Consider the following 57,671-nt stretch of genomic DNA (forward strand, 5'->3'; position numbering starts at 1 on the left):
CTCGCCCACCGGGTGGCCCCGCACCTCGACGCCCTCCTGGAGATAACCGAGACGGACCTCGACGAGGAGTCCGGCAACCGCACCCTGCACCTCGCCGGGCCGCCCACCTTCACCTCTCTGCGCGCCCTCCCCGCCCTCGCCCCGCTGGTCGCCGAAGGCCTGCAGCTGCGGATCGCGCTCACCGGCGAGGACGAAGCGCTCGCCGGCCTCGCCGCGGGCCACCACGACCTGTCCATCGGCACCCTCCGGCCGCGCGACCGGCTGCTGACCGCCACCGCCCTGTGGGACGAGGAGCAGATACTCGTGGCCGCCCCCGCCTGGCAGGAGCGGATCGGCGGCCCGCTCGCGGTGCGCACCCACGGGGCACGCGTCCTCGACGACATCCCCGTGATCTCCTACGACGAGGGCATGCCGCTGATCGACCACTACTGGTCGGCGGTCTTCGACGCCACCCCCGCGATCGTGCCCGCCGTGGTCGTGCCCGACCTGCGGGCGGTCCTGGAGTGCGTGGTCGCCGGGGTCGGGATGGCCGTCCTGCCGCGCTACCTGTGCTGCGAGGCGATCAAGGCGGGCGCCGCCAGGGCGCTGCTGGAGCCGCCGGTGCCGCCCCTGCGCACGTACTTCGTCTCGGCGCGCGCCGGGACGCTCGCCCTGCCGCACATCGCGCGGGTGCACGAGCAGCTGACGCGGTCCTCGACCGCCTGGTGACCGCGCGCCCGGCGTACGGCGGGTGGCCTCCGGGAGAACGGGGCGTTCCGATTCGCCGTCCCGGAGGCGTTTGCCGTCTCCCGCGCCGCGGCAGATCTCTGGCATGCCCCCGGACATCGAAGCACCCGCCACCCCCGGTGCACCGACCGCCCCGGCCAACCGCCCGGTGGTCAAGCGCACCGCCCGCGCGATCCTGCTCGACGGCGACTCCCTCGTGCTCATCAAGCGCACCAAGCCGGGGCTCAACCCGTACTGGATCACACCCGGCGGCGGTGTGGAGCCTGAGGACGCCACCATCGTCGAGGCGCTCCACCGCGAGCTGGACGAGGAGCTCGGTGCCAAGGTCACCGATGTCGTCCCGGCCTTCGTCGACACCGTCGAGCACATCGGGGAGGACGGTTCGCACGGGGTGAAGGTGCAGCACTTCTTCGTGTGCCGGCTGGCCTCGATGGACCCGGCCCGACGGCACGGCCCCGAGGTGGACGAGCCCTCGGGCTCGTACGACGTGGTGCGCGTGCCCTTCAGCCGGGTCGGGCTGGCCTCGGTGGAGGTCGTGCCGCTGACCCTGCGGCACTACCTGGACGGCAACATCGAAGGGGTGCTGGGGCTGCTCTCGCCCGATCTGGGCTGATCCCGGTCCCCGGGGACCCGGTCTCAGACCCCGAACCAGCCGGAGCGTGCCCCGCCGGGCGGGGCGGTCCGCCCGTGCGCGGCGTCGGCGGCGGTCCCGAAGTAGTCGCCGCCCTTGCGCCGCACGTCGTCGGTGCCCCAGACGCGGCCGCCCTGCAGGGGCACCCGCGCCATCCGCGGTATGTGCTTGGAGCAGTGGATGTACGCCTCCACGACCTCCACCCGGACCCACAACTGCGGCCTGCGGCCCGGCACGGCGTCCACCGGGAGCGACGGGTGCAGGGCGCGCATGGTGCCGTCGGGCACCATGCGGGCGCGGCCGTTGACGTGCAGTCCGATCCGGTCCCGGGTGAAGTCGATCATCAGGATTCCGACGTGCGGGTTCTCGCGCATGTTGCCGAGCGAGGCCATCACGCCGTTCCCCCGGTACTCGGGGTAGACCAGGGTCCGCTCGTCCAGGACGGTCAGGAAGCCGGGCGGCCCGGCCCGGAAGGTGCTGTCGCACTCCCCACGGGCGTCCGCCGTGGACAGGAAGAACATCTCCTGGCGCTCGGTGAACTCCCGCATCCGCGGGTTGAGGTGGTCCAGCACCTGGTCGGCGTAGAAGCGGTCGGCGCGGTCGGCCGTGCCCGTCTCCTCCTGGACGCGGTGCTCTCCCGCACTGCCGGGGCGTTCCTGCGGCAACGTTTCTCCTTGTGGGGGGTGTGGGGGCGTCGGGTTCAGTCGCCGGCCGCGACCAGTCCCTCGATCAGGTCGTGCCGGATGCGCTGCGAGGGGATGCCGCTGCGCACGAGGGTGTCGACGCCGCTGCGGATCATCCCCGGCGGCCCGCTGAGGTAGGCGTCGTACTCCGGCCAGGGCCCGTACTGCTGCACGATCTCTGGGAGCGGGCCGTGCAGCCCTCCGTCACCGTGGCCGTGGGAGACCACGGGGCGCACCGACAGCCACGGGTGGCGCTGTGCGAGGCGCAGCAGGGTGTCCAGGTCGTACAGGTCGTGATCGCTGCGGGCGCCGTAGAAGACGTCCATGGCACGCCGGCGGCCGTGCTCCGCCACGTCCTCCACCAGTGCCTTGATGGGGGCGATGCCGGTGCCGCCGCCCAGGCAGAGCAGCCCGTTGTCGGTGCTGTGGTCCACGACCATGGAGCCCGCCGGGGGGCCGAGCCGTATGACGTCGCCGGGTCGCGCGCGGTGGACCAGCGCCCCGCTGACCCAGCCGGCCGGGACCGCCTTCACGTGGAAGACCAGCAGTCCGTCCGAGCGGGGGGCCGAGGCGAAGGAGTAGTGCCGCCAGACCCGCGGCCACCAGGGGGTCTCCAGCGTCGTGTACTGGCCCGCGAGGAAGGGGTAGGGCTGGTCCGGGCGGAGGCTGACCACCGCGATGTCGGAGGTGCGCAGTTCGTGGCTGACGATCTCGGCCTGCCACCAGGGCGGTGCGTGCTTCTCGTCGGCCGCCGCCGCGTCGATCATGATCTGGGAGATCGCCGTGTAGGCGCGGACCCAGGCGCCCTCGATCTCGTCGTCCCAGATGGCCGAGGCGTAGCGGGTCAGCGCCCCGATCAGGCATTCCCCCACGGCCGGATAGTGCTCGGGACGCGTGCCGTATTTCCGGTGGCCACGGCCCAGGTGGGAGAGGTATTCGGTGAGTATCTCGGCGTTGTCTATGTGTTCCGCGGCGGTTAGGAGCGCTTTCAACAATCGGTCGCGCTGGGCGTCCATCGCGGCGGGAAAGAGTTCGCGCAACTCCGGATGCCGTATGAACAAAAGTGCATAGAAATATGACGTCGTCTTGTCGGCAACGGGCGCGACCTCCTCCATCGTGCGACGGATGAGCAGCGCGTCCGCGCTCGGCGGCCGCGAACGCGGACGGGCCTCCGCCCGGGGCGGGGGCGGGGCCGGCGGCTCCGGATGGCGCCTCGGCCCCCGCGCGTCCGGACCGGGACCGGGCCGCGGCCGCGCCGGACCGGGGTCGGTGCTCCGCTCGGCTCCGGTGCCCACCGGCCTTATCGGCCGTACGGGGCGGCTCGGCTCCGCGCCGCCCTCGCCTTCGTGGTGGGGTCTGGGCCCGTCGGGGGGTGTGTGCGGCGTGAACCATCCGGAGGACTCAGCCCCGGCTCCCTTTCCCGGTTCGGCCGCGTTCGTGGTCAGAGCATCCATGGTCAGCTTCGCCTCGAGCTTCTCCCGGTCGGTATCCGTACGTCGGCCACACATCCTGCGCGGAAAGCCTGCCAGGGCTTCACGCCGATCGGACAAATAGCCGGAAGTACGGGAACCGGGGATACGTATCCCGTTAAGCTCAGTCGAATGTGAGGCCCCGCGGTCGCGGAACCCTGTAGACCCTACCCGGAGTCACTGCTTTCACAAGTGCCCCTCAATTCCCGTGGTGATCACCACGGTTCAATCGTCACGTATTCACCCCACGACCAGCGCATACGCTTCACGCAAATCCCGCCCCGCGTACGCGTGGGTCGCCAGCCCGCTCACATGGTGGTCCCCGTTGACCGCCACCGACACCGGCACCGCGGCGAACAGCGCCGTGTCCGACAGCGAGTCGCCGTAGGCCACGCACTCCCGGCGGCTCACCCCGTAGCGGGCGCACAGCTCGTCGGCGGCCGCCACCTTGGTCTCCGGGAGCAGGATCCCCGACACGTCCAGCGCCGCCCCCGGTCCGAACGGGACGTCGGGGAAGACCGATGCCCGGACCGCGTGCGCCCCCCACTCCAGCAGCCGGCGCACGAAGAAGTTCGGGGAGAGCGACACGACCGCGCAGTGCTCCCCGCGCCCGGCGATGTCCGCCCACACCTCCCGTATCCCGGCCAGCCAGGGGGCGCCCTCGAACGCCACCGCCACCTGGCCGGGGGTGAGCGCCCGCCACATCTCGTACGCCCGCTCCGCGTAGCCCGGCGGGTCGAGCACACCCCTCCCCAGCGCCTCCTCCAGCTCGCGGAACTCCGTCACCAGCCCCAGTTCCCGGGCGAGTTCCATGCTCGCCGAGGACCCGTGCATCAACGTCCCGTCCATGTCGAAGATGTGCAGCCGCCCCACGCGGTCCCTCCCTCGTCCTGCGCCACCCGGCCGGTGCCGGACGGCGTCCCTCCGAACAACCGGGCGGCGTCCTCCGCCGCCCCGCGGACCGCCGGCCGGCGGTCCGCCGAACGCCAGGCCAGCGCGACCGTGCAGCGCACGTCCCCGGCCAGCGGCACGATCACCACATTCGACCGCGCGTAGTGCTCGTCGGTCGCCGTGCTGGCCAGCGCGCAGCCGCGGCCCGCCGCCACGAGCTCCAGCGTCTCCTCCAGCGACCCCGACGGCACCGTCCCCGCCACGTCGGTGACGCCCACGGCCGACGGATGGCGGAAGCCCGCGTAGGCCGCGTCCGCTGTCCGCGGCACTACCCAGGTCCTGCCGCCCAGCTCGCCGGGCGCGACCTCGGCACGGCGGGCCAGCGGGTCCGTCGCGGGCAGCGCCACACAGCGCCGGTCGCTGGAGACGGTGACCATCTCCAGCCCCGGCGCCTCCAACGGGGGCCACACGATGGCCAGATCGGAGTGCCCGTCCCGCAGCCCGCAGGAGGGGTCGTCGAAGTCGTAGCGGCGCAGGCGAACGTCGCCCGGGGCGCGGGCCTCGACCAGATCCAGCAGTTCCCGGGTCCGGCCGGCCGCCGCCTCGCCCAGGAAGCCCACCGTGAAAGGCCGGTCCACCCCGGCCAGCATCCCTTCGAGCTCGTCCGCGGCGTCCACCGCCGCCACCGCGTGGGCCAGGATCCGCCGCCCGAAGCCGGTCAGTTCGGCCCGCTCGCGGTTCCGCACCAGCAACGGCCGTCCCGCGGCGGCCTCCAGCCGCCGCACCGACTCGCTCACCGTCGGCTGCCGTACGTCGAGAAGCCGCGCGGCCGCCGAGAACGAGCCCGTGCGCGCCACCGCCACGAACGCCCGCAGGCCGGGCAAGGTCAACGTCATCCCCGGAGGATAGCCACGCACCGCCCGATGCCCATAGGGGAAAACTATGGGCCCCCGCGCCCCCCGCCCCGGCACGCTGCCCGTATGACATCCGCCGCGGCGCCCGTACGCCGTCTCACGCCCGCCGACCTCCCCGACTGCAGCAAGCTCGCCGTCAGCCGCGACTGGGGCGCCGAGGAGCACAAGTGGCGCTTCCTGCTCACCCACGGCACCGGTTACGGCATCGACGCCCCCGACGGCGACGGGCTCGCCGCCACCACCGTCCTCACGCGCTACGCGGGCGGCCTCGCGGCGGTCAGCATGGTCCTGGTCGCGGCCCGCTACGAGGGGCGCGGACTGGGGCGGCGCATCATGACCCACGTCCTCGCCGAGGCGGGCGACGACACCGTCACCCTCCACGCCACCGACCGCGGCCGTCCCCTGTACGAGAAGCTCGGCTTCCGCGCCGTCGGCACCGTCGTCACGCACCGGGGCCGCCTCGGCCCGTCCGCCCCCGGTGGACCCGGTCCGGCCGCCCCGCGTCCCTTCACCGAGGACGACCTGCCGGCCCTGCTCGCCCTGGACGCCGAGGTGTTCGGCGCGGACCGCTCCCCCCTCCTGCGCGACCTGCCCCGGTTCGCCGAGCGCATCCTGGTCGCCGAGGAGGACGGCGCCCTGACCGGCTACGCATCGGCGTGGCTCAACGCGGACACCCTGGTCGTGGGGCCCGTCGTCGCGGCCACCGCGGCCGGCGCCCGGCAGCTGGTCACGGCGATCGCGCGGGACACGGGCACGCCCGTCCGCCTCGACCTGCGCACCGACACCCCCGGCAGCCTCGCCGGCTGGGCCGCGGGCCACGGCGTCGCCCCCGTCTTCCCCAACACCCTCATGGTCCTCGGCGACCGCGACCTGCCCGGCGACGAACACCGCCGCCACACACCGCTGATGGTCGCCCTGGGCTGAGCCGCGCGTCAGGTCTGGGCCATGTCCACGAAGCGCGAGTAGTGACCCTGGAAGGCCACGGTGATCGTGGCCGTCGGGCCGTTACGGTGCTTGGCCACGATGAGGTCGGCCTCGCCCGCGCGGGGCGACTCCTTCTCGTACGCGTCCTCGCGGTGCAGCAGGATCACCATGTCCGCATCCTGCTCGATGGAGCCCGATTCACGCAGGTCGCTGACCATCGGCTTCTTGTCGGTGCGCTGCTCGGGACCACGGTTCAGCTGGGAGAGCGCGATGACCGGCACCTCGAGCTCCTTGGCGAGGAGCTTGAGGTTTCGGGACATGTCGGAGACCTCCTGCTGGCGGCTCTCGGGACGGCGGGAGCCGCCCGCCTGCATCAGCTGGAGGTAGTCGATGACGACCAGGCGCAGGTCGTTGCGCTGCTTGAGCCGGCGGCACTTGGCGCGGATCTCCATCATCGACAGGTTCGGCGAGTCGTCGATGTAGAGGGGCGCCGCGGAGACGTCGGGCATGCGGCGGGCCAGCCGCGTCCAGTCGTCGTCGGTCATGTTGCCGGACCGCATGTGGTGCAGCGCGACCCGGGCCTCGGCGGACAGCAGACGCATCGCGATCTCGTTGCGGCCCATTTCGAGGGAGAAGAAGACGCTGGGCATGCCGTTGGTGACCGAGCAGGCCCGGGCGAAGTCCAGCGCGAGCGTGGACTTGCCCATCGCGGGACGGGCCGCGATGACGATCATCTGGCCGGGGTGCAGGCCGTTGGTCAGGGAGTCCAGGTCGGCGAAGCCGGTGGGCACGCCGGACATCTGGCCGCTGCGGGAGCCGATGGCCTCGATCTCGTCGAGGGCGCCCTCCATGATCTCCGAGAGTGGGAGGTAGTCCTCGCTGGTGCGCTGCTCCGTCACGGCGTAGATCTCGGCCTGGGCGGAGTTGACGATCTCGTCGACGTCGCCGTCGGCGGCGTATCCCATCTGCGTGATGCGCGTGCCCGCCTCGACGAGCCGGCGCAGCACCGCGCGCTCGTGCACGATCTCGGCGTAGTACTCGGCGTTGGCGGCGGTGGGTACCGCGTTGACGAGGCTGTGCAGATAGGGGGCGCCGCCGACCCGGGCGAGCTCGCCGCGCTTGGTGAGCTCGGCCGCCACGGTGATGGGGTCGGCGGGCTCGCCGCGGGCGTAGAGGTCGAGGATCGCGGCGTAGACGGTCTCGTGGGCGGGCCGGTAGAAGTCGGCGCCCTTGAGCACCTCGACGACGTCGGCGATGGCGTCCTTGGACAACAGCATGCCGCCGAGCACCGACATCTCGGCGTCGAGGTCCTGCGGCGGTACGCGCTCGAAGCCGGCGGATCCGCGGTCGTCGTCGCGGTCGCGGTCGCGCTCGTCCCTCCTGCGGAAGCGGGAGACGGGCAGACGGTCGCCGGGACCGTCCGGCGGGAACGGCGGTTCGCTTCCCCAGTGGTCGTCCGCGGGTTCGGGCTGGCTCACCCCCTGCCACCTCCTCCCGTCCGGCGCAGACCGCTGCGTCGCGTCTCTTCCTACGCCACGGCTCTGACAATCGAGCCGCCCGGACACATCTGTGGCACGTCGGGCGACGCCCCACGGTAGGGGTCCGCGGGGCTCACAGCCAAGACGGTTATCCACAGGGGCTGGGGATGACCTGTTGAAGAACCCCCTCTGCCTGTGGAGAAGCCCGCCCCAGCTGTGTACAGCCCGGGGGACAGCGCGGTGGACAAGCACACAATCACCCAATGATCACGTCGCTGACCTGGGCTTTCTTCATCCACCCACTGTGGACAAGAAAAACTTGCCCGCTCGGTGCAAGATCACGACAAACGGCGCGGAGGAGATCACACCATACAGCCGTGAGTAATGGGCATCACCTCCTTGCGTCCCTTACATGTGGATGATTACCCTGGCCGGGTGCCCCAGCTAGCCGAACACTCCCCCGAGCAGGCCGTCCGCCGCCATGACCGCGAGATCATCGGCCTCGCCCTGCCCGCGTTCGGGGCACTGGTCGCCGAACCGCTCTTCCTCATGGCCGACAGCGCGATCGTGGGTCACCTCGGCACGTCGCAGCTGGCCGGACTCGGCGTCGCGGGGGCACTGCTGACCACCGTCGTGGGTGTGTTCGTCTTCCTGGCGTACGCCACCACCGCCGCCGTCGCCCGCAGGGTCGGCGCGGGTGACCTGCCCGCCGCGATCCGGCAGGGCATGGACGGCATCTGGCTCGCCCTGCTCATCAGCGCCGCCGCGGTGGCCGTCGCCGTACCCGCCGCGCCCGCCCTGGCCGACGCCTTCGGCGCCTCGGGCACCGCGGCACCGTACGCCGTCACCTATCTGCGGATCAGCGCCCTCGGCATCCCGGCGATGCTCGTCGTCCTCGCGGCCACCGGCGTGCTCCGCGGTCTGCAGGACACCCGCACCCCCCTCTACGTGGCCGTCGGCGGATTCGCCGGGAACGGCGCCCTCAACGCACTGCTCGTGTACGGCGCCGGCCTCGGCATCGCGGGCTCGGCCTGGGGCACCGTCATCGCCCAGAACGCGATGGCGGCCGTCTACCTCGGCGTGGTGATCCGCGGTGCCCGCCGGCACGGCGCCTCGCTCCGGCCCGACCTCTCCGGCATCCGCGCCTGCGCCCAGGCGGGGACCCCCTTGCTGATCCGGACACTGAGCCTGCGGGCCGTCCTGATGATCGCCACCGCGGTCGCGGCCCGGCTCGGGGACGCCTCGATCGCCGCCCACCAGATCATCTCCTCCCTGTGGTCGCTGGCCGCGTTCGCCCTGGACGCCATCGCGATCGCGGGCCAGGCCATCATCGGCCGCTACCTGGGGGCCGACGACGTGGCCGGGGCCCGGGCCGCGTGCCGTCGCATGGTCCAGTGGGGCGTGGCCTCGGGCGTGGTGATCGGGCTGGCGATGGCCGTCTCCCGGCCGCTGATCGCCCCGCTGTTCACCTCGGACCCCGCGGTGCGCTCCGAGCTGATGGGCGTCCTGCTGGTCGCGGCACTCGCCCAGCCGGTCGGCGGCGTGGTCTTCGTGCTGGACGGAGTCCTCATCGGCGCCGGCGACGGCACCTACCTGGCCTGGTCGATGGTCGTCACCCTCGCCGTCTTCGCGCCCGTCGCCCTGGCCGTACCGGCTCTGGGCGGGGGACTCACGGCCCTGTGGTGGGCGATGGGGCTGATGATGCTCACCCGGCTGGCCGGCCTCCACTGGCGCGCCCGGTCGGGCAAATGGGCCGTCGCCGGAGCCGTGCGCGCCTGACCGGCACGTCCGCCCCGTCCCGTACGCAGCAAGACGCCGGGCCCGGAACCTCGTGGTTCCGGGCCCGGCGTTCACGCGGTGCGCGGGGTCAGGCGGCGACGACCTCGACGTCGAGAGCGGCCTCGACCTCGGGGTGCAGACGCACCGACACCTTGTGCGAGCCCAGCGTCTTGATCGGGGAACCGATCTCGACCCGGCGCTTGTCCACGTCCGGACCGCCCGCGGCCTTGACGGCGGCGGCGATGTCGGCCGGGGTCACCGAGCCGAACAGGCGGCCGGCGTCACCCGCGCGGGTGGACAGCTTGACCTTGACGCCCTCGAGCTGCGCCTTGAGGGCGTTGGCCTGCTCGACGGTCGCGATCTCGCGGATCCGGCGCGCGCGGCGGATCTGCTCGACGTCCTTCTCGCCACCCTTGGTCCACGCGATCGCGAAACCGCGCGGGATCAGGTAGTTGCGGGCGTAGCCGCTCTTGACCTCGACGACGTCGCCGGCGGCACCGAGGCCGCTGACCTCGTTGGTGAGGATGATCTTCGCCATTGCTCAGTCACCCTTCCTTAGCGAGCGGTCGAGGTGTAGGGCAGCAGCGCCATCTCACGGCTGTTCTTCACGGCCGTGGCGACGTCGCGCTGGTGCTGGGTGCAGTTGCCGGTGACCCGGCGGGCACGGATCTTGCCGCGGTCGGAGATGAACTTCCGCAGCAGGTTCGTGTCCTTGTAGTCCACGTAAGTGATCTTGTCCTTGCAGAACACGCAAACCTTCTTCTTAGGCTTGCGAGCAGGCGGCTTCGCCATTGTCTCTCTCCAGTGTGATCAAGAAGTTTGGTGCGGTACCGCCCTTAGAAGGGCGGCTCCTCCGAGAAACCGCCGCCGCCGGAGCCGCCGCCCCAGCCACCGCCGCCGCCCTGGCCGCCACCGGCCGGAGCGCCGGTCGCCCACGGGTCGGCGTCGGGCGCGCCGCCCTGGCCGCCACCGGGGCCACCGCCCCAGCCGCCGCCCTGGCCGCCGCCACCGCCGTAACCGCCCTGGCCGCCGCCGCGCGAGGCGCCGCCGCTGGCCCGGGTGACCTTGGCGGTCGCGTTGCGCAGGCTGGCGCCGACCTCGTCGACGTCCAGCTCGTAGACCGTCCGCTTGACGCCCTCTCGGTCGTCGTACGAGCGCTGCTTCAGACGGCCCTGCACGATGACGCGCATGCCCTTCTGGAGCGACTCGGCCACGTTCTCCGCCGCCTGCCGCCAGACCGAGCACGTGAGGAAGAGGCTCTCGCCGTCCTTCCACTCGTTGGTCTGCCGGTCGAAGGTGCGGGGAGTGGACGCGACACGGAACTTCGCGACCGCCGCACCGGACGGGGTGAAGCGCAGCTCGGGGTCGTCGACGAGATTGCCGACGACCGTGATGACGGTCTCGCCTGCCATGGTGGGTGACCTCTCGGCGTTTCTTGGCTTCTCGGTTTCCCGACTGCCTGAGCCGTCAGGCTCAGTGGGTCTCGGGACGGAGGACCTTGGTCCGGAGGACCGACTCGTTCAGGTTCATCTGACGGTCGAGCTCCTTGACGACCTCAGGCGTGGCGTTGAGGTCGATGACCGAGTAGATGCCCTCGGGCTTCTTCTTGATCTCGTACGAGAGACGACGACGGCCCCAGGTGTCGACCTTCTCGACCTTGCCGCCGCCGGTACGGACGACGGAAAGGAAGTTCTCGATCAGCGGGGAGACAGCACGCTCCTCGAGATCGGGGTCGAGGATGACCATCACCTCGTAGTGACGCATGTGGAACCCACCTCCTTTGGACTCAGCGGCCACGGCGTTTCCGTGGCAGGAGGGTTTGCATCGCGTCGCAACGGTATCGCGGCCCACCGACAACGCCAGGGGCGTTCCGGGGATCGCTCCCCGAAGGCCCGGCGGACCGTCGTATGGACCTGCACAGACACCGGTGCAGACGGTACACACTACCCGCCTCGTGGCTTCCGGTTGAAATCCACCCCCGGAAGCCCGCAATCTGTACACATCGGGTGTGTCCGGCGCTACGATGCGCCACTTCTCCATCACGGAGGTGCCCCATGGCACAGGCAGTACGACCCACCACTGGCGGCCGATCCCATCGATTCCGGTTCACCTTCAACACCGACGGCAGGGCCCACCCGGTGGAGAACACCCTGGCCGTCGTGACCCTCGTGCTCGGCCTGATCGCCTCCATCGCGGCGTTCTGGAGCGGCCTGCACCTGCTCAGCTCCTGGGCGGGCCTGGTGGGCATCCTCGTGGGCGCCTTCGGGCAGTACCGCTCCGCCACCACGGCCGAGCGCTTCTTCTTCATCATCGGCATGGGACTGGCCGCGGTCGGCTTCTACATCGGCATGGCCCACGGCGGGCTCTTCGGCGGTGTGGTGTCCTAGCGGGCCGTTCCCGGCCCGTCGCCGGGCGAAGCCGCGGGCAGAGTTGTCCACAGCCCTCGTGGGGGCGTTCGCCGTTCGCAGTAGGCTTCGGCGCAGTAATGCAGTCAGTTAGGCCGTAGCCGCAGCGATGGGGAGCGCCCCGCATGAGCTTGACCCTGAGGACCATCAGTCGGGAACAGCACCTGGCGTACATCCAGAGCCTGCCCTCGGCAAGCCACTGCCAGGTTCCCGCCTGGGCGGACGTCAAGACGGAGTGGCGCTCGGAGAACCTGGGCTGGTTCGACGACAGCACCGGTGAGCTGGTCGGCGCGGGTCTGGTGCTCTACCGCCAGCTGCCCAAGGTGAAGCGCTACCTCGCCTACCTCCCCGAGGGCCCGGTCATCAACTGGTACGCCCCCAACCTGGAGGACTGGCTGCGCCCGATGCTGGCGCACCTGAAGCAGCAGGGCGCCTTCTCCGTGAAGATGGGCCCGCCGGTCGTCATCCGGCGCTGGGACGCGGCCGCCATCAAGGCGGGCATCTCCGACCCGGACGTGAAGCGCCTGCGCGACGTCGAGGCGACGTTCATCGAGCCCCGCGCCTTCGAGGTGGCCGACCGGCTGCGCCGCATGGGCTGGCAGCAGGGCGAGGACGGCGGCGCCGGCTTCGGCGACGTGCAGCCCCGCTACGTGTTCCAGGTCCCGCTGGAGAACCGCAGCCTGGACGACGTCCAGAAGGGCTTCAACCAGCTGTGGCGGCGCAACATCAAGAAGGCCGAGAAGGCCGGCGTCGAGGTCGTCCAGGGCGGCTACGACGACCTCCCCGTCTGGCAGCAGCTGTACGAGGTCACCGCCGAGCGCGACCACTTCCGCCCGCGGCCGCTGTCCTACTTCCAGCGCATGTGGCAGGTCCTCAACGCCGAGGACCCCAACCGCATGCGGCTGTACTTCGCCAAGCACGAGGGCGAGGTGGTCGCCGCCGCGACGATGCTCGTCGTCGGCCGGCACGTCTGGTACTCGTACGGGGCCTCGGCCAACCACAAGCGCGAGGTGCGGCCGAGCAACGCCATGCAGTGGCGGATGCTGCGGGATGCGTACGCGCTCGGCGCGAGCGTGTACGACCTGCGCGGCATCAGCGACTCGCTGGACGAGAGCGACCACCTCTTCGGTCTCATCCAGTTCAAGGTGGGCACCGGCGGGCAGGCTGCCGAATACTTGGGCGAGTGGGATTTCCCGCTCAACAAGCTGCTGCACAAGGCCCTCGACATCTACATGTCCCGTCGTTGACCCACGTGCCCGACTGATCGCAGACACCGCAGAAAGGTCCCCGTTCCGGCCATGGCGCTCACTCTGTACGTCGACACCGCGCGCTGGCGTGCGCACCAGCAGTCCGTGGCCGAGCAGTTCCCCGGGCTGGTCCCGGTCTGCAAGGGCAACGGCTACGGCTTCGGCCACGAGCGCCTGGCCGAGGAGGCGATCCGGCTCGGCTCGGACATCCTCGCCGTGGGCACGACGTACGAGGCCGCCAGGATCAAGGACTGGTTCGGCGGGGACCTGCTGGTGCTGACCCCGTACCGGCTGGGCGAGGAACCGGTGCCGCTGCCGGACCGCGCCATACGGTCCGTGTCGTCCGTGGAGGGCGTGCGCGGCCTGGTCGGCGCCAGGGTCGTCATCGAGGTCATGAGCAGCATGAGGCGCCACGGCGTCAGCGAGGACGACCTGGTCAAGCTGCACTCGGCGATCGACGACGTCCGCCTGGAGGGCTTCGCCATCCACCTGCCCCTGGACCGCACCGACGGCTCCGACGCGGTGGAGGAGGTCTTCGGCTGGATGGAGCGGCTGCGGGCGGCCCGGCTGCCTCTGCACACGATGTTCGTCAGCCATCTCAAGGCCGGCGAGCTGGCCCAGCTGCGCAACCAGTTCCCGCAGACCCGCTTCCGCGCCCGGATCGGCACCCGGCTGTGGCTCGGCGACCACGAGGCCACCGAGTACCGGGGCGCGGTCCTCGACGTCACCCGCATCGCCAAGGGCGAGCGCTTCGGCTACCGCCAGAACAAGGCCTCCGAGGACGGTCACCTGGTCGTCGTGGCCGGCGGTACGTCGCACGGGGTGGGCCTGGAGGCCCCCAAGGCCATGCACGGCGTCATGCCGCGCGCCAAGGGCGTCGCACGGGCCGGTCTGGCCACCATCAACCGCAACCTGTCGCCCTTCGTCTGGGCCGGCAAGCAGCGCTGGTTCGCCGAGCCCCCGCACATGCAGGTGTCGATCCTCTTCCTGCCGGGCGACGTGGCGCCCCCGGCGGTCGGGGACGAGCTGGTGGCGCACCTGCGGCACACGACCACGCAGTACGACCGCGTCGTCGACCGCTGATCCCCTGTCCGTCCCCCGAGGTCAGTGGGGCGCCGCCGGCGGCGCCTGGTCCACGCCCCACTGCACGGGCCGGGTCTGCCCGTAGCCGTGGCCGGGGACGTCACCCGGCCCGCCCTGGAGCGGCGCGGCGTGCCGCGGCTGGTGCGAGGACCTCCCCAGGACGAACTCGTCCTCCGCGCCGTCCAGCACGCCGCCGGACGGGTCGTCCGAGCCGTCCTGGCGGACCACGTCGCGCTCGGGGAAGAGCACGTCGCGGACGACGACCGCGCACAGGTACAGCGTCCCGATCAGGTGCGCCGCGATGGCCAGGTGGTAGCCGTCCTGCGGCAGGCCCTTGCTGTTGCCGCCGGTCGTGAACGCCAGGTAGGACCAGATCCCGAGGAAGTACATGACCTCGGCGGCCTGCCAGATCAGGAAGTCCCGCCAGCGCGGCCGGGCCAGTGCCGCGAGCGGCACCAGCCACAGCACGTACTGCGGCGAGTAGACCTTGTTCGTCAGGATGAAGGCGGCCACGACGAGGAAGGCCAGCTGCGCGAAGCGCGGGCGCCGCGGCGCGTACAGGGCCAGCGCGGCGATGCAGGCGCAGAACAGCAGCATGAGCGCGCTGGCGTAGAAGTTCGCGCCGTCGATCGACTTGCCGGTCTGCTGGGAGATGATCAGCCAGACGGAGCCGTAGTCGACGCCCCGCTCCTGGCTGAAGGAGTAGAACTTCGCCCAGCCGTCCCGGGCGAGGAGCATCACCGGCAGATTCACCACGAGCCAGGCCACCGCCGCGCCGCCCACGGCCACACTCCAGGCCTTCAGCTTCCCGGCCCGCAGGCACAGCAGGAACAGCGGCCCCAGCAGCAGCACCGGGTAGAGCTTGGCGGCCGTCGCCAGCCCGATCAGGATGCCCGCGCCCAACGGCCGGTTGCGCGACCACAGCATCATCCCGGCCGCAGCGAGAGCGACCGCGAAGAGGTCCCAGTTGATGGTCGCGGTCAGCGCGAAGGCGGGCGCCAGAGCCACCAGCAGCGCGTCCCAGGGACGGCGCCGGTTGGTCCTGGCGACGCTGACCGCGATGACCGCGGTGCAGATCAGCAGCATCCCGGCGTTGACCAGCCAGTAGATCTGCTCCCGGTGCTGGATCGTGCCGCCGTGCGGGGTGAGCCAGGAGGCGACCTCCATGAAGAGCCCGGTGAGGACCGGGTACTCCAGGTAGCCCATGCCGCCGGACACCGTGTCCGGGATGCGGTCGAAGTACGGGACGAGGTCGTCGGCGAAGCCGCGCCCGTAGTACAGGTGCGGGATGTCCGAGTAGCACGCGTGGCTGTACTGGGTGTTCGCCCCGAAGAACCAGCCGCTGTCGTAGCACGGCAGTTTCTGCACCATGCCCAGCGCGAACATCCCGATCGCCACCAGCACGATCACGCGCAGGGGGTTCCACCAGCCCCGCCGCCCCACGGCCGCGAACCGGCCGAGCGGGCCGCCGATGACCTCGCTCCCGGCCGCGGAGACCGGGTCCTCGTGGGTCGGGGGCACGACCGCCTCGGCCTGCCCGGCCTCATGGTGGGGGTCTTCGCGCACGATCGTCATGGGGCACATCCTGCCCTACATCGCCGAGCGCGGGCGGTCGGAACCCGGTCGTTTCCCGGCCCGCCCGGCAACGGCCGCGGCCGCGGAGGGCGTGTGCCCTCCGCGGCCGCGGACTCACCGATCTACGGGCTCCCCACGGAACGCGGGGCGGTCAACCGCCACTTCCTCCGAAGAGCCCGCCGCCATTGCCGTTGCCTCCGCTGCCTTTCGTACTGCTGGCGGACACAGAGGGTGTCGGTGAGGTGCTCGAGCCTCCGCCCGAGCCACCGCCGTCGGTGGTCCCGCCGGCGCTCTGGCACTGCAGATCCCAGGGCCTGCACTTGCCGCTGTCCGACGGGGTCGGCCTACCCTGCGGCCGCGATGCGGTCGGGGTCGGGTTCGTGGTCGCCGACTCGCTCGGGCTGGCCGAGGCCGAGGGGCTCGGCTTGGAGGCGCCGCCGCCGTAGACGACCTCGCCGAGCGGCTCCGGCGTCGGGAAGGACAAGTAGGGCTTGCCCTTCAGTGCCTCCGCCATGTAGTCGTGCCAGATCTGGGCCGGGAACGACGCACCGTGGATCTTTTCCTTGCCGTACGTCCCGTACATCTCCAGGAACTTGCGGTCCTTGGCCTTCGCATCGTCGTTGAAGCGGAACATCACGACGGACGTGGTGAGCTGGGGCGTGTAGCCGACGAACCAGGCCGACTTGTTGCCGTCGGTGGTACCGGTCTTGCCGGCCACCTGACGGCCCTGCAGCTGGGCCGAGGTACCGGTACCGCTCTTGACCACGGTCTGCAGCACGTCGGTCACGTTGTCGGCCACGGCCTCGGAGAAGGCCTCCTTGGGATTGGCCTTGTGCCTGTAGACCGTCAGGCCCTCGTGCTTGACCTCCTTCACCGAGTACGGGTCGTTCTGCTTCCCGCGGTTGGCGAAGGTGGAGTAGGCGTCGGCCATCCGGATGGCGCTCGGGGCCGAGGTGCCGATGGAGAACGTCGGGCTGTTGGTGGTGGCCAGGCTGCCCTCCAGGAGACCCGCCTTGAGCGCCGCCTCCTTCACCTTGTCCGTGCCGACGTCCATGCCCAGCTGCACATACGGCGAGTTCGCCGAGACCCGCATGGCCTCACGCAGCGTGATGTCGCCGTACGAGTCGTTGTCGTCGTTCGTCTGGAGCCACTGCCCGTCCTTGTCCTCCCAGACGCGGCCGTCGAAGTACTTGATCTTCAGCTTGTTCTTGCCGCTGTAGATGCTCTTCGGCGAGACGATCGTCCGGTCCTGCAGGCCGTCGGCCTCGGTCCAGTCGGGGTTCCGCTTGCCGTAGGTCATGCCCGCGGCGAGAACGAACGGCTTGAACGTCGAACCGACACCGGCACCGGTCTCATCGGCGTTGTTCGTGAAGTGCTTCGTCGCGTCCACGCCGCCGTAGATCGCGACGATCTTGCCGTCCTTCGGGTCCACCGAGGCACCGCCGAACTGCACGTACTTGTCGACGCCGCCCGCCCGCTTGACGTTCTCGTTCGCCTTGCGAACCTTCTTGACCGCGGCTTCCAGCTGGTCCACCTTCTTCTTGTTGAAGGTGGTGTAGATGCGGTAACCGCCCAGCTGGAGTTTCTCCTGGGTGATCTTGCCGTCGCTGTTATTGATGACGCTCTTGTTGGCGAGGCTCACGAGGTAGCCGGTCTGGCCGCTGAGCTGCGCGTCGTTCTGCGGCTTCCGCGGCATGGGGAAGCCCTTTTGGATCCACTTGTCGTAGTCCGCCTTGGTCATCCGGCCGTCCTGCAGCTCCTGCCCGAGGATCCAGGCCCAGCGGTCCTTGGCGCGCTTGGTGTTGGCCGCGGCCGTCGCCGAGGTGTCGATGTCGGTGTTGCCGTAGGGGTCGTAGTAGGTGGCGCCCTTGAGCAGCGAGGCCAGGAACGCGCACTGGCTCGCGTTCAGGTCGAACGCGTCGATGCCGTAGTAGGAGCGCGCGGCGGCCTGCAGACCGTAGGAACGACGGCCGTAGTAGGAGGAGTTCAGGTAGCCCGCCATGATCTCCTTCTTGTCGACCGTGGCACCCACCTTCACCGAGATGAACAGCTCCTTGAACTTACGGGTGACGGTCTGCGACTGGTCGCCGAGGCGGGCGTTCTTCACGTACTGCTGGGTGATGGTGGAACCACCCTGCGTCTCCCCGCCCTTGGCCATGTTGACCAGGGCGCGCGCGATGCCCATGGGGTCGACGCCCGAGTCCGTCTCGAAGGTCTTGTTCTCCGCGGACATGACGGCGAACCGCATCTCCTCGGGGATCTCCGAGTAGCCCAGGTTCTGGCGGTTGACCTCACCGCCGGTCGCCACCATCTCCTTGCCGTTGTCCCAGAAGTAGACGTTGTTCTGGGCCTTGGCGATGTCGCTCTCCTTGGGCACACCCACCATGGCGTATCCGACACCGGCGACGGCGACCAGGCTGCCGAAGAAGAACAGGCACAGCCCGGAGACGAGCTTCCATGACGGCATCCAGCGCTGCCAGCCGTCCTTCCCCCAGCGGGGGTAGTCGATGACGCGCTTCTTCGGGGGCTGCCCCCCTCCGCGGCCGCCCCCCGCGGCCGCCCGGCGGCGGCCGCCCTTCTGTGACTCCTGGGCGGCGCGGCGCGCGGCCGCCCTTCCCTGGTACGGAGGCTCGCCCCCACGCGCGCGGCCGGCCACCCCCGGGCGTCCGGGGGCTCCCGCGCCCGGACCCGCACCCTGGCGGGGGGGCTGTCCCATGCCCTGGCGCGGGCCGTGGCCCTGCCCCGAACCGGTTCCGTGCGTGCCGTACGGCTGCGGCCTCGGCGGCCCAGCGGCCCGCCGGCCGCCAGGCGGCGGGGGCTGCTGCTGCGCGCCGCGCCGGGCGGCTGCCCGGCCGTCGCCGGGCGACTGCGGCGGCTTGCGACGGTGCTCGCTCATGAACAGCTACTCCTAGGACAGGCGGAATCGCCTGAAAGCGGCAGTTGGTTTTCCGGTCCCCCCGGCGTGCGATGACCGCACTGCACCAGGGACAAGGACGCTCACTGATGTCACTCGGTTCCCGGTGCTCTGCATGGCGAACAGAGTACGCACGGTCAAAAGAGGTTCTAGCCAGATGTTCATCACATAACGGGCGGTTGACGGTGGACGGATTTCGTGATGTGACGCCGGTCACCGTGGGCCGCCTTGCCGTACCCGGATTCTCGTTCTATCGTCGCGATGTATCGAGCCGATACATCGCGGCGAGATAAGAGGCGACGACGGCATGGACGGAGGGGTGACGAGGGCATGAGCAAGCGCTCCGGCATCCTCGAGTTCGCCGTCCTGGGTCTGCTGCGCGAATCCCCGATGCACGGTTATGAGCTGCGCAAGCGGCTCAACACCTCGCTCGGCGTGTTCCGCGCGTTCAGCTACGGCAGCCTCTACCCCTGCCTCAAGACACTGGTCGCTCAGGGCTATCTGGTCGAGGAGACCGGACCTGAGCCCGATCCGCTCGCCGCGCCGCTGGCCGGCCGACGGGCCAAGATCGTGTACCGGTTGACGGCAGCCGGCAAGGAGCACTTCGAGGAGCTCCTCGCCCACTCCGGCCCGGACGCGTGGGAGGACGAGCACTTCGCGGCTCGTTTCGCCTTCTTCGGCCAGACGTCCAGGGACGTACGGATGCGTGTCCTCGAGGGGCGGCGCAGCCGCCTCGAGGAGCGCCTGGAGAAGATGCGCGCGTCTCTCGCGCGTACCCGTGAGCGGCTCGACGACTACACGCTCGAGCTGCAGCGGCACGGCATGGAGTCGGTGGAGCGTGAGGTCCGCTGGCTGAACGAGCTGATCGAGACCGAGCGGGAGGGGCGCAGCAAGCAGCCCCGGACCGCTTCGTCCGCCGATGCCGAGCAGGACAACCAACAGGAAAACGGCGGACCCGGCACCAGCCGGGGACCCGCGTGACGATTACACAGGGAGCAACCGGAATGGGTTCGGTTCGCGTAGCCATCGTTGGCGTGGGCAACTGCGCCGCATCGCTGGTGCAGGGTGTCGAGTACTACAAGGACGCCGACCCGGACAGCCGCGTGCCTGGTCTCATGCACGTGCAGTTCGGCGACTACCACGTGCGTGACGTCGAGTTCGTCGCTGCCTTCGACGTCGACGCGAAGAAGGTCGGCCTCGACCTCGCGGACGCCATCGGTGCCAGCGAGAACAACACCATCAAGATCTGCGACGTGCCGCAGAAGGGCCTGACCGTCCAGCGCGGCCACACCCTGGACGGTCTCGGCAAGTACTACCGCCAGACCATCGAGGAGTCCGCCGAGGAGCCGGTCGACGTCGTGCAGGTCCTCAAGGACCGCAAGGTCGACGTGCTGGTCTGCTACCTGCCCGTGGGCTCCGAGGACGCGGCCAAGTTCTACGCGCAGTGCGCGATCGACGCCAAGGTCGCCTTCGTCAACGCCCTCCCGGTCTTCATCGCCGGCACCAAGGAGTGGGCGGACAAGTTCACCGAGGCCGGTGTGCCGATCGTCGGTGACGACATCAAGTCGCAGGTCGGCGCGACCATCACGCACCGCGTGCTGACCAAGCTCTTCGAGGACCGCGGTGTCATCGTCGAGCGCACCATGCAGCTGAACGTCGGCGGCAACATGGACTTCAAGAACATGCTCGAGCGCGAGCGCCTGGAGTCCAAGAAGATCTCCAAGACGCAGGCCGTCACCTCCCAGATCCCCGACCGCGAGCTGGGCGAGAAGAACGTCCACATCGGCCCCTCGGACTACGTGGCCTGGCTGGACGACCGCAAGTGGGCGTACGTCCGCCTCGAGGGCCGCGCCTTCGGCGACGTCCCGCTGAACCTGGAGTACAAGCTCGAGGTCTGGGACTCCCCGAACTCCGCGGGTGTCATCATCGACGCGCTCCGCGCGGCGAAGATCGCCAAGGACCGCGGCATCGGCGGCCCGATCCTGTCGGCGTCCTCCTACTTCATGAAGTCCCCGCCGGTGCAGTACTTCGACGACGAGGCGCGCGAGAACGTGGAGAAGTTCATCCGCGGCGAGGTCGAGCGCTGAGCAGCGGCTTAACCCCGTCATCGCTCGTCGTACGACGCAACCGCACAGGCCCCCGGGTATCGCACCCGGGGGCCTGTGCGTCATGTGAGGCTGTGCGCATGCCCGTTGTCCGTGATCTCAGTGTGCTGCTGCGCTTCCGCGACTTCCGGCGACTGCTGGCGGTGCGGCTGCTGTCCCAGCTCTCCGACGGGGTCTTCCAGGTGGCGCTGGCGGCCTATGTGGTCTTCTCCCCGGAGAAGCAGACCTCGCCGGCCGCCATCGCCTCCGCGATGGCGGTCCTGCTGCTGCCGTACTCGCTCCTGGGGCCGTTCACGGGCGTCCTGCTGGACCGCTGGCGGCGTCGGCAGGTTCTCCTCCACTGCAACCTGCTGCGGGCGGCGCTCTCCCTCGGCACCGCGGCACTGATGCTGCTGCGCGTCCCGGACTGGCTCTTCTATCTGTCCGCCCTCTCGGTCACCGGCGTCAACCGCTTCGTCCTCGCCGGACTGTCGGCGTCCCTGCCCCGCGTGGTCGACGGCAAGCGTCTGGTCATGGCGAACGCGCTGTCCCCGACCGCCGGCACGCTCGCGGCCACCGCGGGCGGCGGAGCCGCCTTCCTGGTCCATCTGGTGGTCGCCGAGGGCACCCGGTCGGACGTCCTGGTCGTGGTGCTGGGAGCGATCCTCTATCTCTGCGCCGGCCTCGCCTCGCTGACCCTGGGACAGGATCTGCTGGGGCCCGACCCGTCCCGGATCCAGACGCGGGTGGGCGAGGCACTGCGCAGTACCTTCCGCGGCCTGGTCCACGGGCTGCGGCATCTGCGCCGGAGGCCGCGTGCGGCACGCGCCATGGCCGCGATGACGGCGATGCGCTTCTGCTACGGCGGGCTCACCGTGACGGTGCTGATGCTCTGCCGGTACGCCTGGTCGGGATCCGACGGCACCGGCCGCGGAACGGCGGACGGATTGGCGCTCCTGGGGCTGGCGGTCGTCGTCTCGGGGGCGGGCTTCTTCACCGCGGCCGTGGTCACCCCCTGGGCGACCGGACGCTTCGGCACCTTCGGATGGATCACCGTCTGCGCGGGTTCCGCCGCCGTCCTGCTGCCGGGCCTGGGGCTCCCCTTCGAACCGGCCCCCATGCTGGTTGCGGCCTTCGTGCTGGGGCTGGCCACCCAGGGAGCGAAGATCGCCACCGACACGGTGGTCCAGTCGTCGGTCGACGACGCCTATCGGGGGCGGGTGTTCTCGATCTACGACGTGTTGTTCAATGTCGCCTTCGTCGGCGCGGCAGCGGTGTGCGCACTGGTCCTGCCGCCGGACGGCCGCTCCGCGCCGCTGCTGCTCGCCCTCGCGGTGCTCTACGCGGTGGTGGCGGTCGGCACCGCCAGGGCTCCGCGCCGTTTCACGTGAAGCACGACGATCACTCCGCGTCCGCCTGTTTCACGTGAAACAGGTGCCCCGGTGGGGGATGTGTCGGACTCCTCAAGTAGCGTTCGCGCGTTCAGAACGAACTGACAGGTTCATCCCAGGGAGGGGAACGACCATGGCGACTCCGCCGCCTCAGAACAGCAACATCCCGGACCCGCAGGGCCAGCCCGGCGGGTTTCCCCCGCCCCAGGGCCAGCCCGGCGCGTTTCCGCCCCCGCAGGGTCAGCCGGGAACCTTCCCTCCGCCCCAGGGCCAGCCCGGAGCATTCCCGCCGCCCGCCGCCCCGGCGAAGCGCAGCAAGAAGCTCGTCCGCACCATCATCAGCCTGATCGTGGCCGTCGTGGTCGCGTTGGGCGTGAGGTTCGTCTTCTCCCAGTTCGACGAGACCGACGCCGAGACGTCCAAGGTCGGCGGCTGCCTCCACAACCAGGGCAGCGAGAAGGACCCGGACCTGGTGGACGTCGACTGCTCATCCGGCGACGCCCAGTTCAAGATCCTCAAGAAGTTCGACGACTCCACGGACCAGAAGCAGTGCGAGTCCGTCAGCCAGTCGGACATCTACTACGTCCAGTCGGGTAGCGACTTCAACAACGTGGTGCTCTGCCTGCAGACCCTCACCAAGTGATGGGTTCGCCCTTAAGGGAAGAGGGGGTCGTGTTTCACGTGAAACACGACCCCCTCTCCTCGTCCGGCGGCCGGACGGGCATGGCGCTCAGCCCTGCGCGGCCCACCACTCCTTCAGCGCGGCCACGGCGGCCTCCTCACCCAGCGGCCCGTTCTCCAGGCGCAGCTCCAGCAAGTGGTTGTAGGCCTTTCCGACCTGGGGACCAGGAGCGATGCCCAGGATCTCCATGATCCGGTTGCCGTCCAGGTCCGGCCGGATCGCGTCCAGCTCCTCCTGCTCCTTCAGCTGCGCGATCCGCGTCTCGAGGCCGTCGTAGGTACGCGAGAGGGCCGCCGCCTTGCGCTTGTTGCGGGTCGTGCAGTCCGAGCGGGTCAGCTTGTGCAGCCGGTCGAGCAGCGGACCGGCGTCGCGGACGTAGCGACGGACGGCGGAGTCGGTCCATTCCCCGGTCCCGTAGCCGTGGAAGCGCAGGTGCAGCTCCACCAGTCGGGCCACGTCCTTGATGATCTCGTTCGGGTACTTGAGCTTGGTCAGCCGCGCCTTGGTCATCTTGGCGCCGACCACCTCGTGGTGATGGAAGGAGACCCGTCCGTCGGACTCGAAGTGGCGGGTGCGCGGCTTGCCGATGTCGTGCAGCAGCGCCGCGAGCCGCAGCACCAGGTCCGGCTCCTCCGTCTCCAGCGCCATCGCCTGGTCCAGCACGGTCAGGGTGTGCTCGTAGACGTCCTTGTGGCGGTGGTGCTCATCCCGTTCCAGGCGCAGCGCGGGCAGCTCCGGCACGACACGGGCGGCCAGCCCCGTCTCGACGAGCAGCTGCAGGCCCTTGCGGGGGTGATCGGAGAGGATCAGCTTGTTGAGCTCCTCCCGGATGCGCTCGGCCGAGACGATCTCGATGCGGTCCGCCATCTCGGTCATCGCGGTCACCACCTCGGGGGCCACCTCGAAGTCCAGCTGGGCGGCGAAGCGTGCTGCGCGCATCATCCGCAGCGGATCGTCGGAGAAGGACTCCTCCGGGGTGCCGGGCGTGCGCAGCACCCGCTGCGCCAGGTCACCGAGACCGCTGTAAGGGTCCACGAACTCCGCCCCGGGCAGCGAGACCGCCATCGCGTTGACGGTGAAGTCCCGGCGGACCAGGTCTTCCTCGATCGTCTCCCCGTAGGACACCTCGGGCTTGCGCGAGGTGCGGTCGTACGCCTCGGAACGGTAGGTGGTCACCTCGATCTGGAAGCCGTCCTTGCGGCAGCCGACCGTACCGAAGGCGATGCCCACCTCCCAGACCGCCTCCGCCCACCCGCGGATGATCTTCAGGACCTGATCGGGCCGGGCGTCGGTGGTGAAGTCGAGATCATTGCCGAGCCTGCCGAGCAGGGTGTCGCGGACCGAGCCGCCGACGAGGGCAAGCCGGAATCCGGCGTCCTGGAAGCGGCGGCCGAGGTCCTCGGCCACCGGCGCGATGACGGGCGCGGTCTTCAGGGTCTGGGGGGCGTTGTTGGCATTCGGCACAACAGAAAAGGGTACGTGCCCATGCGCCCCGCGGCGGACCGGTTTCCAGGCGTCCACGATCATGTCGACGCCGTCCGCGGCCCCGGACTGTATCGATCTTGTGGCCCACTCACAGCACTTTGGGTCATCGAGCATCGTTACCATTCCAGGACGCACATCCGATGACGACGAGGGACGGCCAGCGCGTGGGCGAGGCGGCACAGCACCCCGGAGGACCTCCGGCCCGTTCGAGGCTGCGCCGGGCGACGGCGCTGCTCGTGGGCGCCACCCTGTTCGCAGGCCTGGTCCAGGCCCGGACGGCCCCCACGGCGTACGCGGACAGCTCCGACGGCCGCACCGTGGACGTGTCGGTGGACGCTCTGTCTCCCACCGTCCCGGCCAAGGGCGACACCATCACCTTGACCGGCACGGTCACCAACACGAGCAAGCACACCGTCAGCGGCGCCCACGTCGGCGTGGAGATCGCCCCCGGGGGCCCGTTGAGCAGCCGCAGCGCCATCAGCGGTGCGTCCACCCGCAGGGCTCACACGCAGGCCGACGGCCAGGAGCTCCCCGGACACACCGCCGCCGTCGAGGACCTGCCAGCCGGGATCACCCGCAGCTTCACCCTGAAGGTCCCCGTCAAGGCGCTGGGGCTGGGCTCCGACGGCGTCTACCAGCTCGGAGTCTCCCTGACCGGGCAGACCAGGGACCGGGGCTACAACGAGATCCTCGGGATCGAGCGGACCTTCCTCCCCTGGTACCGGGACGGGGACGCCAAGCCCACCCGCTACACCTTCCTGTGGCCGCTGATCGACCGCCCCCACCTCGCCGTCCGCAGCGAGAGCGACGACCAGCAGAGCCCGATCTTCCTCAACGACGACCTGGCCGAGGACCTCGCGCCCGGCGGCCGTCTGCAGCAGATGGTGACGCTCGGCAAGGACCTGCCCGTCACCTGGGTCATCGACCCCGACCTGCTCGCCACGGTCGACGCGATGACCCGGCGGTACCAGGTGGCCGGACCGGGCGGTGATCTCGATCACACCAGCTCGGGCACCGGCACCGACGACGCCAAGCGCTGGCTGAACAGCCTCAAGGAGGCCGTGGCCGGTGACGAGGTCGTCGCGCTGCCCTTCGCCGACCCGGACATCGCCTCGATCGCCCACCACGGCAAGAACGTCCCCGGCACCCTGAGCCACCTCAAGACCGCCACGGAACTCGCGACCACCACCGTCGAGACCGTTCTCAACGGGGTGGTGACCCCTTCCACTGACGTGTCCTGGCCCGTGGAAGGCGCTGTCGACCCCTCCATCGTCGACGTGGCCACCTCGGCCGGCGCCGACAAGGTCATCGCCCGCAGCGACAGCCTCGGCGAATCCGGCGGCCTCAGCTACACCCCCACCTCCGCGCGGCCCATCGGCGGCGGCACCACGGCGGTCGTCGCCGATTCCGGGCTCTCCAAGGCCTTCCAGGGCGACATGACGTCGGCGGGGAACTCGACCCTCGCGGTCCAGAAGTACCTCGCCCAGACCCTCATGATCACGATGCAGTCGCCGGACCGGCAGCGCAGCATCGTCGTCGCCCCCCAGCGCATGGCCAAGGCCTCACAGGCCCAGGCCATGTCCCAGGCCATCACCGAGGTCGCCCGCAGCAGCTGGGCCGAGACGGTGGACTTCGCCGCCGCCGCGAAGGCCACCCCGGACCCCCGGGCCAACCGCACGGTACCCGGCCGCGGCTCCTACCCGGCGCACCTGCGCAAGCAGGAGATGAGCACCGCCGCGTTCCGGCAGGTCCAGGAGACCCAGGGCGAGCTCGACGACTTCATGGCCCTCCTGAGCAAGCCCGACCGGGTGAGGACCCCCTTCGGCAACGCGCTGAGGCGGTCGATGTCCACCGAGTGGCGCGGCCTCCCCGGGAGCTCCGCCGACTTCAGGGCGGCCATCTCCGAGTACCTGTCGGACCTGATGAGCCTTGTCTATCTGCTCCCCAAGACCGGGACGCTCACGCTGTCCGGCCGCAGCGGCACCATCCCGGTGACCGTGAAGAACGAGCTCGGACAGACCGTGCAGGGCCTGGAACTGCGGCTCACCTCCAGCCAGGGCAACAGCCTGGACCCGGGTGACGCCCAGCCGGTGACCGTCGAGGGCGGTCACACCCGCTCCCTGAAGTTCGAGGGCACCGCCGCCCGCAACGGCCTGAACACGGTCACCGCCCAGCTCTACACCAAGGACCACGCCCCGTACGGGGAGCCGATCACGTTCCAGGTGGATGTCACCTCCATCACATCCACTGTCATGCTGGTGATCGCCGCCGGGCTGCTGCTGCTTGTCCTGGCCGGCGTACGGATGTACCACCAGCGCAAGCGCCGCACGGCCTCCGACGGCGAGGACGCCGAGGACGCCGAGGACGCCGACGCGGAGACGACCCCGGACGGGGATGAGGGCGAGGACGAGGACGACGCCGGAGAGGGCACCATGGGTGACCGGGACGGCGTCCAGGACGAGCAGCCGGGTGACCTGGCGCCGGACACCTCCCCGGAAAGTACGGACCCGTCCGGGACGGGTGAGAAGGTGGACCGATAGCCAGCGAGCCAGTGGCCGATGAGGTGGGGCACAGATGAACGCACCGTACGACGGTGAGCGCGAGCGGGAAGCCGGGGAGCGGTTCCCCGCGCAGCCCGGGCAGCACCCTGCCGCGCCCGACCCGTACCTGCAGGACACCTATGCCCGCGATCCGTACCAGCGGCAGGACCCGACCGCGCAGGACCCGGTGGGCGAGGCCCTCTACGACCGCACCGCGCACCCGCCGGCCCAGCCCCATCCCGGCGGTCCGCCGTATGCGCACCAGGAGCCGTACCGCATGCCGTACGCCGACGACGCCTCCACCCGGTACGTCGGCGTCGACGAGCTGGTCTCGAACGCCCCTGGCGAGGACGGGACGCCGGCGCGGCCGGACGAGTACGCGCACCTCTTCCGCGACGAGCCGGTGGAAGCCGCCCCCGCGGAACCCGAGCCCGTGGCGGAGCCGGTGGCGGCGAAGTCCGGCGGCCGGGCGGGCAGCGTCCTCAAGTCCAGCGCCCTCATGGCGGCGGGCACCCTCGTCTCACGGGTCACCGGATTCCTGCGCACGCTGGTGATGGCCGCCGCGATCGGCGTCGGCACGCTGAACGACGGCTACCAGGTGGCCAACACCCTGCCGACGATGATCTACATCCTGGTCGGCGGCGGCGCACTGAACGCGGTCTTCATCCCCCAGCTGGTGCGGGCCATGAAGAACGACGAGGACGGCGGCGAGGCGTACGCCAACCGCCTGCTCACCCTGGTCGTCGTCGGCCTGGCGGCCGTCACCGCCGTCTGTGTGATCGCCGCACCGGTCTTCATCCGGGCGATGTCCCACGACATCGCCTCCGACCCGGTCAGGTTCGAGGTCGCGGTCACCTTCGCCCGCTACTGCATCCCCACCATGTTCTTCATGGGGTTGCACGTGGTGCTCGGTCAGATCCTCAACGCCCGCGGCCGGTTCGGCGCGATGATGTGGACCCCGGTTCTCAACAACGTCGTCATCATCGCCACCTTCGGCGCCTTCATCTGGGCGTTCGGCTCCTTCACCGACACCCGCGTGACCTCGGCGACCATCACCCCCGAGGGCGCCCGGCTGCTCGGTCTCGGCACCCTCCTGGGCCTGGCGGTGCAGGCGCTGGCGATGCTCCCCTACCTCCGCGACGCCGGCTTCCGGATCCGTCCCCGCTTCGACTGGCGCGGCCACGGCCTCGGCCACGCGGCGAAGCTGGCCAAGTGGACCTTCTTCTTCGTCCTCGCCAACCAGGTCGGCATGATCGTCCTCACCCAGTTCGCGACGGCGGCGGGTGCGGCGGCCGAACACGCGGGCCATGAGGGCGCCGGCATCACCGGCTTCAACTACGCGCTGCTCCTTTGGCAGATGCCGCAGGCCATCATCACCGTCTCCGTCATGACCGCCGTGCTGCCGCGGATCTCCCGCGCCGCCGCCGACGGTGACGCCGCCGCCGTGCGCGACGACCTCTCCTACGGCCTGCGGACCTCGGGCGTGGCCATCGTGCCCGCCGCGTTCGCCTTCCTCGCCCTCGGCCTTCCCATGGCCACCCTGCTCTACAGCAGCTCCGGGGAGGGCGCGCTGACCATCGGATACATCCTGATGGCCTTCGGCCTCGGGCTGATCCCCTTCTCGGTGCAGTACATCGTGCTGCGCGGCTTCTACGCCTACGAGGACACCCGCACCCCCTTCTACAACACGGTCATCGTCGCCGCCTGCAACGCCGTCGCGGCCGCCGTCTGCTACTTCGTCCTCCCCGCCCGCTGGGCCGTGGTGGGCATGGCCGCCGGCTACGGCCTGGCCTACACGATCGGCGTCGGAGTGGCGGTCAAGCGACTGCGCAAGCGCCTCGGCGGCGACATCGACGGCAAGCGGGTGGTCCGGACGTACGCCCGGCTCTTCGGCGCGTGCATCCCCGCCGCTGTGGGCGCCGGAGCCGTCGTCTACGGTGTCTCGCACTCGCTGGGTCACGGTGCTGCCGCTTCGTTGCTGTCGCTGCTGCTCGGCGCCGTGGTGCTGGGCGGGATCTTCTTCATCGCCGCCAAGCGCATGCGCGTCGAGGAACTGACGGCCATGGTCGGCATGGTCAGGGGCCGGCTGGGCCGCTGAGGGTCCCGCTGCGCAACCTTCGTGGGCCGTCGTGTGTCGTGCATAGCGGTGGACTGTTGGCACAATTGTCCTTGGCTGTGTTGTCAGATCTTGCAACGGATGGGGAGGCAGGAGCGACGGTGGCGGAACGGAGCACGGCTGCCGTCGGAGTGGCCAACGAGAGCGGCGACAAGCAGCTCACCGCCCACGCGGACAGTGCCACGGCCGACGAGGCGACGGACCGGAGCGAAGAGCAGGACGCGCCGCAGCAGACCATCCCCGAGGAGACAGCACCACCCAAGAACGAGCCGCCGGAGCTCCACAGCGGCCACAAACTCGCCCGGCGCTACCGCCTGGAGGAGTGCCTCACCCGCGCCGACGGCTTCAGCAGCTGGAGAGCGGTCGACGAGAAGCTGCGCCGGGCCGTGGGCATCCACATCCTGCCCGCCGAGCACAGCCGGGCCCGTCCCGTGCTGGCCGCGGCCCGCTCTGCGGCCCTGCTCGGCGACCCGCGCTTCGTCCAGGTCCTCGACGCGGTCGAGGAGAACGACCTCGTCTATGTCATCCACGAGTGGCTCCCGGACGCCAAGGAACTGACCACCCTCATCGCCGCCGACCCGCTGGAGCCGCACGAGGCCCACCAGATGGTCAGCCAGGTCTCCCAGGCGATGGCGGCCGCCCACCGCGAGGGGCTGGCGCATCTGCGGCTCAGCCCGGACGCCGTGCTGCGCACCGACGCCGGCCAGTACCGCATCCGGGGCCTGGCCGTCGCCGCCGCACTGCGCGGGATCTCCTCCGAGCGGCCGCAGCGCGAGGACACCGAGGCCATCGGGGCCCTCCTGTACGCCGCGCTCACCCAGCGCTGGCCGTACCCGGAGGACGAGCACGGGCTCACCGGCCTCCCCAAGGACGTCGGCCTGGTCGCCCCCGACCAGGTGCGAGCGGGCGTCCACCGCGGACTGTCGGAGCTCGCCATGCGGGCTCTGGTCAACGACGGTGCCACGGCCTCCCGCGAGCCCGAGCCCTGCACCACTCCGGAGGAGCTGGCCAGGGCGGTCACCTCGATGCCCAGGATTCGGCCCCCCGAGTCGGCGATGCCGCCCTACTCGCGCACCACCTACCAGCAGGGCTCCTATCGCCAGCCCCCCGCGGGTCCGGCGCCCGCAGGGCCCACGGCGACCCTTCCGGCCACCCCGCCCCCGGCGCTGCCCGGCCGCACCGGCAAGGCCCTCAAGTGGTCCGTCTCGGCTCTCCTCATCGTCGCCCTCGGCCTCGGCAGCTGGCAGCTCGCGGAGACGCTGATGGACCGCGAGCACGAGGCGAAGAACGGCGGCGCCGCCACGTCCCACAACACGGGCGGCGACGGCGGCAGCGGCGGGACGAACCAGGTCACGCTGCAGCCGCTGCCGATCCAGGGCGCGGTTGAGTACTACCCGGACGGCACGCCGCAGCACACAGACCAGGTGAAGCTGACCTACGACCAGGACGCAGGGAGCTACTGGCGCAGCAGGAGCTTCACCAAGGGGCCTGTGCTCGCGCCGTACAAGAAGGGTGTCGGCATCGTCTACGACCTCGGCGCCGTGAAGAAGGTCAGCGCGGCGACGATAGGGCTCTACTACGGCGGGGACCACACCACCGTCGAGCTGTACGCGGCGGACTCACTGTCCTCGTCCGCCGCCCTCTCGAGCATGAAGCAGATGGCCACGATCCAGACCTCTGACCGTTCCGCGAAGCTCTCGACCAAAGAGCCCGTGGAGACGCGGTACGTTCTGGTCTGGCTGACCGCCATGCCCTATGCCACAGGGGACAACTTCAGCGGTTCCGGCTACAAGCAGGCCATCACCGACGTGAGGTTCGAGGGGCAGTAGCCCCGCGGGGAGGGGGACGGTGGGCACGCAGGACACGGGCGGGGAGGTCGGCGACAGCGACCTCCTCGCCCGTCATGTCGCAGGGGACCCGAACGCCTTCGGGGAGCTCGTCCGCCGGCACCGCGACCGGCTCTGGGCGGTGGCGCTGCGGACCCTGGGGGACCGTGAGGAGGCCGCTGACGCCGTGCAGGACGCCCTGGTCTCGGCCTTCCGGTCCGCCCACACCTTCCGTGGCCAGTCGGCCGTCACGACCTGGCTGCACCGCATCACCGTGAACGCGTGCCTGGACCGTGCACGCAAGGCGGCCTCGCGCCGCACCTCCCCGGTCACCGATGAGAAGCAGTTCGAGGAACTGCTCGAACCGCATGAGTCCGCCGCGGCTCCCGCCGAGCGGGGCGAGCTCCACCGGGAACTGCTGCGGGCACTCGGGACCCTCCCCGCGGAGCAGCGGGCCGCCCTGGTGCTGGTGGACATGCAGGGGTACCCCGTCGCCGAGGCCGCCGCCGTCCTCGACGTGCCGGCGGGGACCGTCAAGAGCAGATGTGCCCGGGGCCGGGCACGACTGCTGCCGCTCCTCTCCCATCTACGGGACGAGCCGGGGAGTAGCGGTGATCGAGCAGGGGGAAGGAACCGGACGGAGAACGCATCCGTCCCAGAGACGGAGACCCAGCCGGGCCACGACTTCACGAAGGGCGGAGGTGGACACCCATGACGTCGACGACGGGAACGGACGAGCATCCCGAGGTCGCCGAGATCTCGGCCCTCACCGAGGGCATCCTCCCGCCCGAGCGTTCCGCCGACGTCCGCGGGCACATCGACGGCTGTGCACTCTGCACCGATGTCCGCGCTTCCCTGGACGAGATCCGGGGACTGCTGGGCACGCTCCCCGGGCCACCCCGGATGCCCGCCGACATCGCCGGCCGAATCGACGCGGCCCTCGCCGCCGAGGCGCTGCTCACCTCGAACGCCCCCGATGTTTCACGTGAAACAGCGACCGCGGGACCGCCCCGTGTTTCACGTGAAACATCGACCTCCGGCGACGGCAGGCCCGCCGGCCACGGCCCCGCCTCCAGCGGCCCCGGTCGCCAGGGGCCACGGTCCCGCCGGCGTTGGGGAAAGAACGTCCTCGTCGTCGCCTCGGTGGCCGCCGCCATCGGTCTCGGCACCGTCGTCGCCCAGTCGGCCTGGAACACCGCGGGCGAAAGCGCGGACCAGGGTTCGTCGGCGGCCTCCGACGCCGGTGGCAAGGCCGATACCGACACGCTCGGCGTCCAGGTACACGATCTGCTGACAGGAAACGCGAGCAGCCACAGCGAGGCCAAGCCCTCGGGGCAGGCCCCGCTGGCCGGTGTCGACAGCGTGGCACCGCCCTGTGTCCTCCGCGCCCTTGACCGCCACGACGCCCCGCTCGCCACCCATCGGGGCAGGTACGAGGGCGTGGACTCCTATCTGGTCGTGCTGCCGCACAACGGCGACCCGGCGCTCGTCGACGCCTATGTCGTGGACGCCTCGTGTGCCACGGCCAAGCCCTCCGCCACGGGCACTCTGCTCCGCGAGGAGACATACCCTCGCTAGCGCCACGACGGCGGGAATGCCCGGACCGTAGGATCCGTTAGGCGGGATGACAAAGGTCCCGCCGCCGAGGCACCCGGCGAGTCGGCACAGCAGAGACGAGGAAGAACCCGTGAGCGACGTCCGAAACGTGATCATCATCGGTTCCGGGCCGGCGGGATACACAGCCGCGCTCTACACCGCCCGCGCCTCCCTCAAGCCCTTGGTCTTCGAGGGAGCGGTCACCGCAGGCGGCGCTCTGATGACCACGACCGAGGTGGAGAACTTCCCCGGCTTCCGCGATGGCATCATGGGCCCCGACCTCATGGAGAACATGCGGGCCCAGGCCGAACGCTTCGGTGCCGAGCTCATCCCGGACGACATCGTCGAGGTCGACCTCGACGGTGACATCAAGACCGTCACCGACTCCGCGGGCACCGTCCACCGGGCGAAGGCCGTCATCATCGCCACCGGTTCCCAGCACCGCAAGCTCGGGCTTGCCAACGAGGACCAGCTGTCCGGCCGCGGTGTCTCGTGGTGCGCCACCTGTGACGGCTTCTTCTTCAAGGACCACGAGATCGCCGTCATCGGTGGTGGTGACACCGCGCTGGAGGAGGCGACCTTCCTCTCCCGCTTCGCCAAGAGCGTGACCGTGGTCCACCGCCGGGACACCCTGCGTGCCTCCAAGGCCATGCAGGAGCGGGCCTTTGCCGACCCGAAGATCAAGTTCCTCTGGGACAACGAGGTCGCCGAAATCAAGGGCGACGGCAAGCTCTCCGGTCTGGTCCTGCGCAACACCAAGACCGGTGAGGCCTCCGAGCTCCCCGTCACCGGGCTGTTCATCGCGATCGGCCACGACCCCCGCACCGAGCTCTTCAAGGGTGTCCTCGACCTGGACGAGGAGGGCTACCTCAAGGTCAAGTCCCCCAGCACCCGTACGAAGATCCCCGGCGTCTTCGCCGCGGGTGACGTCGTGGACCACACCTACCGCCAGGCGATCACCGCCGCGGGCACCGGTTGCTCCGCCGCCCTGGACGCCGAGCGCTACCTCGCCGCTCTGAGCGACGCGGGCAGCGAGCACACCCGCGAGCCCGAGCAGACCGCCGCCGCGGTCGTCTGACCGCACCGCACTACGAAGTACCCGTCCAACACACCGAGGAGACAGCCGTGGCCGGCAACACCAAGATCGTGACCGATGCGACCTTCGACGAGGAGGTCCTGTCCAGCGACAAGCCCGTCCTCGTCGATTTCTGGGCCGAGTGGTGCGGTCCGTGCCGCCAGATCGCCCCGTCCCTCGAGGCGATCGCCGCAGAGCACAGCGACCAGATCACCATCGTCAAGCTGAACATCGACGAGAACCCGGTCACCGCCGCCAAGTACGGCGTCATGTCGATCCCGACCCTCAACGTCTACAAGGGCGGGGAGGTCGTGAAGACCATCGTCGGCGCCAAGCCGAAGGCCGCGATCGAGCGCGACCTGGCCGACTACATCGGCTGAGCACCGCAGGCAGACACGGAAGGGCCCGCCCCCTGAGGGGCGGGCCCTTCGTCCGTCACAGGGGCCGCAGCGCCGGTTCCTTCTGCACGGCACCGAGCAGCCGGTCGATCGCCATCTCGACGTCCTCCTTCCAGGAGATCGTCGTCCGCAGTTCCAGCCTCATCCGGGGAAACCGCGGATGAGGCCGCACGGTCTTGAACCCCACGGCCAGCAGATGCTCGGCCGGGAGAACACACGCGGGCTCCTCCCAGCGCGCGTCACCGAACGCCTCGATCGCCCGGAAGCCGCGCCGCACCAGGTCTTTGGCCACGGTCTGCACCAATACCCGTCCCAGCCCCTGCCCCTGGAAACCCGGCATGATCCGGGCCGTCATCAGCTGGACGGCGTCGGCGGAGACGGGGCTCGTGGGAAAGGCCGTGGACCGCGGCACATAGGCCGGCGGGGCGTAGAGCACAAAGCCGGCCGGCACCTCGTCCACGTAGACGACACGGCCGCACGATCCCCACTCCAGCAGCACGGCGGAGATCCAGGCCTCCTTCTCCAGCTCCGGCTTACCGGCCTGGACGGCGGCTTCCCCGCTTACCGGATCGAGCTCCCAGAAGACGCACGAGCGGCAGCGGTTGGGGAGATCCGGGAGGTTGTCCAGCGTGAGCGGAACGAGCCGACGCCCCATGAGGTCAGACCCTCGTTTCTGTCGTGGACCCAACTGCCGACGAAGCCACCCACGGCGCCCAGCCCAAGACCCGCCGCCACGAGAGCGGCCTTCTGCCAATCGTGCTCCACTCCAGCGCGCCGCACCGATCGCATGGGCCCCTCCTCGGAGGTAATGCTCCATCCCGTACGCATCGTATCTGTGAGCGGACAAGTCCGACACCGGAGCAACGCGAACGGCCCAGCAAAAAGCGGTCCGCATCCCTCGAAGGGATGCGGACCGCTCGTTCGTTGCGACCCCGGTGCGGGAGAAGGAGCAGACTCACTCCTCGTCGTCGTCGGTCTCCTCGGTGAGCGACCGCTGAAGGACCTTGCTCTCACCGGGCGCCATCGAGCCGAGGATGCGCTCCAGATCTTCTATCGAGGCGAACTCCACGACGATCTTTCCGCGCTTCTGCCCGAGGTCCACCTTCACCCGGGTCTCGAAGCGGTCCGAGAGCCGCAGGGCGAGGTCGGTGAGGGCGGGGGACACCCGCTTGCCCGCCCTCGGGGACGGAGCCTTCCGCGCCGGCTGGGACTCGGAGTTCATCACATGCACGATCTCCTCGACCGCGCGCACCGAGAGCCCCTCGGCCACGATCCGGCTGGCGAGCCGGTCCTGGTCCTCCACGTCCTCCAGGGCGAGCAATGAGCGGGCGTGCCCGGCGGAGAGCACACCAGCCGCCACCCGGCGCTGCACGGGCGCTGAGAGCTTCAGCAGTCGCAGGGTGTTGGAGACCTGGGAGCGCGAGCGGCCGATGCGGTCGGCGAGCTGCTCGTGGGTGCAGGCGAAGTCCTTGAGGAGCTGGTCGTAGGCGGCTGCCTCTTCCAGCGGGTTCAGCTGGGCGCGGTGCAGGTTCTCCAGCAGCGCGTCGAGGAGGAGCTTCTCGTCGTCGGTGGCCCGTACGATCGCCGGGATGGCGTCCAGGCCCGCCTCGCGGCTGGCCCGCCAGCGCCGCTCGCCCATGATGAGCTCATAGCGCTCCGGGGCGATCTGGCGGACGACGACCGGCTGCAGCAGGCCGACCTCCTTGATGGAGGTGACCAGCTCGGCAAGCGCGTCCTCGTCGAAGACCTCACGCGGCTGACGCGGGTTGGGGGTGATCGCGTCCAGAGGCAGTTCGGCGAAGTACGCCCCCGCCACCATGGACGGCTCCTGGGAGGCGATGCCTTCCGGTGTTTCACGTGAAACCGGGATCGTCGCGGTGCCCTCGCGTCCCTGCTGCTCCACCAGGCCCGCCACCTTGGCGGCGGCGATGCCTCGCTCCGGCGCCAGGACAGCGGCGGCGGTCGGTGCGGCGGTCGTCGTCGCCACCGCGGTCGCGGCTGCCGCGTCCGCACCATTCGGCGCGGCGGGAATCAGCGCGCCGAGACCACGGCCGAGTCCTCTGCGTCGCTCACTCACTGGATCCCCTCCGACATGCTCTGCTCATTGAACTCTTGGGTGCGCCCGAGGCCACGCAGCGCCATCTCACGTGCCGCCTCAAGGTACGACAGCGCCCCGCTGGAACCCGGATCGTAGGTCAGCACCGTCTGGCCGTAGCTGGGTGCCTCCGAGATGCGGACCGAGCGCGGGATGCTCGTGCTGAGCACCTCCTTGCCGAAGTGGGTGCGCACTTCTTCGGCGACCTGTGAGGCAAGCCGGGTCCGGCCGTCGTACATGGTCAACAGAATGGTGGAGACATGGAGCTTGGGGTTGAGGTGGCCCCGCACCAGCTCCACATTGCGGAGCAGCTGCCCCAGTCCCTCCAGGGCGTAGTACTCGCACTGGATCGGGATGAGGACCTCGGCGCCGGCCACCAGGGCGTTGACGGTCAGCAGGCCGAGCGAGGGCGGGCAGTCGATGAGGATGTAGTCCAGCGGCTGCTCATAGGACTCGATGGCCCGCTGCAGCCGGCTCTCCCGGGCCACCAGCGAGACCAGCTCGATCTCGGCGCCGGCCAGATCGATCGTGGCGGGGGCGCAGAAGAGGCCTTCCACGTCCGGCACGGGCTGGACGACATCGGAGAGCGGCTTGCTCTCCACCAGGACGTCGTAGATGGAGGGGACTTCGGCATGGTGGTCGATCCCCAGGGCCGTGGAGGCGTTGCCCTGGGGGTCGAGGTCCACGACCAGCACCCGGGCGCCGTGCAGGGCCAGGGAGGCGGCCATGTTGACCGTGGTCGTGGTCTTGCCGACGCCGCCCTTCTGGTTGGCGACCACGACCACTCTGGTCTCGGCGGGACGCGGGAGTCCTTCACCGGCCCGCCCCATTGCCTCCACGGCCAGTTGGGCGGCACGGCCGATGGGGGTGTCGTCCATCGGGGGCGGTGTTTCACGTGAAACATCATCCCCGAACGGCTCGGTACGGGGACCGGGGACCGGATCGGCCATCGGTCCCGCGATGTTGGCGTCGGACCGCAAGGATTCACTCTCCTCGACTACAAGCTCGCAATGAACAGAGCCTGCCATGCTTTCGGGGTCGCGAACCAGTGAGGGCCGTTCTCCTGTGGATGAATCCACCGGTTGAGTCACCGAATGGGTCATCTCGGCGGCCCGATGAGAGAGCGATTCGGCCGCGGCACGGGCGCGGCCGAGGATTCCTGGAAGCAGAGAGCGCCGTTTCACGTGAAACACGATGCGCAGCGCCGCGACCGTTTCCTACACGACACTCCGGATTGGGTCAGTATGGCCGTTTATATGGAGCAGATGGCCGCCCCTTCGTGTCAGCGCTCCCGCCGGCGGCTCGCACGGGCCGCCTTGGCCCGCCGGGTCGCCGCCCGGACACCGCCGGGACTCTCTCCCACGAGCACCCGCACCACGGTCGACAGCGGATCCACAACCCCCTCGCCGACCTGGACCACAGAGGTCTCCACGGCACCGAGGCGGCTCAGCGCGGCACGCGCTGCCTTCAGCTCCTCCTCCGCCGTGTCACCCTTGAGGACGGTCATCTCCCCGTGCGGGCGGAGCAGGGGCAGTCCCCAGCCCGCCAGCCAGTCCAGCGGCGCCACGGCGCGTGCGGTCACCACATCCACCGGGGGCAGCTTTCCGACCATCTCCTCGGCCCGGCCGCGCACCACCGAGACATTGGACAGTCCCAGCAGCCGCACGGCCTCCTCGAGGAAGGTGGTTCTGCGGAGCAGCGGCTCCAGCAGGGTGATGCCGAGGTCCGGCCGGGTCAGTGCCAGCGGAATACCCGGAAGTCCCGCCCCGGAGCCCACGTCGCACACCGAGACGCCCTGGGGGATGACCTCGGCGAGCACCGCGCAGTTCAGCAGGTGGCGCTCCCACAGCCGGGGTACCTCCCGAGGGCCGATCAGCCCGCGGCGCACCCCCGCGTCGGCCAGCAGTTCCGCGTACCGCACCGCGTCCGCGAAGCGCTCCCCGAACACCTCCCGTGCCGCTTCCGGCGCCGGGGGAAGTTCCGCCGCTGCCTCCGTCACGAGAACCGTCCTTCCGTTGTTACGGGCCTTCACCAGGCTGACAAGATTCGGCCCCGCCTGCGAACAGACGGGGCCGAGTGAGTACCGCGGGGGACCAGAGGGAGGTCAGGCCGGAAGGACGACCACCCGGCGCTCGGGCTCCTCGCCCTCGGATTCGCTGCGCAGCCCCGCGGCGGCGACGGCGTCGTGCACGACCTTGCGCTCGAAAGGCGTCATCGGCTTCAGCTTCACCGGCTTGCCGGAGCCCTTGACCTCCTCGGCCGCCTTCTCGCCCAGCTCGGTCAGCTCGGCGCGCTTCCGCGCCCGGAAGCCGGCGATGTCCAGCATCAGCCGGCTGCGATCGCCGGTCTCCCGGTGCACCGCGAGCCGGGTCAGCTCCTGGAGCGCCTCCAGCACCTCGCCGTCCCGGCCGACGAGCTTGTTGAGGTCACGGCTCGACGTGTCGCCGATGATGGAGACCGAGGCCCGGTCGCCCTCGACGTCCATGTCGATGTCACCGTCGAGGTCGGCGATGTCCAGCAGCCCCTCGAGGTAGTCGGCCGCGATCTCGCCCTCCTGCTCGAGGCGGGTGAGCGCGTCGGTGGTGTTGCCGTCCGTCACGGCAGGACTCCTCTACTACTTCTTCTTCGACAGGTTCGGCTTGTCCGCGCCGCTGCTCGGCTTGGGCTTGGTGCCCGCGGTCGTCCCGCCGCCCGGCTTGGGCTTCGGCTTGGTGCTGCCGGCAGCACCCGGCTGCGCGGGACCGCCGGTCTGACGCTGGGACTTGGACTGGCGCTTGGGCTGGGTGCGCTTCACCGGCACGGCGTCCTGCGGCTCCTGGGCAGCGGGCTCGTCCTTCAGCTTGCCCTTGGCCCTCAGGCGCTCCTCGCGCTGCTTGAAGGCGAGGCTGCCCGGGGTCGGGTTCCGGCGGATGACGAACATCTGCTGTCCCATGGTCCACACGTTGGTGGTCAGCCAGTAGATGAGGACACCGACCGGGAAGTTGATGCCGAAGACGGCGAACATGATCGGGAAGACGTACATCAGCATCTTCTGCTGCTGCATGAACGGCGTCTTGACCGTCATGTCGACGTTCTTCGTCATCAGCTGGCGCTGCGTGTAGAACTGCGAGGCCGACATCAGGACGATCATGATGACGGTGACCACGCGGACGTCGACGAGCGTCGCACCCAGCGACTGCAACTTGGCGGCGCTGTCGGTGAACTTCGCCGCGATCGGGGCGCCGAAGATGTGGGCGTGCTGGGCGCTGTTGACCAGGTCCTGGTTCATGACGCCGACCTGCTTGCCCTGCGCGATGTAGCTCAGCACGTGGTACAGCGAGAAGAAGAAGGGCGACTGCGCCAGGATCGGAAGGCACGAGGAGAGCGGGTTGGTGCCCGTCTCCTTGTACAGCTTCATCATCTCTTCGGACTGGCGCTGCCGGTCGTTCTTGTAGCGCTCCTGGATCGCCTTCATCTTCGGCTGGAGCGCCTGCATGTTCCGGGTCGACTTGATCTGCTTCACGAAGAGCGGGATCAGGCAGATCCGGATCAGGACCACCAGAGAGACGATCGACAGACCCCAGGCCCAGCCGCTGTCCTTGTCAAAGACAAGGCTGTACAGCGAGTGGAACTGGACAATGATCCACGAAACGGCATCGTAGAGGGGGTTCAAGATCCCCACGGTCAGGCTCCTTGGGCATGAGGCGTCTCGACGGGCTCGGGAGTAACGGACCCGCCTGGTGCGTCACCCCGGAGGGCGCTGCGCAGGCGAGCGTGCCACGGCGGTCGCTTGCGCGGTGGGACATGATCCACACCGCCCGGCGACCACGGGTTGCAACGCAGGATCCGCCACGCGGTCAGGGCGGTGCCCTTGATCGCGCCGTGCCGATCGATCGCCGTATACCCGTAGTGAGAACACGAGGGGTAGTACTTGCAGACCGGACCGAGCAACGGGCTGATGGTCCACTGGTAAATCTTGATCAACGCCAGGAACGGGTACTTCATAGCGCCACCCCCAGGAGCCTCCCGAGGGCGGCATCCAGGTCTCGGGCCAGCTGTGAATGGTCTGCGTCACCCGCACCGGGCAGCGCTCGTACGACTACCAGGCTACCGGGGGGCAGCACGGACAGACGTTCGCGAACAAGGTGACGAAGCCGACGCTTGACCAGGTTCCGGGTCACGGCGCCACCGACGGCCTTGCTCACGACGAAACCCGCACGCGCCGGGGAGGCACTCCCCCCCGCCGCGTGCGGGTCCCTTGTGTCACTGTCGGTGCGCAGGTGGACGACCAGTAGCGGGCGTCCGGCCCGGCGTCCTCGACGTACCGCGGTCGCGAAGTCCTGCCGCCGCCTCAGCCGATTCTCGGTGGGCAGCACGACATCACACCTCGCGCTTCGGTGCGATCAGGCGGACAGACGGGCGCGGCCCTTGCTGCGGCGGGTCGCGAGGATGGCGCGACCGGCACGCGTACGCATACGCAGCCGGAAGCCGTGGGTCTTCGCGCGACGACGGTTGTTCGGCTGGAAGGTGCGCTTGCTCACTCGGGGGCTCCAGGATGAATCGTGTGTTGGCGGGGCGTCGCCTGGCTGTCACCGTGCGCCCACGAGAAACTCGCGGAACATCCAGGTGTGCACCGCTTGACGATCACCTGAGTGATCCTCGCCCATCGGTAGGCAGGCGGCAGCAGCCATCGACAACTCGACCTGGTTACGGTACGCGGGGCCGCGGCATCAGGTCAAACCAGCCGGGGTGCGGGCCGTCTGCGCCGCCATCCGGACGTGGTTTTGCACACCCTGTGGACAACGACTTGAACCAGGGACGTCGCGCTGACTACCGTGGCTGAACCCCGAAACATTCCCGTCCGTCCCAAGAACCACACCTTCGTGGGACCCATCGGCACCAACCAGCGACCGAGAGAGCGTGCACTGTGGCTGACGTAACTGCCGATCTTGCCTCAGTGTGGCCCAGGGTCCTGCAGAAACTGCTGGTCGAGAGCGACGACCTCAAGCCGAAGGACGCGGACTGGCTGCAGCGCACGCAGCCGCTGGCGCTCGTCGCGGGCACGGCCGTGCTGTCGGCCCCCAACGAGTTCGCCAAGAGCGTGCTGGAGGGACGTCTCCTGCCGCTGATCACGGATGTCCTCAGCCGTGAGTTCGGCCACCCCGTGGGCATCGCCATCGCCGTCGCCTCGGGCGGCGAGCCGGAGCCGGCCCCCGCGCCGCAGCACCCCGCGGCCGGCCCGGAGCACGAGCCCCAGCCCCAGCCCGCCGCGTACGCCGCCGAGCCCGTCCGGTACGGGGAGCAGCCGCACGGCTACGGCGAGGTCCCGCGCATGCGGCCCGCCTACCCCGAGCACGCCGTCGGGAGTACGGGAGGAGCCGGCGCCTGGCCGCCCCGCGAGCCCGAGGACCACTGGCGGCAGCAGCGGCTCGGGGATTACCAGGAGCGCGAGCCGTACCAGCCCCCCGCCTCCCGCTACGAGATCCCGTCGCCGCACCGGCCCCCGGTGCGCCCGGAGCCCGTCACGCCGCAGATGCCCACCATGCCGCCGCCGCGCACCGGCGGTGGCAGTGGTGCCGGTTCCTCCACGGGCACCGGAACCGGCTCCGGCACGGGTGCGGGCGGTTCCGGCGGTCCCGCCGAGCCCACCGCGCGCCTGAACCCCAAGTACCTGTTCGACACCTTCGTCATCGGCGCCTCCAACCGCTTCGCGCACGCCGCGGCGGTCGCCGTCGCGGAGGCCCCGGCCAAGGCGTACAACCCGCTGTTCATCTACGGGGAGTCCGGCCTCGGCAAGACGCACCTGCTGCACGCGATCGGGCACTACGCCCGGAGCCTGTACCCGGGCACGCGGGTGCGCTACGTGAGCTCCGAGGAGTTCACCAACGAGTTCATCAACTCCATCCGCGACGGCAAGGCGGACGCGTTCCGCCGGCGCTACCGCGACATGGACATCCTGCTGGTCGACGACATCCAGTTCCTGGCGAGCAAGGAGTCGACGCAGGAGGAGTTCTTCCACACCTTCAACACCCTGCACAACGCCAACAAGCAGATCGTGCTCTCCTCGGACCGGCCGCCCAAGCAGCTGGTGACCCTGGAGGACCGGCTGCGCAACCGTTTCGAGTGGGGTCTGATCACCGACGTCCAGCCGCCCGAGCTGGAGACCCGGATCGCGATCCTCCGCAAGAAGGCGGTGCAGGAGCAGCTGAACGCCCCGCCGGAGGTGCTGGAGTTCATCGCCTCCCGGATCTCGCGGAACATCCGCGAGCTGGAGGGCGCGCTGATCCGCGTGACGGCCTTCGCCAGCCTCAACCGGCAGCCGGTGGACCTGCAGCTCACCGAGATCGTGCTGAAGGACCTGATCCCGGGCGGGGAGGACTCCGTCCCGGAGATCAGCGGGCAGGCGATCATGGCGGAGACGGCCTCGTACTTCGGCCTGGACGTGGAGGACCTCTCCGGCTCCTCGCGCAGCCGGGTGCTCGTCACGGCCCGGCAGATCGCCATGTACCTGTGCCGGGAGCTCACGGACCTCTCGCTGCCCAAGATCGGCGCCCTCTTCGGCGGCCGCGACCACACGACCGTCATGCACGCGGACCGCAAGATCCGCTCCCTGATGGCCGAGCGCAGGTCCATCTACAACCAGGTCACCGAGCTCACCAACCGCATCAAGAGCTGAGGAAGCTCGTCCTCCGCGCCCTCAGCGGCGCCCTCAGCCGTCCACAGCGCCCCGGGTCCAACTACCGGGGCGCTTTTCGTTGTTCGATTGCGCCGGCCGTCTCCTGGGGACAGGAACGTCTCTCCACAGGACAGGGCGGTTTTCCCCCGTCCACAGCCTGGGGATGCCCGGGTTGTCCAGAACGTGTCCACAGCCGGGGCTGCGGGATAATCATCCGGGCTGCTGAGAGCGGTGTGGATTTGTGGGCAACCCCGATCCACAGACTGTGGATGCTCCGGCCGCCCACAGGGACGCCTTCCCGGTTGTCCACCGGTCGCCCACAGGCGGGGGCCCGTTGTCCCCAGTCGGAGGCCGTTTCTCCACAGTCCTGTCCACTGTTCGGCAACGGAACACACCCGCTCACCGATCGGAGTGAACCGCGTCACACCAACGTGGTGGGTTGGGCTGGGGAGAACCCGGGTATTCCTGGGGACAGCGCTGGGGAGAACCGGAGCACCCCTGTGAATCCCGTGTGCACAACTTCCGGCTGTCCACAGATGTGCCTGGTTGTCCACGGGCTCCACCCACAGGCCCGGTGGACAAAAAACTGGGTCTGACCTGCACCGGGACCACTTATCCACGGTTTCCACACCCCCTATTACTACGACCAGGGATAGTTACCGGGAAACCTGCTTCGAAGTGGGGCCTGTGCACAACCGAGCCGCGGGCCGTCCGCCTCCCCGGGCTCCGGCTTGACCCCAACCCGCACCGCATGTCCGTGGCGGCTGTCAGACTGTTCCCGGCAAGAGGGCCAGCAGGGCCAAGAGACAGTCGGCCACAGACAGCCAGCAACAGCAGGAGGCGGTTCCGGTGAAGATCCGGGTGGAGCGCGATGTACTCGCGGAGGCAGTGGCCTGGGCGGCCCGCAGTCTCCCGGCCCGTCCCCCGGTGCCGGTCCTGGCCGGCCTGCTGCTGAAGGCGGAGGAGGGCCAGCTGAGCCTGTCGGGCTTCGACTACGAGGTCTCGGCCCGCGTGTCGGTCGAGGCCGACGTCGAGGAGGACGGCACCGTCCTGGTCTCCGGCCGGCTGCTCGCCGACATCTCGCGGGCACTTCCCAACAGGCCTGTGGAGATCTCCACCGACGGTGTGCGCGTGAGCGTCGTCTGCGGCAGCTCGCGATTCACACTCCACACCCTCCCTGTGGACGAGTACCCGGCGCTGCCCGCGATGCCCACCGCCTCCGGCACCGTTCCCGGTGAGGTCTTCGCCGCGGCCGCCGCCCAGGTGGCCATCGCCGCCGGCCGTGACGACACCCTCCCGGTGCTCACCGGTGTGCGCATCGAGATCGAGGGCGACACCGTCACCCTGGCCGCCACCGACCGCTACCGCTTCGCGGTCCGCGAGTTCCTGTGGAAGCCGGAGACCCCGGACATGTCCGCGGTCGCCCTGGTGCCCGCCAAGACGCTGCTGGACACCGCCAAGTCCCTCACCAACGGCGACTCGGTCGCGATCGCCCTGGCCGGCTCCGGTGCGGGCGAGGGCCTGATCGGCTTCGAGGGCGCGGGCCGCCGTACGACCACCCGCCTGCTCGAGGGCGACCTGCCGAAGTACCGGACGCTCTTCCCGACCGAGTTCAACTCCGTCGCGGTGATCGAGACCGCCCCCTTCGTCGAGGCCGTCAAGCGTGTGGCGCTGGTCGCCGAGCGGAACACGCCGGTGCGGCTGAGCTTCGAGCAGGGCGTGCTGACCCTGGAGGCCGGCTCCAGCGACGACGCACAGGCTGTGGAGCGCGTGGACGCCAAGCTGGAGGGCGACGACATCTCGATCGCCTTCAACCCGACGTTCCTGCTGGACGGTCTGAGCGCGATCGACTCGCCGGTGGCGCAGCTGTCGTTCACCACGTCGACCAAGCCCGCGCTGCTCAGCGGCCGTCCGGCGGTCGACGCCGAGGCCGACGATGCGTACAAGTACCTGATCATGCCGGTCCGGCTGTCCGGCTGAAGCGAAGCCTGTCCGGTCACGTCGGCCTGCAAGGGCCGACGTAGGCTCGACGTAGGTCAGGCAGGCTTCGAACGAAGGATCAACGATGGAGCTCGGTCTCATCGGTCTCGGCAAGATGGGCGGCAACATGCGCACGCGCATCCGTCAGGCCGGTCACACTGTCATCGGCTACGACCGCAACCCGGATCTCGCCGATGTCCACAGCCTGCAGGAACTTGTGGACAAACTCGAGGCCCCGCGCGTGGTCTGGGTGATGGTGCCGGCCGGCGCCGCGACCCAGTCCACGATCGACGAACTCGGCGAACTGCTCTCCCCCGGTGACGTGGTCGTCGACGGCGGCAACTCTCGCTGGACGGACGACGAGAAGCACGCGGAGGAGCTGGCGGCCAAGGGCATCGGCTTCGTCGACTGCGGTGTCTCCGGCGGCGTCTGGGGCCTGGAGAACGGCTACGCGCTGATGTACGGCGGCGAGCCGGAGCACGTGGAGAAGGTGCAGCCCGTCTTCAACGCCCTCAAGCCGGTGGGGTCCTTCGGATCCGTCCACGCGGGCAAGGTCGGTGCCGGCCACTTCGCCAAGATGGTCCACAACGGCATCGAGTACGCCATGATGCAGGCCTACGCCGAGGGCTGGGAGCTGCTGGAGAAGGTCGACTCCGTCACCGACGTGCGCGAGGTCTTCCGCTCCTGGCAGGAGGGCACGGTCATCCGCTCCTGGCTGCTGGACCTCGCCGTCAACGCCCTTGACGAGGACGAGCACCTGGACAAGCTCAAGGGCTACGCGGAGGACTCCGGCGAGGGCCGCTGGACGGTCGAGGCGGCCATCGACAACGCCGTGCCGCTCCCCGCGATCACCGCGTCGCTCTTCGCCCGTTTCGCGTCCCGTCAGGACGACTCCCCGCAGATGAAGATGATCGCCGCGCTGCGCAACCAGTTCGGCGGGCACGCCGTCGAGACCAAGCAGTAGTCACACCCACGGGAAGGAGGCGGAGCGCAGCCATGCATGTCGCGCATCTGTCGCTCGCCGACTTCCGTTCCTACGCCCGGGTCGAGGTCCCGCTCGACCCGGGCGTCACCGCCTTCGTCGGCCCCAACGGGCAGGGCAAGACCAATCTGGTCGAGGCGGTCGGCTATCTGGCGACGCTGGGCAGCCACCGGGTCGCGGGCGACGCCCCGCTGGTGCGGATGGGCGCGGACCGGGCGATCGTGCGGGCGGCCGTCGTCCAGGGCGAGCGGCAGCAGCTGATCGAACTGGAGATCAATCCGGGCCGCTCCAACCGCGCCCGGCTCAACCGCTCCTCCCAGGTCCGCCCGCGCGATCTGCTGGGCATAGTCAGGACCGTGCTCTTCGCCCCGGAGGACCTGGCCCTGGTCAAGGGAGACCCCGGGGAGCGCCGCCGCTTCCTCGACGAGCTGCTCACCGCCCGGGCGCCCCGGCTGGCGGGGGTCCGCAGCGACTACGAGCGCGTCCTCAAGCAGCGCAACACCCTGCTCAAGTCGGCCGCCATGGCGCGCCGCCACGGCGGCCGCGGGGCCGACCTGTCCACCCTCGACGTGTGGGACCAGCACCTGGCCAAGGCCGGCGCCGAGCTGCTGGCCAGGCGCCTCGACCTCACCCACGCCCTCCAGCCGCTGGCCGACAAGGCGTACGAGCAGCTCGCCCCGGGCGGCGGCCCGGTCGTCATGGAGTACCGCAGTTCGATCGGCGAACGAATCGCCGGTGCGTCGGGCCGCGAGGAACTGCACGGACTGCTGCTGGAGGCCCTGGGCGAGTCCCGCAAGCAGGAGATCGAGCGCGGGGTGACCCTGATCGGCCCGCACCGCGACGACCTCGCCCTCAAGCTGGGGCAGCTTCCCGCCAAGGGGTACGCGAGTCACGGCGAGTCCTGGTCGTACGCGCTGGCGCTGCGCCTGGCCTCGTACGACCTGCTGCGCGCGGACGGCGGGGAGCCGGTGCTCGTGCTCGACGACGTCTTCGCCGAGCTCGACGCCCGCCGCCGCGACCGGCTGGCGGAGCTGGTGGCCCCCGGCGAGCAGGTGCTGGTGACCGCGGCGGTGGACGACGACGTCCCGGGCGTGCTGGTCGGCGCCCGGTACGCGGTGGAGAACGGCGGCGTGGAGCGGGCATGACGGATCAGCAGCACCGGCCGCAGGCGCCGGCGCAGGAGACGGGCGCTCAGGACAAGCCGGTGTCCGGGGTCGACCTGGCCCGTGTCGCGCTGCGTGCGGCGAAGGAGCAGGCGCGCGCCAGGGGCGCGGCCGCGCAGCAGAAGAAGCAGGCCCGGCGCGGGGGCCTGCGCAGCGGCGCGCGGGCGGACGGCCGGGATCCGCTGCCCCTCGGCGCCGCGATCAGCCGCCTGATCACCGAGCGAGGCTGGGAGGCCCCGGCGGCGGTGGGCGGCGTGATGGGCCGCTGGCCGCAGCTGGTGGGCGACGACGTGGCGCTGCACTGCCAGCCGCAGCGGTACGACGAGGAGGACCGGGTCCTCACGGTGCAGTGCGACTCCACGGCCTGGGCGACGCAGCTTCGGCTGCTTGCCCCGACGCTGGTGGCCAGGCTGAACGCCGATCTCGGGCACGGCACCGTGAAACTGATCAAGGTGCTGGGACCGGGGGGACCGGTGCGTTCGTACGGGCGGTTGCGTGCTCCCGGGAGCCGTGGGCCGGGCGATACGTACGGTTAGACCGGAAACCTGCTGTGCGTAATCGGGTCGAAGCCCTGTGCGCCCGCGTGAGCGGTCTAGAGACCCGGTCCGCGTGTGGGGAGTCGGCAGGAGGTACTTCAGTCGGGCACACGGGAACTCAGGTACCGCCAAAGCCCCATCTATGTCGGTGCTACCGGTAGACTGGTAGCAGTACCGCCCGCCCCTGGCCTCCGGCACCGGGGGACCCCAGCGGGACCAGTCGAACGATGTCGAGTGATGAAGCCGGTTCCGCTCCGCGGGACCCGGCTCATGCTGTGCCAGAAAGGGCGCTTCGTGGCCGATTCCGGCAACCCCAACGAGATCAATACGTCCGCAGCTGACGGCTCCGCCGTGCCCGCCTCCGGCGGGGCGTACGACGCCAGCGCGATCACCGTCCTGGAGGGACTGGACGCGGTCCGCAAGCGCCCGGGCATGTACATCGGCTCGACGGGCGAGCGCGGCCTGCACCACCTGGTGCAGGAGGTCGTCGACAACTCCGTCGACGAGGCGCTGGCCGGCCACGCGGACACCATCGAGGTCACCATCCTCCCCGACGGCGGCGTGCGGGTGGTCGACAACGGCCGCGGCATCCCCGTGGACATCGTGCCGTCCGAGGGCAAGCCCGCCGTCGAGGTCGTGCTCACCGTCCTGCACGCGGGCGGCAAGTTCGGCGGCGGCGGCTACGCGGTCTCCGGCGGTCTGCACGGCGTCGGCGTCTCCGTGGTCAACGCCCTGTCGACCAAGGTCGCGGTCGAGGTCAAGCGTGAGGGCTTCCGCTGGACCCAGGACTACAAGATGGGCGTCCCGACCGCCCCGCTGCAGAAGAACGAGGCGGTCTCCGAGACCGGCACCACCGTGACCTTCTGGGCCGACGGCGACATCTTCGAGACCACCGAGTACTCCTTCGAGACGCTGTCGCGGCGCTTCCAGGAGATGGCCTTCCTCAACAAGGGCCTGGCCATCACGCTGACGGACGAGCGTCCGGAGCACGCGGACGTGGAGAACGAGGGCCAGCCGCGCACCGTCAGGTACCACTACGAGGGCGGCATCGTCGACTTCGTGAAGTACCTGAACTCCCGCAAGGGCGAGCCGGTGCACCCTTCGGTGATCGACATCGAGGCGGAGGACACCGAACGCCTCCTCTCCGTCGAGGTCGCGATGCAGTGGAACACCCAGTACAGCGAGGGTGTCTACAGCTTCGCCAACACCATCCACACCCATGAGGGCGGCACTCACGAGGAGGGTTTCCGCGCCGCGCTGACCACGCTGGTCAACAAGTACGCGCGCGAGAAGAAGCTGCTGCGGGAGAAGGACGACAACCTCACCGGTGAGGACATCCGCGAGGGCCTGACCGCGATCATCTCGGTCAAGCTGGGCGAGCCGCAGTTCGAGGGCCAGACCAAGACCAAGCTCGGCAACACCGAGGCGAAGACCTTCGTGCAGAAGGTCGTGCACGAGCACCTGACGGACTGGCTGGACCGCAACCCCAACGAGGCCGCGGACATCATCCGCAAGTCGATCCAGGCCGCCACCGCGCGCGTCGCCGCCCGCAAGGCGCGCGACCTGACCCGCCGCAAGGGCCTGCTGGAGACGGCGTCGCTGCCGGGCAAGCTGAGCGACTGCCAGTCCAACGACCCGAGCAAGTGCGAGATCTTCATCGTCGAGGGTGACTCCGCCGGCGGCTCGGCCAAGTCAGGCCGCAACCCGCAGTACCAGGCCATCCTGCCGATCCGCGGCAAGATCCTGAACGTGGAGAAGGCGCGGATCGACAAGATCCTGCAGAACCAGGAGATCCAGGCGCTGATCTCGGCCTTCGGCACGGGTGTGCACGAGGACTTCGACATCTCCAAGCTGCGGTATCACAAGATCATCCTGATGGCCGACGCCGACGTGGACGGCCAGCACATCAACACCCTGCTGCTGACCTTCCTCTTCCGCTTCATGCGGCCGCTGGTCGAGGCCGGGCACGTGTACCTCTCCCGTCCCCCGCTCTACAAGATCAAGTGGGGCCGGGACGACTTCGAGTACGCGTACTCCGACCCCGAGCGCGACGCCCTGATCGAGCTGGGCCGCCAGAACGGCAAGCGCGTGCGCGAGGACTCGATCCAGCGCTTCAAGGGCCTCGGCGAGATGAACGCCGAGGAGCTGCGGGTCACCACCATGGACGTCGACCACCGGGTGCTGGGCCAGGTCACCCTTGACGACGCGGCCCTGGCCGACGACCTGTTCTCGGTGCTGATGGGCGAGGACGTCGAGGCCCGGCGCTCCTTCATCCAGCGCAACGCCAAGGATGTCCGCTTCCTCGACATCTGAGTCGGCCCCCATCAGCCGCCGCTCGAAAGGACTTTGACCAGCAATGGCCGACGACATTTCCCCTGCCTCCGGCGGGGAGACCCCTACCCCTGTCACGCCCGGCACGCCGGAGGGCGCCGCAGTCGAGGCGGACACCATGCGGATCGAGGCCGTGGGCCTCGAGACGGAGATGCAGCGCAGCTACCTCGACTACGCGATGTCCGTCATCGTGTCGCGCGCGCTGCCCGACGTCCGGGACGGCCTCAAGCCCGTCCACCGCCGCGTGCTGTACGCGATGTACGACGGCGGTTACCGCCCCGAGCGCGGCTTCTACAAGTGCGCCCGCGTCGTCGGCGACGTCATGGGCACCTACCACCCGCACGGCGACTCCTCGATCTACGACGCGCTGGTCCGTCTGGCCCAGCCGTGGTCGATGCGCATGCCGCTGGTGGACAGCAACGGCAACTTCGGCTCCCCGGGCAACGACCCGGCGGCCGCCATGCGGTACACCGAGTGCAAGATGGCGCCGCTGTCGATGGAGATGGTCCGGGACATCGACGAGGAGACCGTCGACTTCCAGGACAACTACGACGGCCGCAACCAGGAGCCGACGGTCCTGCCGTCGCGCTTCCCCAACCTGCTGATCAACGGCTCCGCCGGCATCGCGGTCGGCATGGCGACCAACATCCCGCCGCACAACCTGCGCGAGGTCGCCGAGGGCGCCCAGTGGTACCTGGCCAACCCCGAGGCCTCCAACGAGGAGCTGCTCGACGCGCTGATCGAGCGCATCAAGGGCCCGGACTTCCCGACCGGCGCCCTGGTGGTGGGCCGCAAGGGCATCGAGGAGGCCTACCGCACCGGGCGCGGTTCCATCACGATGCGCGCGGTCGTCGAGGTCGAGGAGATCCAGGGCCGGCAGTGCCTGGTCGTCACCGAGCTGCCGTATCAGGTGAACCCGGACAACCTGGCCCAGAAGATCGCCGACCTGGTGAAGGACGGCCGGATCGGCGGCATCGCCGACGTCCGCGACGAGACCTCCTCCCGTACCGGTCAGCGCCTGGTGATCGTGCTCAAGCGCGACGCCGTGGCCAAGGTCGTGCTGAACAACCTCTACAAGCACACCGACCTGCAGACGAACTTCGGCGCCAACATGCTGGCGCTGGTCGACGGCGTGCCGCGCACGCTCTCTCTCGACCAGTTCATCAAGCAGTGGGTGACCCACCAGATCGAGGTCATCGTCCGCCGGACCCGCTTCCGGCTGCGCAAGGCCGAGGAGCGGGCCCACATCCTGCGCGGTCTGCTGAAGGCGCTGGACGCGATCGACGAGGTCATCGCCCTGATCCGGCGCAGCGCGACGGTCGAGGTGGCGCGTGAAGGCCTGATGGGCCTGCTGGAGATCGACGAGATCCAGGCCAACGCGATCCTGGAGATGCAGCTCCGCCGGCTGGCGGCCCTGGAGCGGCAGAAGATCGTCCAGGAGCACGACGAGCTCCAGGCCAAGATCGACGAGTACAACCGCATCCTGGCCTCGCCCGAGCTGCAGCGCGGCATCATCAGCCAGGAGCTCACGGCGATCGTCGACAAGTTCGGCGACGACCGGCGCTCGGCCCTGGTGCCCTTCGACGGCGACATGTCCATCGAGGACCTGATCGCCGAGGAGGACATCGTCGTCACGATCACCCACGGCGGCTACGTCAAGCGCACCAAGACGGACGACTACCGCTCGCAGAAGCGCGGCGGCAAGGGCGTGCGCGGCACGAAGCTGAGGGAAGACGACATCGTCGACCACTTCTTCGTCACGACCACGCACCACTGGCTGCTGTTCTTCACCAACAAGGGCCGGGTCTACCGGGCCAAGGCGTACGAGCTGCCGGACGCCGGCCGTGACGCCCGCGGGCAGCACGTGGCGAACCTGCTGGCCTTCCAGCCGGACGAGCAGATCGCCCAGGTGCTCGCCATCCGCGACTACAACGCGGCGCCCTACCTGGTGCTGGCCACCCGTTCGGGCCTGGTGAAGAAGACCCCGCTGAAGGACTACGACTCCCCCCGTTCCGGCGGCGTCATCGCGATCAACCTGCGCGAGACCGAGGACGGCAGCGAGGACCTGCTGATCGGCGCCGAGCTGGTCGGACCCGCCGACGACCTGCTGCTGGTCAGCCGCAAGGCGCAGTCCATCCGGTTCACCGCGACGGACGACGCGCTGCGACCGATGGGCCGGGCGACCTCGGGTGTGAAGGGCATGAGCTTCCGCGAGGGGGACGAACTGCTCTCGATGAATGTCGTCCGACCGGGTACGTTCGTCTTCACCGCCACTGATGGCGGGTACGCCAAGCGGACCAGGGTGGACGAGTACCGCGTCCAGGGCCGCGGCGGACTCGGCATCAAGGCGGGCAAGATCGTCGAGGACCGGGGTTCGCTGGTCGGGGCGCTGGTGGTGGAGGAGACCGATGAGATCCTCGCCATCACCCTGGGCGGCGGTGTGATCCGCACCCGTGTCAACGAGATCAGGGAAACCGGCCGTGACACCATGGGCGTCCAACTGATCAACCTCGGCAAGAAGGATGCCGTCGTGGGCATCGCACGCAACGCCGAGGCGGGGGCGGAGGCCGAAGAGGTCGTCGCCGCCGAAGAGGTCGAGGGCGAGCAGCCCGCGGCCGCCGAGTCGGAGGAGTAAACAGCCGTGAGTGGAGCCGAGGGCGCCGTGGGTGGGACGGGCGCGGACGGAGGGCAGCCGATGCCGGCTGCCGTTCCGGACGCGATCGGCGGTGCCCCTGGCTCACGTACGGACAGCGGCCCGCACCAGGGGGGAATCACCGTGACTGACACCCGTCCATCGCACCATCAGCACGCCGTGCACCAGCAGACGTACGGAGGCAACCCCGTACCGGTCGCCGCCGAGCAGCCCCAGGAGCCTCAGCAGGCCCCCCAGGGCCCGCACCAGCCGCCCCAGGCGTACGCGCCGCCGGCCGGTGCGCCGGCCTCCGCGGGCGTCCGCCAGCCGCGTCCGGCGGCCCGTACCGTGCCGCGCACGCGCAAGGCGCGGCTGCGGGTGGCGAAGGCCGACCCGTGGTCGGTGATGAAGGTCAGTTTCCTGCTCTCCATCGCGCTGGGCATCTGCACGGTGATCGCGGTCGCGGTGCTGTGGATGGTGCTGGACACCATCGGCGTCTTCAGCACGGTCGGCGGCACGCTCAGCGAGGCCACCTCGTCGGGCTCGGACGGCGGCTTCGACCTCGTGTCGTTCCTGTCGCTGTCGCGGGTGCTGACCTTCACCGCGGTCATCGCCGTCATCGACGTGGTGCTGGCGACCGCGCTGGCCACCCTCGGCGCCTTCATCTACAACATGTCGGCCGGCATGGTGGGCGGAATCGAGCTGACGCTGGCGGAGGACGAGTAACCGATTTTGGGCCACGGCCCCGTGTGCGCTAATCTTTCAACGCAACACAGCGCGGGGCTATAGCTCAGACGGTTAGAGCGCTTCCCTGATAAGGAAGAGGCCACAGGTTCAAGTCCTGTTAGCCCCACCAGCGCGAACGGCCCGTACGGATCATCCGTACGGGCCGTTTCCTTGTGCCGGGCTGTGGAGTTGGTTCTCGTAGCAGGTCACCGTTCGATATCGACCGGTGTGTATAGTCGGGCCCGTCGGAGGACCCCCAACGCAAGAAGGACGAGGTCGCGCGGTGAAGAAGTTTCTCCTGGTCGCACTGGCCGCCATCGGCGGTCTCCTCGTGTACCGCCAGATCCAGGCGGACCGCGCCGAGCAGGACCTGTGGACGGAGGCCACGGACTCCGTTCCGGCGGGTTCCGGCGCGAGCGTCTGAGACGGCATAGCCGGACAAGGATTCCCGAGGCCCCGATCACGCAGTGGTCGGGGCCTCGTCGTGCCCGGGTCGTTGTTGCCCGACCGTGACGCGATCCACTTGTATTTGCTGTCGCAAATCAATAGCTTCGCTGAGGCCGATGATGTGCGAGGGGGAACAGCACATGCGACGAGGGAAGGCGCTGCCGCGCGGGCCCGTGCGGCCACTGTGGGCGGGCGTGTGCGGGCTCGCGGTGCTGGGCGCCGTGCTGTGCCCGGCGGGAGCGGCGCGGGCCGCCTCCGGGGCGGGCGACGACGGGCTGATCATGGTGCTGGACTCCTCCGGCTCCATGACGGGCGCCCGGATGACGGCGGCCAGGAAGGCGGTCGGCGCCGTCGTGGACGCGCTGCCGGACGGCTACCCGACGGGGCTGCGGGTCTACGGCGCCGGCAAGGAGCACGGCTGCGACGACACGCGGCTGCTGGAGCCGGTGCGTCCTGTGGACCGGGACGCCCTGAAGATGGCCGTGGCGGGTGTGGAGCCCAAGGGGGACACCCCCATCGGGCTGTCACTGGAGAAGGCCGCCGCCGACCTTCCCGGGGGCGGGCGGCGGACGATCGTCCCGGTCTCCGACGGCGAGGACACCTGCGGTGCCCCCGAGCCCTGCGAGGTGGCGGCGCGGCTCGCCGGGCAGGGTGCGGACCTGCGGATCGACACCATGGGCTTCCAGGTGCGCGGCGACGCCCGCGAGCAACTGGAGTGCATCGCCGAGGCCGGTCACGGCAGCTACTACGACGCCCCGGACGCGGCCTCGCTCGCGCGGCAGTTGACGCGGGCCTCACGCCTCAGCGCCGACGCGTACCGCCTCCAGGGGCGGCGGGTGGACGGCGCGACGAGCGCCGCCGGGGCGACGGGCCTGTCGCCCGGCCAGTACGTGGACAGCATCGGGCCCGGTGAGACCCGCTGGTACGCGGCGACGCTGGACGCGGTCTCCACCGCCGACCTGGCGGTGACGGCGGTGCCGCGGTCCGGGGTGAGGGTGGCTTACGGGGACGGTGTCGAGCTGCGGCTGGCCCGTGCCGGCGGATACGCGCTCACCTGCGGCTCGGACTCCGCGCACTTCGGGCAGGACGAGGGCGCGATGGTGCTCGGCGGTGCCGTGAGCCGGATCCCCTCCGACGACGGCGACGGTGCCTGCGACAAGGCCGGGCGTTACGTGCTGTCCGTGCACCGCACCAGCGGCGCCGGTTCGGACCGGGCGCGCTGGCCCCTGGAGCTGCGGTACGGCACCGAGCGGCCGCTCGCCGCGCACGCCACCCCGGCACCGGCCGAGACCGGCTACGGGGAGGCCCCGGTGGCCCTCAAGGGCGCGCCGCGGGACATCGAGGGCGGTACGGGCTTCAACGACGCGCGCGGGCTCGGTACCGGGATCTGGCGGGACACGCTGCTGCCCGGCCAGACGCGCTTCTACAAGGTGCGGGTCGGCTGGGGACAGCGGCTCACATACGCCGCGGACTTCGCCAATGAGCCGCTCCTGGAGCGGGGTTCCACGGCCTCGTCCTTCGTGGCGACGGCGGCGTACGGGCCGCAGCGGCAGCCGGTGGGCGACGCCTCCGGGGCCTCGCAGCACCGCGGCTACTACGGGCGGCCGCTGTCCGTGGGGCTCGGCACGGTACCCGTGACGTGGACCAACCGCTGGGTCGCGAGCGGCAGCGCCCGGGGCGCCCGCGCGGCGGGCGAGCACTACATCGCCGTGTCGCTCGGGCCGGGCGCGGCGCGGCTGGCGCGGAACGCGGCGGTGGGGGTCGTCCTGCGCGTGAACGTGACGGGGACGGAGCTGGCCGGACCGCAGTACAACGCGCCCGCGCTCGGGGGCGGTTCCGCCACCGGCCTGGAGAACGGGAAGAACGCTGAAGCGGACCGGTCCGCGGCCGTCGCCCCGGTGGACGGGGGAGGGTTCATGACCGTGAGCGACGTGATCGCGGCGGCCGCGGGGGGCGCGGTGGCGCTCGCCGGGGTCGGGACGGTGGCTGTGGTGGTCCGCAGACGGAGGGACGGGGCATGATCGGCAGGGCACTCACGGCCGTCGCGGCGGCGCTCGCGCTGCTGACGGGACCGGCGGGGGCGGCGTTCGCCGACCCGGCCGTCCCCTCCTGGCAGCCGCAGGGCGAGGAGGTGCGGGGCCGGGCGAGCACCGCGGACGCGCCGCAGCTCGAGGCCGGCGTCCTGTACCGGGACACCCTGTCGGCGGTCGAGGGCGGCAAGAACTACGCCCTCGACCTGGACGCGAAGCACTCGGCCTACCTGGCGGTCTTCGCGCTGCCGGCACCGGGGACCGAAGTGGCGTACGGGGACGGCATCGAGCTGACGCTGACCAGCACCGACGGCACCCGCTGCGACAGCGACTACCGGACCTTCTCCGACGACGGGGCGGCCCGGCCGATCGGCACCTGGGTCAAGCGCACCATCGCCAAGGGCGGGCCGTGCCAGGAGGCGCACGCGTACACCCTGGAGGTGACGAGGAAGTCGCAGGGCACCTCCGACGCCGCGCCGTGGCCGCTCCAGATACGGCTCACGACCGAGCCCGGGCTCGCCGCGGGCGCCACGCCCGGCCCCGCCCTCAGCCCGGCCACCCGGACGCCGGTGCCGGCGAGCGGGACCGGCCGGAACACCTCCGGCGGCGCCGACTTCGACCACGCCGCGCCCCTCGGCCCCGGGGTCTGGAAGGACGAGGTGCTGCCGGGCCAGACCCGCTTCTACAAGGTGCCGGTCGGCTGGGGGCAACAGGCCTGGGTCGCGACCGACTTCGCCAACGCGCAGGTGGTGAAGGCGGGCGGCTACAGCGGCTCCGGGGTGCGCGTGGAGGTCTACAACCCACGCTGGGCCTTCATCGGCAACGGCACGGCCTCCTACTCGGGCAAGCAGACCTCCGTCACCGCGACGACGGGGAAGGTTGCCTACGCCAACCGCTTCGAGAGCAGCGATCCGGTGTCGGCGGCCCGCTTCGACGGCTCCTACTACCTGGCGGTGACCGTGCACCCGGAGGTGGGCGGCTTCGTCCGGGGCGCCGTCCAGGTCACCCTGCGGGTCGACGTCGAGGGCACCGCGCAGGCCGGGCCCGAGTACGCCGGGAACCCCACGGCCGACCTGGGTCTCCCCGGCGAGCCCGGCTCCCGGAATCCGGTGCTGCGGATGCTCGGCTTCGCGGCCCTGGGCGCGGGAACGGCGCTTCTGCTGTCGCTCGCGGTGTGGGTGGCGGCGGCGCGGCGGCCGCGGGCCGCGGTCTCAGGAGGACGCTGACAGCGCCCAGAGGCCGAAGGCGAGGCACACCGCCGCGACCAGCAGCATCGGCACGACCACCTTCGCCGGGGGTCCGGGCCGGCGCGCCTGCGCCGTCGCGGCCGGGGCGGTGGTGGGGACGGGAGGCACAGCGGGTGCGACGGGAGCGGCCACCGGGGTGCCGGCGTCCGCCACGGTCGCCGTGTACGGCCGCGTGGGCGCCGGGGTGACCGGCGCCTGCGTCGGCGGCGTCGGAGCCGTCGCGGACGGCCGCGGGACGGGCGCGGGCGGCGGCAGGCGGAAACTTCCGGTCTCCTCCACCACCGGCGCCGGGTTCACCGGGCCGTCGGGGGAGAAGCCCCCGGGCAGCGGCCCTATCTGGTCGAAGACCTCGACGGGCTCCTCGTCCGCCTCCGGCGCGGGCAGCAGCTCCACCGCCGCGGCCAGCGCCTTGCGGGCCCCCGCGGCGGTGCGGAAGCGGGCCTCCGGGTCCGGCTGCAGCAGGGTGCCGATGACCTCCCACAGCGGACCGGGGACGCCCTGCGGGGCCCGGGGCATGCCGTGGGCGTACTGGGTGACGACGGCCTCCGCGTCGGGCTTGCTGCCGCCGAGCAGGTAGAGGGCGACCAGCCCGGTCGCGTACAGGTCGGCCGGGAAGTCCGGCTCGGCGCCGAGCAGCTGCTCCGGGGCGAAGTAACCCGGTGTGCCCACGACGTAGTTGGCCGCGGTGAGGCGGGGCTCGCCCTTGCGCATCGCGATGCCGAAGTCCGAGAGCCGCAGATGCGGGCGCCCGGTGCCGGTCGCCTCCATCAGGATGTTGGCGGGCTTGATGTCCCGGTGCACCACGCCCTCGGCGTGCACGGCCGTCAGACCGGACAGCAACTGGTCGAGCAGCCCGCTGACGTAGTGCGCCGGGAGCGGGCCGTAGTCGCCGATCAGGTGCGACAGCGATCCGCCGCGCACCAGGTTCATGGTGA

Annotated in this window: 50 protein-coding genes, 1 tRNA gene and 1 pseudogene (2 of these 52 running past the window's edge); 30 read left to right on the forward strand and 22 right to left on the reverse strand. The window is 70.3% G+C overall.

What is annotated here, in order from left to right:
- Positions 1-708, forward strand: the 3' portion of a protein-coding gene (locus ACWDAS_RS11575; protein WP_450388717.1) for a LysR family transcriptional regulator. 189 nt of this gene lie to the left of the window's left edge; 708 of the gene's 897 nt are visible here — the last part of the coding sequence; the start codon falls outside the window, past its left edge; the stop codon is at positions 706-708.
- Between the two features lie 103 nt (positions 709-811).
- Positions 812-1,339, forward strand: a complete 528-nt coding sequence (locus tag ACWDAS_RS11580; protein WP_450388719.1) for an NUDIX domain-containing protein — start codon at positions 812-814, stop codon at positions 1,337-1,339.
- Positions 1,340-1,362: 23 nt separating this feature from the next.
- Here ACWDAS_RS11580 and ACWDAS_RS11585 read toward each other — a convergent pair whose 3' ends face one another.
- The 4 genes from ACWDAS_RS11585 to ACWDAS_RS11600 all read right to left on the reverse strand — a co-directional run bounded on the left by ACWDAS_RS11585 (position 1,363) and on the right by ACWDAS_RS11600 (position 5,296).
- Complete coding sequence (locus tag ACWDAS_RS11585; RefSeq protein ID WP_450388721.1) at positions 1,363-2,022, reverse strand: pyridoxamine 5'-phosphate oxidase family protein; 660 nt, start codon at positions 2,020-2,022, stop codon at positions 1,363-1,365.
- A gap of 35 nt (positions 2,023-2,057) precedes the next feature.
- Positions 2,058-3,494, reverse strand: coding sequence for a globin domain-containing protein (locus ACWDAS_RS11590; protein ID WP_450388723.1), 1,437 nt, complete (start codon positions 3,492-3,494; stop codon positions 2,058-2,060).
- A gap of 255 nt (positions 3,495-3,749) precedes the next feature.
- Positions 3,750-4,382 (reverse strand): HAD family hydrolase, encoded by a 633-nt coding sequence (locus tag ACWDAS_RS11595; RefSeq protein ID WP_450388725.1) that lies wholly within the window; start codon positions 4,380-4,382, stop codon positions 3,750-3,752.
- Positions 4,343-5,296: a LysR family transcriptional regulator gene (locus ACWDAS_RS11600; RefSeq protein ID WP_450388727.1), complete on the reverse strand. Its 954-nt coding sequence runs from the start codon at positions 5,294-5,296 to the stop codon at positions 4,343-4,345. Before ACWDAS_RS11600 ends, ACWDAS_RS11595 begins: the two co-directional genes overlap by 40 nt.
- Before the next feature lie 84 nt (positions 5,297-5,380).
- Here ACWDAS_RS11600 and ACWDAS_RS11605 point away from each other — a divergent pair, with 84 nt between their 5' ends.
- The gene (locus ACWDAS_RS11605) at positions 5,381-6,238 is read left to right on the forward strand and encodes a GNAT family N-acetyltransferase (protein ID WP_450388729.1); all 858 of its coding nucleotides are present in this window, start codon (positions 5,381-5,383) and stop codon (positions 6,236-6,238) included.
- A gap of 8 nt (positions 6,239-6,246) precedes the next feature.
- On the opposite strand, the gene dnaB is transcribed toward ACWDAS_RS11605, so the two are convergent.
- Positions 6,247-7,716 carry a replicative DNA helicase gene (gene dnaB / locus ACWDAS_RS11610; protein WP_450388731.1) on the reverse strand — a complete coding sequence of 490 codons (1,470 nt, stop codon included), beginning with the start codon at positions 7,714-7,716 and terminating at the stop codon, positions 6,247-6,249.
- 435 nt (positions 7,717-8,151) lie between these two features.
- Between dnaB and ACWDAS_RS11615 the strand changes: the two genes are divergently transcribed.
- The gene (locus ACWDAS_RS11615) at positions 8,152-9,495 is read left to right on the forward strand and encodes an MATE family efflux transporter (RefSeq protein WP_450388733.1); all 1,344 of its coding nucleotides are present in this window, start codon (positions 8,152-8,154) and stop codon (positions 9,493-9,495) included.
- An 88-nt stretch (positions 9,496-9,583) separates the two neighbouring features.
- Here the strand turns inward: ACWDAS_RS11615 and rplI are convergent, their stop codons facing one another.
- The 4 genes from rplI to rpsF form a co-directional block, all read right to left on the reverse strand.
- Entirely contained in the window at positions 9,584-10,033 is a 450-nt protein-coding gene (gene rplI, locus ACWDAS_RS11620; protein WP_450388735.1) for a 50S ribosomal protein L9, read from the reverse strand.
- A 17-nt stretch (positions 10,034-10,050) separates the two neighbouring features.
- Entirely contained in the window at positions 10,051-10,287 is a 237-nt protein-coding gene (gene rpsR, locus ACWDAS_RS11625) for a 30S ribosomal protein S18 (protein WP_026250812.1), read from the reverse strand.
- 44 nt (positions 10,288-10,331) lie between these two features.
- Positions 10,332-10,907: a single-stranded DNA-binding protein gene (locus tag ACWDAS_RS11630; protein WP_450388738.1), complete on the reverse strand. Its 576-nt coding sequence runs from the start codon at positions 10,905-10,907 to the stop codon at positions 10,332-10,334.
- Positions 10,908-10,968: 61 nt separating this feature from the next.
- Positions 10,969-11,259 (reverse strand): 30S ribosomal protein S6, encoded by a 291-nt coding sequence (gene rpsF, locus ACWDAS_RS11635; RefSeq protein ID WP_450388740.1) that lies wholly within the window; start codon positions 11,257-11,259, stop codon positions 10,969-10,971.
- Between the two features lie 290 nt (positions 11,260-11,549).
- On the opposite strand from rpsF, the gene ACWDAS_RS11640 reads away from it, so the two are divergent.
- The 3 genes from ACWDAS_RS11640 (at position 11,550) to ACWDAS_RS11650 (ending at position 14,230) form a co-directional block, all read left to right on the forward strand.
- Complete coding sequence (locus tag ACWDAS_RS11640; RefSeq protein WP_450388742.1) at positions 11,550-11,882, forward strand: hypothetical protein; 333 nt, start codon at positions 11,550-11,552, stop codon at positions 11,880-11,882.
- Between the two features lie 143 nt (positions 11,883-12,025).
- A complete protein-coding gene (locus tag ACWDAS_RS11645; protein WP_450388744.1) occupies positions 12,026-13,147 on the forward strand; it encodes a lipid II:glycine glycyltransferase FemX in 1,122 nt (373 codons plus the stop codon).
- A 51-nt stretch (positions 13,148-13,198) separates the two neighbouring features.
- Positions 13,199-14,230, forward strand: coding sequence for an alanine racemase (locus tag ACWDAS_RS11650; RefSeq protein ID WP_450388746.1), 1,032 nt, complete (start codon positions 13,199-13,201; stop codon positions 14,228-14,230).
- A 21-nt stretch (positions 14,231-14,251) separates the two neighbouring features.
- Here the strand turns inward: ACWDAS_RS11650 and ACWDAS_RS11655 are convergent, their stop codons facing one another.
- Both ACWDAS_RS11655 and ACWDAS_RS11660 read right to left on the reverse strand, forming a co-directional pair.
- Complete coding sequence (locus ACWDAS_RS11655; RefSeq protein WP_450388747.1) at positions 14,252-15,805, reverse strand: glycosyltransferase family 87 protein; 1,554 nt, start codon at positions 15,803-15,805, stop codon at positions 14,252-14,254.
- 151 nt (positions 15,806-15,956) lie between these two features.
- Positions 15,957-18,701, reverse strand: a complete 2,745-nt coding sequence (locus ACWDAS_RS11660) for a transglycosylase domain-containing protein (protein ID WP_450388749.1) — start codon at positions 18,699-18,701, stop codon at positions 15,957-15,959.
- Positions 18,702-19,049: 348 nt separating this feature from the next.
- Here ACWDAS_RS11660 and ACWDAS_RS11665 point away from each other — a divergent pair, with 348 nt between their 5' ends.
- The 4 genes from ACWDAS_RS11665 (at position 19,050) to ACWDAS_RS11680 (ending at position 22,837) form a co-directional block, all read left to right on the forward strand.
- Positions 19,050-19,700, forward strand: coding sequence for a helix-turn-helix transcriptional regulator (locus tag ACWDAS_RS11665; protein WP_450388750.1), 651 nt, complete (start codon positions 19,050-19,052; stop codon positions 19,698-19,700).
- A gap of 23 nt (positions 19,701-19,723) precedes the next feature.
- Positions 19,724-20,806: an inositol-3-phosphate synthase gene (locus ACWDAS_RS11670; protein WP_450388752.1), complete on the forward strand. Its 1,083-nt coding sequence runs from the start codon at positions 19,724-19,726 to the stop codon at positions 20,804-20,806.
- Positions 20,807-20,904: 98 nt separating this feature from the next.
- Positions 20,905-22,194: an MFS transporter gene (locus ACWDAS_RS11675; RefSeq protein ID WP_450388753.1), complete on the forward strand. Its 1,290-nt coding sequence runs from the start codon at positions 20,905-20,907 to the stop codon at positions 22,192-22,194.
- Between the two features lie 133 nt (positions 22,195-22,327).
- Complete coding sequence (locus ACWDAS_RS11680; RefSeq protein WP_450388755.1) at positions 22,328-22,837, forward strand: LppU/SCO3897 family protein; 510 nt, start codon at positions 22,328-22,330, stop codon at positions 22,835-22,837.
- Between the two features lie 87 nt (positions 22,838-22,924).
- On the opposite strand, the gene ACWDAS_RS11685 is transcribed toward ACWDAS_RS11680, so the two are convergent.
- Positions 22,925-24,340 (reverse strand): CCA tRNA nucleotidyltransferase, encoded by a 1,416-nt coding sequence (locus tag ACWDAS_RS11685; RefSeq protein ID WP_450388757.1) that lies wholly within the window; start codon positions 24,338-24,340, stop codon positions 22,925-22,927.
- A gap of 161 nt (positions 24,341-24,501) precedes the next feature.
- On the opposite strand from ACWDAS_RS11685, the gene ACWDAS_RS11690 reads away from it, so the two are divergent.
- The 7 genes from ACWDAS_RS11690 to trxA all read left to right on the forward strand — a co-directional run bounded on the left by ACWDAS_RS11690 (position 24,502) and on the right by trxA (position 33,894).
- Positions 24,502-26,901: a DUF6049 family protein gene (locus ACWDAS_RS11690; protein WP_450388759.1), complete on the forward strand. Its 2,400-nt coding sequence runs from the start codon at positions 24,502-24,504 to the stop codon at positions 26,899-26,901.
- Between the two features lie 34 nt (positions 26,902-26,935).
- On the forward strand, positions 26,936-28,999 hold the full coding sequence (gene murJ, locus ACWDAS_RS11695; protein WP_450388761.1) for a murein biosynthesis integral membrane protein MurJ: 2,064 nt from the start codon (positions 26,936-26,938) through the stop codon (positions 28,997-28,999).
- A 119-nt stretch (positions 29,000-29,118) separates the two neighbouring features.
- Positions 29,119-30,846, forward strand: coding sequence for a protein kinase family protein (locus ACWDAS_RS11700; RefSeq protein WP_450388763.1), 1,728 nt, complete (start codon positions 29,119-29,121; stop codon positions 30,844-30,846).
- A 19-nt stretch (positions 30,847-30,865) separates the two neighbouring features.
- Entirely contained in the window at positions 30,866-31,558 is a 693-nt protein-coding gene (gene sigM, locus ACWDAS_RS11705) for an RNA polymerase sigma factor SigM (RefSeq protein ID WP_450388765.1), read from the forward strand.
- Complete coding sequence (locus ACWDAS_RS11710) at positions 31,555-32,421, forward strand: hypothetical protein (RefSeq protein ID WP_450388767.1); 867 nt, start codon at positions 31,555-31,557, stop codon at positions 32,419-32,421. Before sigM ends, ACWDAS_RS11710 begins: the two co-directional genes overlap by 4 nt.
- Before the next feature lie 109 nt (positions 32,422-32,530).
- The gene (gene trxB, locus ACWDAS_RS11715) at positions 32,531-33,517 is read left to right on the forward strand and encodes a thioredoxin-disulfide reductase (RefSeq protein ID WP_450388769.1); all 987 of its coding nucleotides are present in this window, start codon (positions 32,531-32,533) and stop codon (positions 33,515-33,517) included.
- A gap of 47 nt (positions 33,518-33,564) precedes the next feature.
- The gene (gene trxA / locus ACWDAS_RS11720; RefSeq protein ID WP_450388771.1) at positions 33,565-33,894 is read left to right on the forward strand and encodes a thioredoxin; all 330 of its coding nucleotides are present in this window, start codon (positions 33,565-33,567) and stop codon (positions 33,892-33,894) included.
- A gap of 55 nt (positions 33,895-33,949) precedes the next feature.
- Here the strand turns inward: trxA and ACWDAS_RS11725 are convergent, their stop codons facing one another.
- The 9 genes from ACWDAS_RS11725 to rpmH all read right to left on the reverse strand — a co-directional run bounded on the left by ACWDAS_RS11725 (position 33,950) and on the right by rpmH (position 40,527).
- Positions 33,950-34,567: a GNAT family N-acetyltransferase gene (locus ACWDAS_RS11725; RefSeq protein ID WP_450388773.1), complete on the reverse strand. Its 618-nt coding sequence runs from the start codon at positions 34,565-34,567 to the stop codon at positions 33,950-33,952.
- 300 nt (positions 34,568-34,867) lie between these two features.
- Positions 34,868-35,989: a ParB/RepB/Spo0J family partition protein gene (locus tag ACWDAS_RS11730; RefSeq protein WP_450388774.1), complete on the reverse strand. Its 1,122-nt coding sequence runs from the start codon at positions 35,987-35,989 to the stop codon at positions 34,868-34,870.
- Positions 35,986-37,035, reverse strand: coding sequence for a ParA family protein (locus ACWDAS_RS11735; RefSeq protein WP_450388776.1), 1,050 nt, complete (start codon positions 37,033-37,035; stop codon positions 35,986-35,988). The genes ACWDAS_RS11730 and ACWDAS_RS11735 overlap by 4 nt, the downstream gene beginning before the upstream one ends.
- Before the next feature lie 254 nt (positions 37,036-37,289).
- Positions 37,290-38,006, reverse strand: coding sequence for a 16S rRNA (guanine(527)-N(7))-methyltransferase RsmG (gene rsmG, locus ACWDAS_RS11740; RefSeq protein WP_450388778.1), 717 nt, complete (start codon positions 38,004-38,006; stop codon positions 37,290-37,292).
- A 105-nt stretch (positions 38,007-38,111) separates the two neighbouring features.
- Positions 38,112-38,606 carry a Jag family protein gene (locus tag ACWDAS_RS11745; protein WP_450388780.1) on the reverse strand — a complete coding sequence of 165 codons (495 nt, stop codon included), beginning with the start codon at positions 38,604-38,606 and terminating at the stop codon, positions 38,112-38,114.
- Between the two features lie 15 nt (positions 38,607-38,621).
- Entirely contained in the window at positions 38,622-39,668 is a 1,047-nt protein-coding gene (yidC, locus tag ACWDAS_RS11750) for a membrane protein insertase YidC (protein WP_450388782.1), read from the reverse strand.
- Positions 39,669-39,670: 2 nt separating this feature from the next.
- The gene (yidD, locus tag ACWDAS_RS11755) at positions 39,671-39,991 is read right to left on the reverse strand and encodes a membrane protein insertion efficiency factor YidD (RefSeq protein WP_450388784.1); all 321 of its coding nucleotides are present in this window, start codon (positions 39,989-39,991) and stop codon (positions 39,671-39,673) included.
- On the reverse strand, positions 39,988-40,362 hold the full coding sequence (rnpA, locus tag ACWDAS_RS11760) for a ribonuclease P protein component (RefSeq protein ID WP_089225441.1): 375 nt from the start codon (positions 40,360-40,362) through the stop codon (positions 39,988-39,990). Before rnpA ends, yidD begins: the two co-directional genes overlap by 4 nt.
- A 27-nt stretch (positions 40,363-40,389) precedes the next feature.
- Positions 40,390-40,527 carry a 50S ribosomal protein L34 gene (gene rpmH / locus ACWDAS_RS11765; protein ID WP_003975051.1) on the reverse strand — a complete coding sequence of 46 codons (138 nt, stop codon included), beginning with the start codon at positions 40,525-40,527 and terminating at the stop codon, positions 40,390-40,392.
- A gap of 386 nt (positions 40,528-40,913) precedes the next feature.
- On the opposite strand from rpmH, the gene dnaA reads away from it, so the two are divergent.
- From dnaA to ACWDAS_RS11825, 12 genes and pseudogenes are all read left to right on the forward strand, one after another.
- Positions 40,914-42,662 carry a chromosomal replication initiator protein DnaA gene (gene dnaA / locus ACWDAS_RS11770; protein ID WP_450388786.1) on the forward strand — a complete coding sequence of 583 codons (1,749 nt, stop codon included), beginning with the start codon at positions 40,914-40,916 and terminating at the stop codon, positions 42,660-42,662.
- Positions 42,663-43,511: 849 nt separating this feature from the next.
- Entirely contained in the window at positions 43,512-44,642 is a 1,131-nt protein-coding gene (dnaN, locus tag ACWDAS_RS11775) for a DNA polymerase III subunit beta (RefSeq protein ID WP_450388788.1), read from the forward strand.
- A gap of 79 nt (positions 44,643-44,721) precedes the next feature.
- Positions 44,722-45,606: pseudogene (gnd, locus tag ACWDAS_RS11780) on the forward strand (phosphogluconate dehydrogenase (NAD(+)-dependent, decarboxylating)); the annotation flags it as partial.
- A gap of 32 nt (positions 45,607-45,638) precedes the next feature.
- Positions 45,639-46,769 (forward strand): DNA replication/repair protein RecF, encoded by a 1,131-nt coding sequence (recF, locus tag ACWDAS_RS11785; RefSeq protein ID WP_450388790.1) that lies wholly within the window; start codon positions 45,639-45,641, stop codon positions 46,767-46,769.
- Positions 46,766-47,323 (forward strand): DUF721 domain-containing protein, encoded by a 558-nt coding sequence (locus tag ACWDAS_RS11790; RefSeq protein ID WP_450388792.1) that lies wholly within the window; start codon positions 46,766-46,768, stop codon positions 47,321-47,323. The genes recF and ACWDAS_RS11790 overlap by 4 nt, the downstream gene beginning before the upstream one ends.
- A gap of 270 nt (positions 47,324-47,593) precedes the next feature.
- A complete protein-coding gene (gene gyrB / locus ACWDAS_RS11795) occupies positions 47,594-49,636 on the forward strand; it encodes a DNA topoisomerase (ATP-hydrolyzing) subunit B (RefSeq protein ID WP_450388793.1) in 2,043 nt (680 codons plus the stop codon).
- Positions 49,637-49,679: 43 nt separating this feature from the next.
- A complete protein-coding gene (gene gyrA, locus ACWDAS_RS11800; protein WP_450388795.1) occupies positions 49,680-52,289 on the forward strand; it encodes a DNA gyrase subunit A in 2,610 nt (869 codons plus the stop codon).
- A 6-nt stretch (positions 52,290-52,295) separates the two neighbouring features.
- On the forward strand, positions 52,296-53,012 hold the full coding sequence (locus ACWDAS_RS11805) for a DUF3566 domain-containing protein (protein ID WP_450388797.1): 717 nt from the start codon (positions 52,296-52,298) through the stop codon (positions 53,010-53,012).
- Between the two features lie 53 nt (positions 53,013-53,065).
- Positions 53,066-53,142 (forward strand) — tRNA-Ile (locus tag ACWDAS_RS11810).
- A 153-nt stretch (positions 53,143-53,295) separates the two neighbouring features.
- Positions 53,296-53,436: a DLW-39 family protein gene (locus ACWDAS_RS11815; protein ID WP_018559211.1), complete on the forward strand. Its 141-nt coding sequence runs from the start codon at positions 53,296-53,298 to the stop codon at positions 53,434-53,436.
- Positions 53,437-53,599: 163 nt separating this feature from the next.
- Positions 53,600-55,480, forward strand: a complete 1,881-nt coding sequence (locus tag ACWDAS_RS11820; protein ID WP_450388799.1) for a vWA domain-containing protein — start codon at positions 53,600-53,602, stop codon at positions 55,478-55,480.
- Positions 55,477-56,715 (forward strand): hypothetical protein, encoded by a 1,239-nt coding sequence (locus ACWDAS_RS11825; RefSeq protein ID WP_450388801.1) that lies wholly within the window; start codon positions 55,477-55,479, stop codon positions 56,713-56,715. The genes ACWDAS_RS11820 and ACWDAS_RS11825 overlap by 4 nt, the downstream gene beginning before the upstream one ends.
- Here ACWDAS_RS11825 and ACWDAS_RS11830 read toward each other — a convergent pair.
- Positions 56,701-57,671, reverse strand: the 3' portion of a protein-coding gene (locus ACWDAS_RS11830; protein WP_450388803.1) for a protein kinase domain-containing protein. 235 nt of this gene lie beyond the right edge of the window; 971 of the gene's 1,206 nt are visible here — the last part of the coding sequence; its start codon lies off the right edge, out of view; its stop codon occupies positions 56,701-56,703. The genes ACWDAS_RS11825 and ACWDAS_RS11830 overlap by 15 nt on opposite strands.

The sequence above is a fragment of the Streptomyces sp. NPDC001070 genome (genome assembly GCF_053598835.1).

What these genes read in the sequence shown, in the direction of transcription:
- ACWDAS_RS11580 (WP_450388719.1), top strand. Translation starts at nt 812, where the DNA reads ATGCCCCCGGACATCGAAGCACCCGCCACCCCCGGTGCACCGACCGCC.
- ACWDAS_RS11590 (WP_450388723.1), bottom strand. Translation starts at nt 3,494, where the DNA reads ATGGATGCTCTGACCACGAACGCGGCCGAACCGGGAAAGGGAGCCGGG.
- ACWDAS_RS11600 (WP_450388727.1), bottom strand. Translation starts at nt 5,296, where the DNA reads ATGACGTTGACCTTGCCCGGCCTGCGGGCGTTCGTGGCGGTGGCGCGC.
- ACWDAS_RS11605 (WP_450388729.1), top strand. Translation starts at nt 5,381, where the DNA reads ATGACATCCGCCGCGGCGCCCGTACGCCGTCTCACGCCCGCCGACCTC.
- rplI (WP_450388735.1), bottom strand. Translation starts at nt 10,033, where the DNA reads ATGGCGAAGATCATCCTCACCAACGAGGTCAGCGGCCTCGGTGCCGCC.
- rpsR (WP_026250812.1), bottom strand. Translation starts at nt 10,287, where the DNA reads ATGGCGAAGCCGCCTGCTCGCAAGCCTAAGAAGAAGGTTTGCGTGTTC.
- ACWDAS_RS11630 (WP_450388738.1), bottom strand. Translation starts at nt 10,907, where the DNA reads ATGGCAGGCGAGACCGTCATCACGGTCGTCGGCAATCTCGTCGACGAC.
- rpsF (WP_450388740.1), bottom strand. Translation starts at nt 11,259, where the DNA reads ATGCGTCACTACGAGGTGATGGTCATCCTCGACCCCGATCTCGAGGAG.
- ACWDAS_RS11640 (WP_450388742.1), top strand. Translation starts at nt 11,550, where the DNA reads ATGGCACAGGCAGTACGACCCACCACTGGCGGCCGATCCCATCGATTC.
- ACWDAS_RS11645 (WP_450388744.1), top strand. Translation starts at nt 12,026, where the DNA reads ATGAGCTTGACCCTGAGGACCATCAGTCGGGAACAGCACCTGGCGTAC.
- ACWDAS_RS11650 (WP_450388746.1), top strand. Translation starts at nt 13,199, where the DNA reads ATGGCGCTCACTCTGTACGTCGACACCGCGCGCTGGCGTGCGCACCAG.
- ACWDAS_RS11655 (WP_450388747.1), bottom strand. Translation starts at nt 15,805, where the DNA reads ATGACGATCGTGCGCGAAGACCCCCACCATGAGGCCGGGCAGGCCGAG.
- ACWDAS_RS11660 (WP_450388749.1), bottom strand. Translation starts at nt 18,701, where the DNA reads ATGAGCGAGCACCGTCGCAAGCCGCCGCAGTCGCCCGGCGACGGCCGG.
- ACWDAS_RS11665 (WP_450388750.1), top strand. Translation starts at nt 19,050, where the DNA reads ATGAGCAAGCGCTCCGGCATCCTCGAGTTCGCCGTCCTGGGTCTGCTG.
- ACWDAS_RS11670 (WP_450388752.1), top strand. Translation starts at nt 19,724, where the DNA reads ATGGGTTCGGTTCGCGTAGCCATCGTTGGCGTGGGCAACTGCGCCGCA.
- ACWDAS_RS11675 (WP_450388753.1), top strand. Translation starts at nt 20,905, where the DNA reads ATGCCCGTTGTCCGTGATCTCAGTGTGCTGCTGCGCTTCCGCGACTTC.
- ACWDAS_RS11680 (WP_450388755.1), top strand. Translation starts at nt 22,328, where the DNA reads ATGGCGACTCCGCCGCCTCAGAACAGCAACATCCCGGACCCGCAGGGC.
- ACWDAS_RS11690 (WP_450388759.1), top strand. Translation starts at nt 24,502, where the DNA reads ATGACGACGAGGGACGGCCAGCGCGTGGGCGAGGCGGCACAGCACCCC.
- murJ (WP_450388761.1), top strand. Translation starts at nt 26,936, where the DNA reads ATGAACGCACCGTACGACGGTGAGCGCGAGCGGGAAGCCGGGGAGCGG.
- ACWDAS_RS11710 (WP_450388767.1), top strand. Translation starts at nt 31,555, where the DNA reads ATGACGTCGACGACGGGAACGGACGAGCATCCCGAGGTCGCCGAGATC.
- ACWDAS_RS11725 (WP_450388773.1), bottom strand. Translation starts at nt 34,567, where the DNA reads ATGGGGCGTCGGCTCGTTCCGCTCACGCTGGACAACCTCCCGGATCTC.
- ACWDAS_RS11735 (WP_450388776.1), bottom strand. Translation starts at nt 37,035, where the DNA reads ATGGCAGGCTCTGTTCATTGCGAGCTTGTAGTCGAGGAGAGTGAATCC.
- yidD (WP_450388784.1), bottom strand. Translation starts at nt 39,991, where the DNA reads ATGAAGTACCCGTTCCTGGCGTTGATCAAGATTTACCAGTGGACCATC.
- recF (WP_450388790.1), top strand. Translation starts at nt 45,639, where the DNA reads ATGCATGTCGCGCATCTGTCGCTCGCCGACTTCCGTTCCTACGCCCGG.
- ACWDAS_RS11790 (WP_450388792.1), top strand. Translation starts at nt 46,766, where the DNA reads ATGACGGATCAGCAGCACCGGCCGCAGGCGCCGGCGCAGGAGACGGGC.
- gyrB (WP_450388793.1), top strand. Translation starts at nt 47,594, where the DNA reads ATGCTGTGCCAGAAAGGGCGCTTCGTGGCCGATTCCGGCAACCCCAAC.
- gyrA (WP_450388795.1), top strand. Translation starts at nt 49,680, where the DNA reads ATGGCCGACGACATTTCCCCTGCCTCCGGCGGGGAGACCCCTACCCCT.
- ACWDAS_RS11820 (WP_450388799.1), top strand. Translation starts at nt 53,600, where the DNA reads ATGCGACGAGGGAAGGCGCTGCCGCGCGGGCCCGTGCGGCCACTGTGG.
- ACWDAS_RS11825 (WP_450388801.1), top strand. Translation starts at nt 55,477, where the DNA reads ATGATCGGCAGGGCACTCACGGCCGTCGCGGCGGCGCTCGCGCTGCTG.